Source organism: Kribbella sp. NPDC002412 (genome assembly GCF_053592935.1).
This window is the reverse complement of the sequence record NZ_JBSFBL010000046.1, coordinates 14,118-71,788: the sequence shown is the minus strand read 5'-3', so window position 1 is coordinate 71,788 and position 57,671 is coordinate 14,118. Positions and strand designations below refer to the sequence as shown.

52 protein-coding genes and 1 riboswitch (1 of these 53 only partly in view) are annotated in these 57,671 nt (G+C 69.1%); of the genes, 21 read left to right on the top strand and 31 right to left on the bottom strand.

Going from position 1 to position 57,671, the window contains the following annotated elements; all coding sequences use genetic code 11:
• Positions 1-465, top strand: partial view of an SRPBCC family protein gene (locus ACWCOV_RS30915; protein WP_449832856.1) — the 3' portion only. 270 nt of this gene lie to the left of the window's left edge; only the last 465 of its 735 coding nucleotides appear in the window; the start codon falls outside the window, past its left edge; it ends in the stop codon at positions 463-465.
• On the opposite strand, the gene nfi is transcribed toward ACWCOV_RS30915, so the two are convergent.
• Complete coding sequence (gene nfi / locus ACWCOV_RS30910) at positions 451-1,104, bottom strand: deoxyribonuclease V (RefSeq protein WP_449832855.1); 654 nt, start codon at positions 1,102-1,104, stop codon at positions 451-453. The two genes, ACWCOV_RS30915 and nfi, sit on opposite strands and share 15 nt — an antisense overlap.
• Positions 1,105-1,190: 86 nt before the next feature.
• Complete coding sequence (locus ACWCOV_RS30905) at positions 1,191-1,772, bottom strand: CGNR zinc finger domain-containing protein (protein ID WP_449832854.1); 582 nt, start codon at positions 1,770-1,772, stop codon at positions 1,191-1,193.
• Positions 1,773-1,873: 101 nt separating this feature from the next.
• Here ACWCOV_RS30905 and ACWCOV_RS30900 point away from each other — a divergent pair, with 101 nt between their 5' ends.
• Positions 1,874-2,563, top strand: a complete 690-nt coding sequence (locus ACWCOV_RS30900; RefSeq protein WP_449832853.1) for a LacI family DNA-binding transcriptional regulator — start codon at positions 1,874-1,876, stop codon at positions 2,561-2,563.
• 11 nt (positions 2,564-2,574) lie between these two features.
• On the opposite strand, the gene ACWCOV_RS30895 is transcribed toward ACWCOV_RS30900, so the two are convergent.
• Complete coding sequence (locus ACWCOV_RS30895) at positions 2,575-2,973, bottom strand: VOC family protein (RefSeq protein WP_449832852.1); 399 nt, start codon at positions 2,971-2,973, stop codon at positions 2,575-2,577.
• A gap of 124 nt (positions 2,974-3,097) precedes the next feature.
• On the opposite strand from ACWCOV_RS30895, the gene ACWCOV_RS30890 reads away from it, so the two are divergent.
• Entirely contained in the window at positions 3,098-4,192 is a 1,095-nt protein-coding gene (locus ACWCOV_RS30890; RefSeq protein ID WP_449832851.1) for a glycerate kinase family protein, read from the top strand.
• A 209-nt stretch (positions 4,193-4,401) separates the two neighbouring features.
• Positions 4,402-4,758, top strand: a complete 357-nt coding sequence (erpA, locus tag ACWCOV_RS30885; protein ID WP_360538214.1) for an iron-sulfur cluster insertion protein ErpA — start codon at positions 4,402-4,404, stop codon at positions 4,756-4,758.
• 70 nt (positions 4,759-4,828) lie between these two features.
• Here the strand turns inward: erpA and ACWCOV_RS30880 are convergent, their stop codons facing one another.
• Complete coding sequence (locus tag ACWCOV_RS30880) at positions 4,829-6,199, bottom strand: DHA2 family efflux MFS transporter permease subunit (RefSeq protein WP_449832850.1); 1,371 nt, start codon at positions 6,197-6,199, stop codon at positions 4,829-4,831.
• Between the two features lie 283 nt (positions 6,200-6,482).
• Here ACWCOV_RS30880 and ACWCOV_RS30875 point away from each other — a divergent pair, with 283 nt between their 5' ends.
• Together ACWCOV_RS30875 and ACWCOV_RS30870 are read left to right on the top strand one after the other, a co-directional pair.
• Entirely contained in the window at positions 6,483-7,193 is a 711-nt protein-coding gene (locus ACWCOV_RS30875) for a TetR/AcrR family transcriptional regulator (RefSeq protein ID WP_449832849.1), read from the top strand.
• A gap of 310 nt (positions 7,194-7,503) precedes the next feature.
• A complete protein-coding gene (locus ACWCOV_RS30870; protein WP_449832848.1) occupies positions 7,504-8,892 on the top strand; it encodes an MFS transporter in 1,389 nt (462 codons plus the stop codon).
• Positions 8,893-8,965: 73 nt separating this feature from the next.
• Here ACWCOV_RS30870 and ACWCOV_RS30865 read toward each other — a convergent pair whose 3' ends face one another.
• The 3 genes from ACWCOV_RS30865 to ACWCOV_RS30855 form a co-directional block, all read right to left on the bottom strand.
• Positions 8,966-10,219 (bottom strand): aspartate aminotransferase family protein, encoded by a 1,254-nt coding sequence (locus ACWCOV_RS30865; RefSeq protein WP_449832847.1) that lies wholly within the window; start codon positions 10,217-10,219, stop codon positions 8,966-8,968.
• Between the two features lie 391 nt (positions 10,220-10,610).
• Positions 10,611-11,258, bottom strand: coding sequence for a GntR family transcriptional regulator (locus ACWCOV_RS30860; RefSeq protein WP_449832846.1), 648 nt, complete (start codon positions 11,256-11,258; stop codon positions 10,611-10,613).
• Positions 11,255-11,983 (bottom strand): maleate cis-trans isomerase family protein, encoded by a 729-nt coding sequence (locus ACWCOV_RS30855; RefSeq protein WP_449832845.1) that lies wholly within the window; start codon positions 11,981-11,983, stop codon positions 11,255-11,257. The genes ACWCOV_RS30860 and ACWCOV_RS30855 overlap by 4 nt, the downstream gene beginning before the upstream one ends.
• Positions 11,984-12,146: 163 nt before the next feature.
• On the opposite strand from ACWCOV_RS30855, the gene ACWCOV_RS30850 reads away from it, so the two are divergent.
• Complete coding sequence (locus tag ACWCOV_RS30850) at positions 12,147-12,620, top strand: VOC family protein (RefSeq protein WP_449832844.1); 474 nt, start codon at positions 12,147-12,149, stop codon at positions 12,618-12,620.
• Between the two features lie 368 nt (positions 12,621-12,988).
• On the opposite strand, the gene ACWCOV_RS30845 is transcribed toward ACWCOV_RS30850, so the two are convergent.
• From ACWCOV_RS30845 to ACWCOV_RS30805, 9 genes are all read right to left on the bottom strand, one after another.
• Positions 12,989-14,161 (bottom strand): M20 family metallopeptidase, encoded by a 1,173-nt coding sequence (locus ACWCOV_RS30845; protein WP_449832843.1) that lies wholly within the window; start codon positions 14,159-14,161, stop codon positions 12,989-12,991.
• A gap of 11 nt (positions 14,162-14,172) precedes the next feature.
• Positions 14,173-15,783, bottom strand: a complete 1,611-nt coding sequence (atzF, locus tag ACWCOV_RS30840) for an allophanate hydrolase (RefSeq protein ID WP_449832842.1) — start codon at positions 15,781-15,783, stop codon at positions 14,173-14,175.
• Entirely contained in the window at positions 15,780-17,723 is a 1,944-nt protein-coding gene (locus ACWCOV_RS30835) for a 5-oxoprolinase/urea amidolyase family protein (protein WP_449832841.1), read from the bottom strand. Before ACWCOV_RS30835 ends, atzF begins: the two co-directional genes overlap by 4 nt.
• A gap of 2 nt (positions 17,724-17,725) precedes the next feature.
• A complete protein-coding gene (locus tag ACWCOV_RS30830; RefSeq protein WP_449832840.1) occupies positions 17,726-18,343 on the bottom strand; it encodes an urea amidolyase associated protein UAAP2 in 618 nt (205 codons plus the stop codon).
• A complete protein-coding gene (locus tag ACWCOV_RS30825) occupies positions 18,340-18,942 on the bottom strand; it encodes a DUF1989 domain-containing protein (protein WP_449832839.1) in 603 nt (200 codons plus the stop codon). Before ACWCOV_RS30825 ends, ACWCOV_RS30830 begins: the two co-directional genes overlap by 4 nt.
• On the bottom strand, positions 18,939-20,504 hold the full coding sequence (locus ACWCOV_RS30820) for an amino acid permease (protein WP_449832838.1): 1,566 nt from the start codon (positions 20,502-20,504) through the stop codon (positions 18,939-18,941). Before ACWCOV_RS30820 ends, ACWCOV_RS30825 begins: the two co-directional genes overlap by 4 nt.
• Before the next feature lie 54 nt (positions 20,505-20,558).
• Positions 20,559-20,668, bottom strand: a riboswitch (guanidine-I (ykkC/yxkD leader).
• Between the two features lie 131 nt (positions 20,669-20,799).
• Positions 20,800-22,014 (bottom strand): aminotransferase-like domain-containing protein, encoded by a 1,215-nt coding sequence (locus ACWCOV_RS30815; RefSeq protein WP_449832837.1) that lies wholly within the window; start codon positions 22,012-22,014, stop codon positions 20,800-20,802.
• 5 nt (positions 22,015-22,019) lie between these two features.
• Positions 22,020-23,204, bottom strand: a complete 1,185-nt coding sequence (locus ACWCOV_RS30810; protein ID WP_449832836.1) for a M24 family metallopeptidase — start codon at positions 23,202-23,204, stop codon at positions 22,020-22,022.
• 131 nt (positions 23,205-23,335) lie between these two features.
• A complete protein-coding gene (locus ACWCOV_RS30805) occupies positions 23,336-24,085 on the bottom strand; it encodes a maleate cis-trans isomerase family protein (RefSeq protein WP_449832835.1) in 750 nt (249 codons plus the stop codon).
• Between the two features lie 80 nt (positions 24,086-24,165).
• Here ACWCOV_RS30805 and ACWCOV_RS30800 point away from each other — a divergent pair, with 80 nt between their 5' ends.
• Genes ACWCOV_RS30800 through ACWCOV_RS30790 form a run of 3 tightly spaced genes read left to right on the top strand, consistent with a single transcriptional unit; the run spans position 24,166 to position 27,103 of the window.
• Positions 24,166-25,206, top strand: a complete 1,041-nt coding sequence (locus tag ACWCOV_RS30800; RefSeq protein ID WP_449832834.1) for a D-2-hydroxyacid dehydrogenase — start codon at positions 24,166-24,168, stop codon at positions 25,204-25,206.
• On the top strand, positions 25,203-26,606 hold the full coding sequence (locus ACWCOV_RS30795) for an amidase (RefSeq protein WP_449832833.1): 1,404 nt from the start codon (positions 25,203-25,205) through the stop codon (positions 26,604-26,606). Before ACWCOV_RS30800 ends, ACWCOV_RS30795 begins: the two co-directional genes overlap by 4 nt.
• The gene (locus ACWCOV_RS30790; protein ID WP_449832832.1) at positions 26,603-27,103 is read left to right on the top strand and encodes a DUF3830 family protein; all 501 of its coding nucleotides are present in this window, start codon (positions 26,603-26,605) and stop codon (positions 27,101-27,103) included. Before ACWCOV_RS30795 ends, ACWCOV_RS30790 begins: the two co-directional genes overlap by 4 nt.
• On the opposite strand, the gene ACWCOV_RS30785 is transcribed toward ACWCOV_RS30790, so the two are convergent.
• Both ACWCOV_RS30785 and ACWCOV_RS30780 read right to left on the bottom strand, forming a co-directional pair.
• On the bottom strand, positions 27,100-28,038 hold the full coding sequence (locus ACWCOV_RS30785) for an NAD-dependent epimerase/dehydratase family protein (protein ID WP_449832831.1): 939 nt from the start codon (positions 28,036-28,038) through the stop codon (positions 27,100-27,102). The two genes, ACWCOV_RS30790 and ACWCOV_RS30785, sit on opposite strands and share 4 nt — an antisense overlap.
• A gap of 70 nt (positions 28,039-28,108) precedes the next feature.
• The gene (locus tag ACWCOV_RS30780) at positions 28,109-29,497 is read right to left on the bottom strand and encodes a serine hydrolase domain-containing protein (protein ID WP_449832830.1); all 1,389 of its coding nucleotides are present in this window, start codon (positions 29,495-29,497) and stop codon (positions 28,109-28,111) included.
• A gap of 36 nt (positions 29,498-29,533) precedes the next feature.
• Between ACWCOV_RS30780 and ACWCOV_RS30775 the strand changes: the two genes are divergently transcribed.
• Positions 29,534-30,433, top strand: a complete 900-nt coding sequence (locus ACWCOV_RS30775; protein ID WP_449832829.1) for a diacylglycerol/lipid kinase family protein — start codon at positions 29,534-29,536, stop codon at positions 30,431-30,433.
• 7 nt (positions 30,434-30,440) lie between these two features.
• Here ACWCOV_RS30775 and ACWCOV_RS30770 read toward each other — a convergent pair whose 3' ends face one another.
• From ACWCOV_RS30770 to ACWCOV_RS30745, 6 genes are all read right to left on the bottom strand, one after another.
• Positions 30,441-32,567, bottom strand: a complete 2,127-nt coding sequence (locus ACWCOV_RS30770) for a M1 family aminopeptidase (RefSeq protein WP_449832828.1) — start codon at positions 32,565-32,567, stop codon at positions 30,441-30,443.
• 142 nt (positions 32,568-32,709) lie between these two features.
• Positions 32,710-38,358, bottom strand: a complete 5,649-nt coding sequence (gene pulA, locus ACWCOV_RS30765) for a pullulanase-type alpha-1,6-glucosidase (protein ID WP_449832827.1) — start codon at positions 38,356-38,358, stop codon at positions 32,710-32,712.
• Between the two features lie 76 nt (positions 38,359-38,434).
• Positions 38,435-39,151, bottom strand: a complete 717-nt coding sequence (locus ACWCOV_RS30760; RefSeq protein ID WP_449832826.1) for an SIR2 family NAD-dependent protein deacylase — start codon at positions 39,149-39,151, stop codon at positions 38,435-38,437.
• Positions 39,152-39,154: 3 nt separating this feature from the next.
• A complete protein-coding gene (locus ACWCOV_RS30755; RefSeq protein ID WP_449832825.1) occupies positions 39,155-39,706 on the bottom strand; it encodes a GNAT family N-acetyltransferase in 552 nt (183 codons plus the stop codon).
• A gap of 43 nt (positions 39,707-39,749) precedes the next feature.
• Positions 39,750-39,962: a sulfurtransferase TusA family protein gene (locus ACWCOV_RS30750; RefSeq protein WP_449832824.1), complete on the bottom strand. Its 213-nt coding sequence runs from the start codon at positions 39,960-39,962 to the stop codon at positions 39,750-39,752.
• The gene (locus ACWCOV_RS30745) at positions 39,959-41,074 is read right to left on the bottom strand and encodes a cysteine desulfurase family protein (protein ID WP_449832823.1); all 1,116 of its coding nucleotides are present in this window, start codon (positions 41,072-41,074) and stop codon (positions 39,959-39,961) included. Before ACWCOV_RS30745 ends, ACWCOV_RS30750 begins: the two co-directional genes overlap by 4 nt.
• Positions 41,075-41,267: 193 nt before the next feature.
• Here ACWCOV_RS30745 and ctaC point away from each other — a divergent pair, with 193 nt between their 5' ends.
• From ctaC to ACWCOV_RS30725, 4 genes are all read left to right on the top strand, one after another.
• A complete protein-coding gene (gene ctaC, locus ACWCOV_RS30740) occupies positions 41,268-42,062 on the top strand; it encodes an aa3-type cytochrome oxidase subunit II (RefSeq protein WP_449832822.1) in 795 nt (264 codons plus the stop codon).
• Positions 42,059-43,834 (top strand): aa3-type cytochrome oxidase subunit I, encoded by a 1,776-nt coding sequence (gene ctaD, locus ACWCOV_RS30735; protein ID WP_449832821.1) that lies wholly within the window; start codon positions 42,059-42,061, stop codon positions 43,832-43,834. The genes ctaC and ctaD overlap by 4 nt, the downstream gene beginning before the upstream one ends.
• Positions 43,831-44,226: a cytochrome c oxidase subunit 4 gene (locus tag ACWCOV_RS30730; RefSeq protein ID WP_355480301.1), complete on the top strand. Its 396-nt coding sequence runs from the start codon at positions 43,831-43,833 to the stop codon at positions 44,224-44,226. The genes ctaD and ACWCOV_RS30730 overlap by 4 nt, the downstream gene beginning before the upstream one ends.
• Before the next feature lie 199 nt (positions 44,227-44,425).
• Entirely contained in the window at positions 44,426-45,658 is a 1,233-nt protein-coding gene (locus ACWCOV_RS30725; RefSeq protein WP_449832820.1) for a L,D-transpeptidase, read from the top strand.
• A 525-nt stretch (positions 45,659-46,183) separates the two neighbouring features.
• Here the strand turns inward: ACWCOV_RS30725 and ACWCOV_RS30720 are convergent.
• A complete protein-coding gene (locus tag ACWCOV_RS30720; RefSeq protein ID WP_449832819.1) occupies positions 46,184-46,966 on the bottom strand; it encodes an alpha/beta hydrolase in 783 nt (260 codons plus the stop codon).
• A 40-nt stretch (positions 46,967-47,006) separates the two neighbouring features.
• Here ACWCOV_RS30720 and ACWCOV_RS30715 point away from each other — a divergent pair, with 40 nt between their 5' ends.
• A complete protein-coding gene (locus ACWCOV_RS30715; RefSeq protein WP_449832818.1) occupies positions 47,007-47,471 on the top strand; it encodes a MarR family transcriptional regulator in 465 nt (154 codons plus the stop codon).
• 103 nt (positions 47,472-47,574) lie between these two features.
• Here the strand turns inward: ACWCOV_RS30715 and qcrB are convergent, their stop codons facing one another.
• Genes qcrB through ctaE form a run of 4 tightly spaced genes read right to left on the bottom strand, consistent with a single transcriptional unit; the run spans position 47,575 to position 51,809 of the window.
• Positions 47,575-49,242 carry a cytochrome bc1 complex cytochrome b subunit gene (gene qcrB, locus ACWCOV_RS30710; RefSeq protein WP_449832817.1) on the bottom strand — a complete coding sequence of 556 codons (1,668 nt, stop codon included), beginning with the start codon at positions 49,240-49,242 and terminating at the stop codon, positions 47,575-47,577.
• Positions 49,239-50,273, bottom strand: a complete 1,035-nt coding sequence (gene qcrA / locus ACWCOV_RS30705; protein ID WP_449832860.1) for a cytochrome bc1 complex Rieske iron-sulfur subunit — start codon at positions 50,271-50,273, stop codon at positions 49,239-49,241. The genes qcrB and qcrA overlap by 4 nt, the downstream gene beginning before the upstream one ends.
• 7 nt (positions 50,274-50,280) lie before the next feature.
• The gene (qcrC, locus tag ACWCOV_RS30700; protein ID WP_360535448.1) at positions 50,281-51,150 is read right to left on the bottom strand and encodes a cytochrome bc1 complex diheme cytochrome c subunit; all 870 of its coding nucleotides are present in this window, start codon (positions 51,148-51,150) and stop codon (positions 50,281-50,283) included.
• On the bottom strand, positions 51,147-51,809 hold the full coding sequence (gene ctaE, locus ACWCOV_RS30695; protein WP_449832816.1) for an aa3-type cytochrome oxidase subunit III: 663 nt from the start codon (positions 51,807-51,809) through the stop codon (positions 51,147-51,149). Before ctaE ends, qcrC begins: the two co-directional genes overlap by 4 nt.
• 82 nt (positions 51,810-51,891) lie before the next feature.
• Between ctaE and ACWCOV_RS30690 the strand changes: the two genes are divergently transcribed.
• From ACWCOV_RS30690 to trpD, 3 genes are read left to right on the top strand one after another with little or no spacing between them, the layout of a single operon-like run.
• Entirely contained in the window at positions 51,892-52,809 is a 918-nt protein-coding gene (locus tag ACWCOV_RS30690) for a cytochrome c oxidase assembly protein (RefSeq protein ID WP_449832815.1), read from the top strand.
• Between the two features lie 58 nt (positions 52,810-52,867).
• Positions 52,868-53,287: an Rv3143 family two-component system response regulator gene (locus ACWCOV_RS30685; protein WP_449832814.1), complete on the top strand. Its 420-nt coding sequence runs from the start codon at positions 52,868-52,870 to the stop codon at positions 53,285-53,287.
• 6 nt (positions 53,288-53,293) lie between these two features.
• Complete coding sequence (gene trpD / locus ACWCOV_RS30680; RefSeq protein ID WP_449832813.1) at positions 53,294-54,334, top strand: anthranilate phosphoribosyltransferase; 1,041 nt, start codon at positions 53,294-53,296, stop codon at positions 54,332-54,334.
• 48 nt (positions 54,335-54,382) lie between these two features.
• On the opposite strand, the gene ACWCOV_RS30675 is transcribed toward trpD, so the two are convergent.
• On the bottom strand, positions 54,383-55,060 hold the full coding sequence (locus ACWCOV_RS30675) for a hypothetical protein (RefSeq protein WP_449832812.1): 678 nt from the start codon (positions 55,058-55,060) through the stop codon (positions 54,383-54,385).
• A gap of 252 nt (positions 55,061-55,312) precedes the next feature.
• On the opposite strand from ACWCOV_RS30675, the gene ACWCOV_RS30670 reads away from it, so the two are divergent.
• Both ACWCOV_RS30670 and ACWCOV_RS30665 read left to right on the top strand, forming a co-directional pair.
• Positions 55,313-55,591, top strand: coding sequence for a hypothetical protein (locus tag ACWCOV_RS30670; RefSeq protein ID WP_449832811.1), 279 nt, complete (start codon positions 55,313-55,315; stop codon positions 55,589-55,591).
• A gap of 18 nt (positions 55,592-55,609) precedes the next feature.
• Positions 55,610-55,975 carry a hypothetical protein gene (locus tag ACWCOV_RS30665; protein ID WP_449832810.1) on the top strand — a complete coding sequence of 122 codons (366 nt, stop codon included), beginning with the start codon at positions 55,610-55,612 and terminating at the stop codon, positions 55,973-55,975.
• Positions 55,976-56,531: 556 nt separating this feature from the next.
• Here the strand turns inward: ACWCOV_RS30665 and ACWCOV_RS30660 are convergent.
• Positions 56,532-57,671, bottom strand: a 1,140-nt coding sequence (locus tag ACWCOV_RS30660; RefSeq protein WP_449832809.1) for a hypothetical protein, incomplete at its 5' end; no start/stop codon positions are given.

Here is a 57,671-nt window from a genome sequence, read left to right as displayed (position 1 = left end):
GTCCGGGTCACCGCTCAGTTGGACGCGTCCGGCGACTCGGCCACCGCAGTCACAGTCGAAACGGACCTGACCATCACCGGCCGCCCCGCGCAGTTCGGCCGCGGTCTAATCCAAGACGTCTCCGACCACCTCCTGGCCCAGTTCGTCGACTGCCTAACCACAACCCTCACCACCCCCACCGCCACCACGCCGACTGAAGCGCAGCCTGCAGCTCCCACTGCACCGACAGCGCCTACTGCCCCGACGGCACCCAATGCCCCGACAGCACCGACTGCCCCGACAGCACCCACTGCGACCAGTGCACCCTCGAAGGAACAGGCCGACGCACCTCCACCCAGCGCGCCGTCCGGCGCCTCATCCCTCGACCTCGGCGCGGCACTCCTGCCGGCACTACTCCGCCGCGCCCGCCCGTACCTCATCGGCGCCGCAGTAGCCCTCCTGCTCCGCCGCCTACTCCGCCGCTGACAACGCCTGCCGACACAACCGATCAGCAGCCCGCGTCGTCTCCGGCAACCGATACCGCGGCGCCAAATGCAGCACGTGCCGTACGGCGGTCCGCAAGCTGACCCGATGCCCGATGGACACGTACATCGGCTTCACCCCGTCCTGCGTACGCACCACCGCGCCGACAACCTGATTGTCAACAATCAGATCAGCGACAGACCCCCGCGCCTCCCCAAGCTCCAAATGCGAGCCGACAAACGCCGTCTTAGCAGCCCCGATCGCGGGCAACCCGGTCAACACTCCGAGATGACAAGCCAGCCCGAACCGCCGCGGATGCGCCAACCCCTGCCCGTCACACACCAGCAGGTCCGGCGTCGTCCTCAACTGCCCCAACGCCTCCAACAGCCCCGGAACCTCCCGGAACGCAAACAACCCAGGCACATAAGGAAACGTCGTCTCCCCGAGAACCACGGCCCGATCCACCTCGGCCAACGTCTCCCAGTCGAGTACGACGACAGCAGCCGCCAGCCGATCCCCGTCGTACGCGACATCAAGCCCCGCGACGTACCGCGGCTGCCCGTCGACATCCGTATCGTCGACAATCGACCGCAATTCCTCCTGAACAGCTACCGCCTCACCAGGCGTACGAGGCCACCGCACCCCGGCACCGTATCCACACCACCAGCTCAGCGCGCTCACCCGGCTCAGCCCGCTTAACCGGTGCAGCCGGTGGCCGGCGCGGCGGCTCAGTCGGTTCGGTGGGTTCGGCGGTACTTCGCGGCGCGGGCCCGGTTCTGACACGTCACGGAGCAGAACCGCCGCCGCCCAGCCGGCGAGCCGTCCACATAGACATCCGCGCACCCACCGTCGACACAGATCCCCAGCCGACCGGGATCCTCGTCGGCCAACTGCTCCCGCAGCGCCAGCAGCGCCGCCGCCAGCAGCGCGTCGTCAGCATCCGCCCACCACGTCCGCCGTACCTCGCCGTCCTCCAGGACGACGTCAGGCCGCACATCGATCCCCGTCAACAACTCGGACACCGCGGCCACGCGCCCCGCCGTACCCTCCGCCGCAAACACCCCGAACACCGTGTCGGCAAACCGAACCAGCTCGTCATCCGTCAACGCGCTCGCCACGACCGTGGGGATCCCGGCCCGGCGGTCCGGACCCGAATTAGCCGCGACTGCACCGGCCGCCGCGCCGCCACCGAGGTACTCGGCGAGCACCGGCACCCCCGACCGTGCACCCGCCCGCCGAGGCTCGACCCCCCAGCCGTTCACCAACTCGACCAAGGTCTCGAGCGCCATCGGCACAACCTGAACCCGCACCACCCCAACATAACGCGATAACCCCTACTAATGCGTTGCGCCCGCCAAGCCATCGTCGTAACGTGATGAACTCCAGAATCGCGTGACGACAGGAGAGCCTGATGACGGCGCGGATGCGCGATGTGGCCGAGCGAGCCGGTGTCTCGATGAAGACGGTCTCCAACGTCATCAACGACTACCCGCACATCACCCCCGCCACCCGAGCCCGAGTGGAAGCCGCGATCGCCGACCTCGACTACCGCCCCAACCTCGGCGCCCGCTCCCTCCGCAAAGGCACGTACGGCGTGATCGCCCTGGCCATCCCCGACCTCGCCGACGAGTACTTCGCCACCCTGGCCGCCGCGGTAGCCCGAGCCGCCAAGAAGCACGGCGTAGCCCTCCTCATAGAACAAACAGAAGGCGACCCCACCGCCGAATCCCAAGCCCTAACCGGCCTGCGCCACCGCCCCGCAGACGCCATCCTCCTCTGGCCAACCCACCCCACACCCACCGCCCTCACCACCCGCACAACCCGGGCACCCACCCACGCCACCAGCGCCGCCCCGTCCTCCGCCCACCCCACCGGCACCGACTCGGCTTCCGCCGCACCGCCCATCCGCGACCCCGTCCACGCCCGTCCAGTCGTCCTCCTCGGGGCCGCGCGTCCCGACCTGCACTTCGATCGCGTCACAGCCGACCCCGCTCAGCCCCCGACTCACGGCGACAACCAGGCACTCGCCGAACAGGCGGTCTGCCTCGCCCTCGACCGCCTCGCGGACCGCACCCCGGCACACCGCGGCCCCTGCAACTGAACCGTCGCCGGCTACTCGCCGACGGTGGGAGGGCCGCCAGGGGGCCACTCCACCAGTTCGATGCGGTAGCCGTCGGGGTCGACGAGCCAGGATGTCGCCGGGCCGTCGGGCCCTCCTGGGTACTCCGGTGCGCCCGGCTGCAGGCCGGCCGCGGTCAGCCTCTCGACGGTGCTGCTCAGCGACTCGACCTCGATGGCGAGGTGTTCGAACCCACCGGTCTCGACGGGGCCGGCGGTCGGGCGGTGGACGAGTTCGAGCGACACCGACGGCTCCCCGGACAGCTTCAGCCAGACCAGCTTCGAGCCGTCGTCGAACGGCACAGTGCCCAGCTCGGTATAGCCCACCGCCCGGTAGAAGGCGAGCGAACGCTCGAGATCACTCACCCGGTACGCGAACAGAATCGTCTTCATGCCCGCCGATCCAACTGCCCCCACCCACCCGAGTCAACGAACCGCCACAGGTCAGCGCGCCGCTGGTGTCCGCGGGGTGGTTGCCGCCGACCAGGATGCAAGTCGGGTGCGGGAGGATGTTGGCATGCGAGTGCTGATTGCGCCGGACAAGTTTGCGGGGACGTTGACTGCGGTTGAGGCGGCGGCTGCCATTGAGGAGGGATGGCGGCGGCGGGACCCGGACGCGGAGGTGCTGGTTGCGCCGATGGCGGACGGCGGGCCGGGGTTCATCGACGTACTGGAGGCTGTCGTCGACGGCACCCTGCTGTCGGTCACCGTACGCGGGCCGCTCGGCGAGGACACCCCGGCCACGGTCCTGCTCGCGGGCGAGACGGCGTACGTCGAGACCGCGCAGGCCTGCGGCCTCCACCTGGTCGAGCCGAAGCTGCGCCGGCCGGAGGATGCGACGACGTACGGCGTGGGCCAGCTGATCGCGGCCGCGGTCGACGCCGGCGCGAAGCGGATCATCCTCGGCCTCGGTGGATCCGGTACGAACGACGCCGGCGCCGGCATGCTCGCCGCGCTCGGTGCGACCGGCGCCGGGGGCAGCCTGGACGCCGGAGCGGCCGGGCTCGCGACGCTGACCGAGGTCGACCTCGAGCCGGCGCGGACGCGGATGGCCGGGATCGAGTTCGTCGCGGCGAGTGACGTCGAGAACCCGATGCTCGGGTTGCGCGGAGCGACCAGCGTGTTCGGCAAGCAGAAGGGGATCGCCGACGATCGGAAGCCCGAGGTCGACGGCTGGCTGACCCACTTCGCCGAGCTCGCGGACCGCAAGACCGCGGACCAGAAGGGCGCGGGTGCGGCGGGCGGGCTCGGTTACGCGCTGTTGCTGCTCGGCGCCGAGCGGGTGTCAGGGATCGACCTCGTCGCGGAGCTGACCGGCCTGAAGGAGAAGGCGGCCCGGGTCGACCTGGTGCTCAGCGGCGAGGGCGCGTTCGACTTCCAGTCCCGCGACGGCAAGGTGATCGCCGGCGTCGCGAAGGTGGCGAACGACGCGATGCGCCCGTGCGTCGTACTGGCCGGCAAGGTCCTGATCGGCTCCCGCGAGATGCGCACGATGGGCGTCGAGTCGGCGTACTCCCTGGTCGACGCGGTGGGGGAGACCCAGGCCTTCGCCGACCCGCACGGCTCACTCGCCGCCGTGGCTGAGCGCGTCGCCCGCACCTGGGCCCGCTGACCAGATCTCGGTACGGCGTACGCAGTTGACCTCACCCGCGTCGTACGGCGGTCCACGGGGCGAGGCGGGTAGTTGATCCTGGAAATTGGTGTGCGACCATGGGAATGGTTCCGGATCGGCGTTTGTTGGCCCGGAATGACAGCGGACTTTCCGCGCACGGCTGCCTGCCCACCTGCAGCCGGGCGCTCACGAGATGACTGGAGTCAGGAATGACTGAAGCGCAGACCGAGCAGGCCGTCGCCACGGGTGTGATCCTCACCGACGGGGCCGCCGCCAAGGTGAAGGCGCTGCTCGACCAGGAAGGCCGCGACGACCTCGCGCTGCGGGTCGCCGTCCAGCCGGGCGGATGCTCCGGCCTGCGGTACCAGCTGTTCTTCGACGAGCGTCAGCTCGACGGCGACGTGGTGGCCGACTTCAACGGCGTCAACGTCGTGACGGACCGGATGAGCGCGCCGTACCTGAAGGGCGCCTCGATCGACTTCGTGGACACGATCGAGAAGCAGGGCTTCACGATCGACAACCCGAACGCGACCGGCTCCTGCGCCTGCGGCGACTCCTTCAACTGACGTACGCCGAAGCCCCGCTCCTCGATGCCTCGAGGAGCGGGGCTTTCGCATGCCCGTCGACCGTCAGCCCTCAGTGGGCTGAGGCGCCTTCGCGGGCGCGCTTCGGCAGCAGGTAGCTGACCGCGAGGCTCACCACGAACAGGCCGATCGCGACCAGCACGCTGTTCTTGGTGGCGCCGAGGAACGCGTGGTCCGGCAGCAGCTGGAAGAAGATCGTGCCGATCACCGCGACCCCGATCGCGCCACCGAACTGCTGCATCGCGGTCAGTACGCCGGACGCCGAACCGGCAGCCTGGTCGTCGATCGAGGCCAGGATGATGTCGAACAGCGGCGCGAACACCAGACCGGCCCCGATCCCGGTGGCGAGAGTCGCCGGGACCAGGTTCCAGATCGTCGTCGCCTCGCCGTACGTGTGCAGGGTGAACCAGACGCCGGCCATCGCGAGCGTCATCACCACGATGCCGAGTTGCAGCGCCTTGCGGCCGAGCTTCGGCGCGAGCAGTCCGCCGGACAAGGGCGCGCCGATCGCGATCCCGAGCGAGAACGGCACCATCGCGAGGCCGGCCTTCAACGGGCTGTAGTGCAGACCGAGCTGGGTGAACAGGTTGAACACCAGCATGAAGCCGGACATCGCCAGGAAGAACGTGGAGATCACGCCGAGGCCGGCGACGTACCCGCGGCTGCGGAACAGCGACGGGTCGATGACCGGGTTCCCCGACCGGCGCTCACGCCAGCCGAACAGCGCGAACACCGGCACCGACGCGGTCAACATCAGGATTGTCCACAATGGCCAGCCGAGCTCGCGGCCCTGGACGAGGGGGTAGATCAGCAACCCGGACGCCAGGCTGACCAGGATCACGCCGGCCGCGTCGAGGCGGGACGCACCGGGGGTCTTCACCTCGGGCATGAAGCGGAGCGCGCCGGCCAGGGCGAGGATGCCGATCGGGACGTTGATGAAGAAGATCATCCGCCAGCCCGCGTCGAACCAGTTCGCGTCGATGAGGACACCGGCGATGATCGGTCCGGCGACCGCCGACAGCCCCATCACCGGGCCGAACATGGCGAAGGCCTTGCCGATCTCCTGCGGCGGGAAGACCGCCTTCAGGATCGCGAAGCCCTGCGGGATCATCACCGCGCCGAGCAGTCCTTGGGCGACCCGGCTGCCGATCAGCAGCTCCGGCGAGGTGGCGAACCCGCAGACCGCGGACGCCACCGTGAACCCGACCGCCCCGATCACGAACAACCGCCGCCGCCCGACCAGATCTCCGAGCCGGCCGAAGCTGATCAGCCCGATCGCGAAGGCGAGCGTGTACCCGGCGAGCATCCACTGCATCGCCGACTCCGACCCACCCAACTCGGCCCGGATCGACGGCGCCGCAATGTTGACAATCGTCGCGTCGACAAGATCCATGATCTCGGCCACCAACACAGTCGCCAACACAACCCACCGCCACCGATACGGCCTCCCCACCGAGCCACCCGCCCCCGGCGTTCCAACCAACCCTCCCGCCTCCGCGGTTCGGGTTGGGCTGGCTTCGGTCGGAGGGCCGGGCTGGTCGGAGGTGGTGGGAGGGGTGGGGGAGAGCTTTGCTGGTGGATCGGGTGGGGTGGTGGTTGAGGTGCTCATCGAAGGCTCCTGGATGTTCGAACGGTGTTCGTTGACGAACACTGTTCTACTGACGATCAGCGTTCCTGTCAAGTACGGTGTTCGCTACAGTGGTGGCATGACTCAGTCGCCGTGGCAGCCGATCAGTCCCGCGAAGCCCGCGCGCCCGTCCAAGGAGCCGCTCACCCGGGACCGGATCGTCGACGCGGCCATGCAACTGCTGGTCGAGCAGGGGTACGACGCGGTCTCGATGCGCAAGGTCGCTCAGGCCCTCGGCACCGGACCGGCATCGCTGTACGCGCACGTCGCGAACAAGAAGGAGCTCGACCAGCTCCTCGTCGACCGCGCGGCGCAGGACATGAAGCTCCCGGAAGTGCCGGATCCCGACCGCTGGCAGGACCAGTTGAAGGACGCGATGCGCGAGATGCTGCGCGTGATGCGGGCCAACCCGGGTGTCGCGCGAGCCGCGATCGGCCAGGTGCCGCTCGGGGAGCAAGCGCTGCTCAGCACCGAGCGGATCCTCGGCATCCTCAAGGCCGGCAACATCCCTGACCAAGCGGCCGCGTGGGCGGTCGACCTGCTGCCGCTCTACGTCACCGCGATCGCGTTCGAGGAGACGGTGCAGGGCGCCTGGGCCTGGACCAAGGAAGACATCGAGGGATTCGTCACCGGCCTCCGCGCGTACTTCGAGTCCCTCCCGCCCGACCGCTACCCCCTCACGATCGCCCTCGCCGGCGCCATGACCGCCGGCTCCACCGGCGACGAGCGCTTCGAGTTCGGCCTGACCGTCCTGGTGGCCGGCCTAGCCTCGCTCGCCATCCCGAGCTGAATCCATCCCTCAAGGCGACCGTCCGCCGGCCCCGGCTGCTGCTCCACCCATCCGCCCAGGTCCTAAAGCCATCTCAGCAGGCGGAAGCCATCTCAACAGGCTTGTGGTTGCCGGGTGTGACGGCGCAGGTGGAACGAGTGCTTGCCGTTCACGAGTTCACATGGTAAATCTTCGGATTGTCAACAAAACTACGACCTGGTCGTCTGGGTGTGCCGGCGTGAGGCGGGCACGTTCGCCGAGCGCGTAGGCGGGTGTGCTGATGGCGTGGGGCGGGCACCCGGGTGAGGCCGCACGACGACAGGAGAGCCCCGTGGACGCCGACAGTCCGAAGCCGGTCGACAGAAGGCCGCCGGCGGAGACCGAACCACCTCCAGGAGTGCTGAAGAAGGCGATCGCCGCCTCGGCCATCGGCAACGCGACCGAATGGTTCGACTACGGCATCTACGCGTACGGCGTGACCTACATCTCGGCGGCGATCTTCCCGGGTGACACCGAGAGCGCGACGCTGCTCGCGCTGATGACGTTCGCGGTCTCGTTCCTGGTCCGCCCGCTCGGCGGCCTGATCTGGGGCCCGCTCGGCGACCGCCTCGGCCGCAAGCACGTCCTGGCGATCACGATCCTGCTGATGTCCGGCGCAACCCTGTGCGTCGGCCTGGTTCCGACGTACGACGCGATCGGGCTGTGGGCGCCGATCCTGCTGGTCCTGCTCCGGATGATCCAGGGCTTCTCGACCGGCGGCGAGTACGGCGGCGCCGCGACGTTCATGGCGGAGTACGCCCCCAGCCGCAGGCGCGGCTTCCTGGGCAGCTTCCTGGAGTTCGGCACGCTGGCCGGCTTCTCGCTCGGCGCGCTGCTGATGCTCGGATTCTCGCTGCTCCTCGGCGACGACGCGATGCACTCGTGGGGCTGGCGGCTGCCGTTCCTGGTCGCCGCGCCGCTCGGCCTGGTCGGCGTCTACCTGCGGTCGCGGCTCGAGGACACCCCCGTGTTCCGCGAGTTGGAGGAGAAGGGCCAGAAGGAAGAGGAGACGACCACGCAGTTCAAGGATCTGCTGGCCGGCTACTGGCGGCCGATCCTGCAGCTCGGCGGTCTGGTGATCGCGCTGAACGTCGTCAACTACACCTTGCTCACGTACATGCCGACGTACCTGGAGAGCGAGATCGGCCTCAGTTCGGACGAGTCGCTGATCGTGCCGATCATCGGAATGTTGACAATGATGGTCTTCCTGCCGTTCGCGGGCAGGATCTCGGATCGCGTCGGCCGCAAGCCGCTGTGGTGGTTCTCGCTGGCCGGGCTGTTCGTCTTCGGGGCGCCGATGTTCCTGCTGATGGGCACGAACCTGGCCGGCGCGGTCATCGGGTTCGCCGTACTCGGCCTGCTCTACGTCCCGCAGCTGGCGACCATCTCGGCGACGTTCCCGGCGATGTTCCCGACCCATGTGCGGTACGCCGGTTTCGCGATCGCCTACAACGTGTCGACGTCGCTCTTCGGCGGTACGGCGCCCGCCGTGAACGACTGGCTCACCGCCGAAACGGGCAACGCGCTGATGCCGGCGTACTACATGATGGCCGCCTGCGTGATCGGCGCCATCGCACTCATCAAGGTCCCGGAAACCACCCGCTGCCCCCTGAACGGCACCGCAATCCCCGGCACCGCCGAAGCCCTCCCACCTGTAGCCCTCGAACCCGCCAAGGCCTGACCAGCACGAGGCTCGCCGGACCGACCGGCGAGCCTCGTGCGTCCGTTGTGGACGACCTTTCGGATCCGCGGGGTTAAGAGGTGACTGCGGTGACGGCGTCGGACCAGATGGTGGTGGCCTCGTCGATTTCGGCGGGGGTGACTACGAGGGCGGGGATGAAGCGGACGACCTGACCCCAGGCGCCGCAGGTGAGGAGCAGGAGACCCCGCCTGGCTGCCTCCTGCTGTACGGCGGCGGCCGTGACCGGGTCGGGTTTGCCGTCGGCGTCGCGGAACTCGTTGCCGATCATCAGCCCGAGCCCGCGCACATCCGTGATCCGCTCATGCTTGTCCGCGACCAGCTGCAGCGCCTGCTTGAGCTGCGCACCCCGCTCGGCCGAGTTCTGCACCAGTCCTTCGTCCTGAATGACATCCAGCGTCGCGAGGGCCGCCGCGCACGCCACCGCGTTGGCGCCGTACGTCCCACCCTGCGAACCCGGCCACGCTTTCTCCATCAGCGCGGACGACGCCGCGATCCCCGACAGCGGGAAACCGGAGGCGAGTCCCTTCGCGGTAATCAGCACGTCCGGGTGCGAACCGAAGTGGTCGCCGCCCCAGAACTTCCCGGTCCGGCCGAACCCGGTCTGCACCTCGTCCACAACGAGCAGGATCCCGTGCTGGTCAGCGCGCTCCCGCAGTCCGGCGAAGAACCGCTCGTTCGCCGGCACGTACCCGCCCTCGCCCAGGACCGGCTCGACCACGAACGCCGCGGTGTCGGCCGGCGTACTCAACGTCTGCAGCACGTAGTCGAGCTGACTCAGCGCGAAGTCCGTCGCCTGCTCGACCGGCCAGCCGAAGTGCCCGGGGTCGGGGAACGGCGACACGTGTACGCCGGCCATCAGTGGGCTGAACCCGGACCGGAACTTCGTCCCCGACGTGGTCATCGATGCCGCCGCGACCGTCCGGCCGTGGAATCCACCGTGGAACACGATCACGTTCGGGCGGCCGGTCGCCTGCCGGCTGAGTCGCAGCGCCGCCTCGACAGCCTCGCTGCCGGAGTTCGCGAAGAACATCCGGTCGAGGTGCTGGGGGAGGACTTCGCCGAGCCGCTCGACCAGGTTGAGGAGCGGGCGGTGCATGACCGTCGTGTACTGCGCGTGGATGATCTTGCCGACCTGCTCCTGCGCGGCCGCGACGACGCGTGGATGGCAGTGCCCGGTGGACGTCACCCCGATACCCGCCGTGAAGTCGAGGTACCGCCGATCGTCCTCGTCGAACAGCAACACACCCTCGCCGCGGGCGGCGATCACTCCGGTTGCCTGTTTCAAGACCTGCGACAGCTCGGCCACGGCGGATCCCCTTCACACGTCCGATCAAACACACGATTGTCAACCGTAAGATTGTCGACAATCTAGCCTAACCCAGCTCCAACCCGTGTCAATCGGCTGCGCGTCCACCCGATGCCGCCGCAGCTGCGCAGGAGCAGGCCGCCCCTCCTGGACGTGGGCGAGCCAGCCGTGCCGGGGTGCGCTGCCTGCCGGGGTGGGTGCGGCGCCGTACGTTGAGCAGTGGGGTGTCGCGCCGTACAGTCAACGCGCCGGTACCAGCGCGGCCGCATAGCCCCGGGCGGGTGCTAGCGCGGCCGCACAGCCCCGGGCGGGTACCAGCGCGGCCGCACAGCCCCGGGCGGGTACCAGCGCGGCCGCGGACGCGCCGGCGGGCTGCGTGTTTTGGGTGGGGTCAGCGGTTGGTCAGGCGGGTTATGGCGTCGTCCATGTGGGCCATCAGGAGGTCGTCGGCGTGGAGGTAGTCGCCGGCGGCGATGGCTTCGGCGAGGGCCCTGTGTTCGTCGATGCGGGCCTCGGAGTGGGTGTAGGTCTCGGCGAGGGCGTGGATGCACATGCGGGTCTCGGTGATCGAGGTCGCGTGCATGCGGGACAGGCGCGGGCTGCCGGCGAGCTGGACGAGGCGTTCGTGGAAGGCGATGTCGAGCTCGCTGACCGCGGCGGGATCGCCTTCGGCGGCGGCCATCTGGTCGACGATGGCGAGCAGCTCCTTGCCGGCCGCCTCGTGGTCGCCGTCCGCGATCCGCCGGGCGGCGGCGCGCTCGATCGCCTCGCGCGCCAGGTACATGTCCCGGACGTCCGCCGGCGTCATGTTGATCACGAACAACCCGCGGTTGCGGATCGAGACCAGCAACCCCTCCGCGGTGAGCCGCTGCATGCCTTCGCGGAGCGGGCCGCGGCTCACGCCGAGCTTGCGGGCCAGGTCGGCCTCGCCGAGTTGGGCGCCGGGCTTGAGCTCGCCGTGGCTGATTGCCTGACGCAACTTGTCGGCGATGATGCTCGGCGTCGACTCCTGCGCCAACGGCTCGATGAAACTGGTCACGCGTGTGTCCCCCTCGCTGAAAACAATCGGCCCAAGCCTGGCAGTGACGGTACCGGGCCGGTCAACTGCAACCCCTTCCACACCGTCACCTGGTTGGCCGTCAGCACCGGCTTGCCGACCGCGGCCTCCAGGTCGTCGACGATCTGCAACGTGTGCATCGCGGTGTCCGGCACCAGGATCGCCTCGGCGTCCGGGTGGTCCGCGGCCTTCACCATCGCGACCACCCGCTCCGGATCGAGCGTGCCGACCTCGGCCGCGGTGATGATCCCGTGGCTGCCCATCGCGACCACCTCGACCCCGCCGGCGGTCAGGAACCGGACGAAATGCTTCGCGACGTCTTCCGGGTACGACGCGGCGACTGCGACCCGCCGTACGCCGAGAGCGTGGCAAGCGTCAACGAACGCGAGCGACGTGGACGATGCCGGCACGCCGAGCGCCTGAGCCACGCCGGACGCCTGGTTGCGGGCGCCCTCGGGGCCGAAGACGAAGCTGCCGGACGTGCAAGCCCACATGACCGCGTCCGGCTGGGCGGCCGCCAGCTCGGAGGCGCCTTCGGCGAGCCGCTCGGCGCGGCCGAGGTCGAGGAGTGCGTCCACCCGGTGCGCGTCCTCGCCGACCGAGGTGATCACGACCGGCAGTTTGATCGAACCGTCCAGGCGCGCCTCGAGCGCCGGGTAGTCGTCCTCCGCGCTGTGACCGGGGTAGAGCAGCCCTACCGTGACCATCCGACCTCCTGGCTGATCGCACCGAAATAGGTAGATTGTCGACAATCTTACCCCCAGATTGTCACCAATGAGACACACCGCGGAGCGTGGAGGTAGCGGACAGAACTTGTCCGGTTCCCGGCCTAGCGTTGCTGGTGTCCGGGAACGAGTGGAGGAGAGTGCGATGGCGATTCCTGAGGGATACACGACCGTGACGCCGTGGATCATCGGGCAGGACACGAACGGCGTGATGGACTGGCTGACGCGGGCGTTCGGGGCCGAGGAGATCGATCGGGTGGTGGGTCCGGACGGGCGGATCGGGCACGCGGAGATGCGGATCGGGAACGCGATCGTGATGATGTTCGACGCCCGGCCGGAGTGGCCGCCGACGCCGGCGTTCCTGCGGCTGTACGTCGATGACGCGGAGGCCGTGCACGCTCAGGCGGTCGCGGCGGGCGGTACTTCGGTGACCGAGGTGACGCACCTGTTCTTCGGCGACAAGGTGGGGCGGGTGCGGGACCCGTACGGCAACCTCTACTGGATCCAGACCCGCGTCGAAGAACTCACCGAACAGGAAATGCTGGACCGCCTCTCCGACCCCGAGTTCACCCGCCGCATGGAGTACGTCCAAAACGCCGACTTCTTCCCCGGCCGTTGAGCCCTAGCGCCCCGCCCACCCCGTCCAGGCCGCAATCCCGCGAGGGGAGATCCCCTGCTGTCGTGGCTTCTCCCTTGGTATTCGAGGGGAGAAGGCACAACTCGAAGGGATCTCCCCTCCCGTGGCGGGGGCGGTTAGGCGAGGAGGCGGAGGCGGGAGGGGGTAGGCGGTGCCGGTCGACCGAGGAGGTCGAGGCGGGGGCGGTCAGGCGAGGTGGTGGGGGTGGCGGGGCGGTCAGGCGAGGTGGTGGGGGTGGCGGGGCGGTCAGGCGAGGTGGCGGGGGTGGCGGGGCGGTCAGGCGAGGTGGCGGGGGTGGCGGGGGTGGTTAGGCGACGAGGCGGAGGGTGGTGAGGGGGTCGCGGGGGCGGCTAGCTGAGGAGGCGGAGGGTGGTGAGGGTGTAGGTGTGGGCGGCGGTGATCAGGTCGGTGATTGGGACTGACTCGTTGGCTCGGTGGGCTTGGGTGGTTACTGAGCCGGGGCCCAGGACGACGACGGGGACGCCCAGGTCTCGGGCGATGTAGCCGCCGTCGCAGGCTGCTGTCCAGCCGGCCAGGGGGAGGTCGGGGCCGCCGGCGTCTACCCGGGCCGCCTCGACGACTCGGACGAGGTCCGCGTCAGCGGGTGTCTCGAAGGCGGGCATTTCCATCGGCATGTCGAGGTCGACCGACAGGCCGCGATCCTCGAGGTGCAACGCGGCCACGCGAGCTCGCAGATCAGCGAGTACGGCGGCCGGCGACTCGCCCGGCAGCAGCCGCCGATCCGCCACGATCACGCACTCGGCGGGGACGATCGAACCACCCGTCCCGCCGTTGATCTGACCGACGCTCCACGTCGCCGGCCCGAGCAACGGATGCGGGTCGGCAGCAAGCGACGCATGCAGCCGCTCGATCTCGGCCACCACCGCGGCGGCGCCGTAGATCGCGTTCGCGCCGTCGTCCGGATTGCCCGCATGACAGGCCCGGCCGTGGATCGCGACCCGCAGGTACGAGTCGCCCCGCGCCGCGATGATCGTCTGCAAGTCCGTCGGCTCAGCGGTGATGCAGCCGACGAACGCCCGCGGCCCGCCGGCGACGTACGACCGGATCCCCTTGCCGGTCTCCTCCTCGTCGACCACCGCGGCGAGCTCGACCGGGCCGCTGAGCCCGGTGCCGCGAAGGGCGGCCATCGCGACCAACGCCGCCGCCAGACCGCCCTTCATGTCCGACGCGCCGCGCCCGTAGATGCGGCCGTCCTTCACGGTCCCGCCGTACGGGTCGACCGTCCAGCCGTCGCCCACCGGTACGACGTCGGTGTGCCCGAGGATCAGCAGCCCCGGACCGTTGCCCCCGGCAAGCGTGATGCTGACGTTGTCCCGCCCGGGCTCGACGGTCGAGGTGACCACGTCGAGCCCGAGCTCACGTCCCGCCGCCGCGAGCACCGCGACGGTCGCCGCCTCCTCGCCGGGCGGGTTCTGTCCGGTTGCCTGCAGCAACTGACAGGTGACCCGCACCAGCAGCTCTTCGTCGATCCGGTCGAGCACACTCTGTTCGGCGGGCGTCATAAGGCCCAAGCTTAGGCGGGCCCTGCAGCCAGGTAGGACCGCCAGCCGCCAAAGCTGGTGATGTCACGCGCCGGGTCGGCGCCGTCCGCCGTACACACGAATCCGAGGATCCGCCGCCCGTCCGAAAGCTCCAGCGGCCCGATCGCCAGCGGAGGCTCGACTGTCCGTGCGAACCCGCCGAGCTCCGCCGCGGGCAGGCTCCACACCTCCACCTCGATCCCCGGACCGGGCTCCCGGCCAGGCGTCAGCCCAGGCCGCGGCCCGTCGACCAGATACATCCGGTACGACGAAGCAGTCCGCGCATCGAAGGCGAGCCGAGCACCCCGCCGTACCAGCTCGTGGTTCAAAGGCTGGTCGGAGAGATGCGCACCGGCAACCGCGAGCAGGACCTCGTCGTCGGCCGGCTCGAGCGGCGCGATGTCTTCACCGCACCACACGGCGGCGAGGTCGATCAGCACCCGATCGTGACCCGCCGGGGCGAGTAACTGAATGCCGAACGGCAGCCCGTCGGCCCGGTCCGGCCCGGGGAACGCGACCGCGCACAGGTCGAGCAGGTTGACCATGTTGGTGAACCGACCGAGCCGGCTGTTCACGCCGATCGGATCCGCCGCGACCTCGGCCAGCGTCGGATGCTCAGGCGTCACCGGCAGCAACAGCGCATCGAGCTGCGTCCACAGCTGCTCGCTGGCCCGCGCGAGCGTCGCGAGCCGATCGAAGCCGACGAAGGCGTCCGCCGCCGTCAAGATCGCCCCATTGTGGACAATCGACCGCACCGTCGGGTCCACCGCCGGATCGTCGTCCAGCTTGTCCCCGAAGGCGAGCCACCGTTCGGCCAGCCACGGACCGGAGTACAGCAACTCCGCCGCCTCGAGCAGCGGCCGCACGTCCACCTTCACCACCTCACCGAGCCGATGGGCCTGGTCGAGCGTCTCCTGCCAGGCAGCCTCGTGCAGCGGATCGAGGTCCAGATCCAGGTCCGGTACGCCGATCACCGCGCGACCCGATGCCCGTCCGGAGGCGACACCGGCCGCAGAGCGTCCACCAGGCAGTGAAGAGGCCCGCCGCGACCAAGCGTCGTCCGGATCGAAGGCCACCATCACGTCGAAGGCTGCACGCGCCACACCGACTGTCCGGGCCATCACCGTCACGCAGTCCAGCGACCGGCACGCCGGTACGACGCCACGCGCCGAGACGAGACCGCGCGACGGTTTGATGCCGACAATCCGATTGAAGGCAGCCGGCACCCGCCCGCTCCCGGCCGTGTCGGTGCCGAGCGCGAAGTCCACCTGCCCCGACGCCACCGCGACCGCACTGCCCGAGCTCGACCCGCCCGACACGTGCTTGTCGGAGAACACCGAGTGACAAGGGCCGTACGGCGACCGCGTGCCGACCAACCCGGTCGCGTACTGGTCCAGATTCGTCTTCCCCAGCGGTACGGCGCCGGCCGCGACCAACTGGTCGACCACGAACGCGTTCCGCTCGGCCGGCTGATCGTTGCGCGGATCGCCGGCCGTCGTCGGCACCCCGGCGAGGTCGATGTTGTCCTTCAACGCGAACGTCAGACCGTGCAGCGGTCCCGGCGCGGGCGCGACCGGGTCGACCCGGGTGATCCAGACGTTCACGCGCCCCACCTCGCCCGCTCGGCCTCGAACGCGGCCCGCCGGCGAGCCCGCACTGTCGCGATATCCACAGGTGCCTCCTGTTCGATCCGGCGTACGTCGGCGATCGAGAAGGTCGCCGGGCTGACCCGCAGGTCGGCCCGCCCGGCCGCGATCTCGGCGCGCTCGTGAGCGAGTTGCTCCGCACTCACCGGAGTGAATCTGATCAAGTCGAACTGCCGCAGCAACCACGGCTGCTCGTCGGCGGGCGACAACCGCCACACCGGGACGGTGCGCCCGACCAGCTGGTACCCACCCGGCCCTTCCATCCCGTACACGCACAGGTAGATCCCGCCGATCCCGACCGCGTTCTGCGGCGTCCAGGTCCGGGCCGGGTTGTACTTCGTCGTCACCAGCCGGTGCCGCGGATCGATCGGTACGGCGACCGGCGCGCCGAGGTACACGTCGCCCAGCCCGACCACCAGGTACGTCGCGGCCTGGACGATCTCGAAGACCTCATCGCGCTCGCCGAGATCGTTGACCCGCCGGATGAACTCGACGTTGTCCGGACACCAAGGCGCGTCCGGCCGCACCGACGTCGCGTACCGCCGCATCGCCTCGTGCGCCTCCGGGTGGTCGAACGCGATCGGCAGGATCACCTCGCGCGCCGGCAGCACCACCGTCTCCGGATCCGCCAGCCCAGCCGCCAGGAACGCGAGCCGCTCGGCCAGCTCGACGAGTCCGAGCCGATCGGAGTCCACCGCGACAAGAAGCGACCGCACACCCTCGACAATCTCGGCAACGCCGTCCGGCCGATCGTTCCGCAACGCCTGTGCGAGCAGGTGAATCCAGACCCGCACAGTGAGGTCGAGCTCAGCCGGTCCGGCCTCCACCAGCAGATGCCGTTCGCCCGCACACCTGATGGTGTACGGCGGTACGCCGTCCGACCGATGCAGCACGTCCGGCCGAGCGGACCCGCTGACCGGAGCCACCGCGGGCGCCGGTGTCTGACGGAGATCCGACAGCCAAGCACGCCGTACGGCGATCGCCTCGGCCGCCGCATCCAGCGACACCGGCACCAATCGCACGGAGTCGCCGGCCCGCAGCTGACCGAGCATCCAGCGGTCGGCCTCGATCACCACCGCGGGTACGACGAAGCCGCCAAGCGAAGGTCCGTCCTTGCCGACAATCACCGGGGTGTCGCCGGACAGCATGATGCCGCCGACCGGGTACGCGGAGTCGTGCACGTTGGACGGGTGCAGACCCGCCTCGCCGCCGTCGGTCCGGGCCCACTGCGGCACCGGCCCGACCAGCCTGACCCCGGTGCGGTCCGAGCGATGGTCAACAATCCAATCGGTCCCGAAGAACGCCTCGACGCCTTCGTCGGTGAGGTGGTCCGGAGCGCCGTGCGGACCGGGGATCACCCGCATCTCCCAGCTGTTCGAGATGGTCGGCAGCTCGACCGAGATCGGACTGAGGAGGTTCTCCCGACGGCCCAACGGCAGTTGGTCACCGGCCGCGAGCGGCCGGCCGTCGTGACCGCCGAAACCGCCGAGCACGAAGGTGGACCGGCTGCCCAGCACGCGCGGAACGTCCAGGCCGCCTTCGATGGCGAGGTAGCCGCGCGTCCCCGGTCCGTCGAGCGGGCCGACGTCCAGCACCGACCCGGCCGGGAGCCGGACGACCATGCCGGGCCGGACCCGAAGGCCGTCGATTGTCGCATTGTTGACAGCGCCGCCGACGCAGACCAGCCGGTCCTCGTCGCACGTGAGCACCGGTCCGGCCAGGACGCACTCGAGACCTGCTGCGTTGTCGGGGTTGCCGACGGCGGCGTTGATCAGCGCGAAGCTGAGCTCGTCGGCCGCGCCCGAAGGCGGGACGCCGACATCCCACAACCCGGGCCGACCGGCTCGGTCCTGCACTGTCGTCTGGATCCCCGGGCTGGTGATCGTGATGATCGCCAACGTCACCACCAACCCAGCAGTTGCACGGGTGTCGGGTTCCAGCCGTTACAGGGATTGTTGACCTGCGGACAATTGCTGATCAGCACCAGGACGTCCCGGCTCGCGGTGATCTCGACGTACCTGCCCGGGGCGGACAGACCGTCGTCGAACTTCAGGTCGCCGGCCGAGGTGACCGGCACGTTCATGAAGAAGTTCACGTTGTGCGTGAGTTGTCGCTGCCCGATGCCGGCCTTCAGGCCGTAGTACAGGAAGGTCTGGCGGCAGGCGTGCTGGTGCCGGGTGTGTTCGCCGTACCGGATGACGTTGCTTTCCTGCGAGCACGCGCCGCCGACGGTGTCGTGCCGGCCGCAGGTGTCGTCGGTGATCACCGCGAGCTCGTCCAGCCTGGTCGACAAGAGGCGGGATCCGGTGGTCAGGTAGACGGCGCGCTGGTCGCGGATCGTATCGAAGGCCGAGTAGCGGTTGTCGATGTCGTGCGCATCGTAGAACAGGGTGTCGACGGCTTGGTTGCCGTGCAGGTCGACAATCCGCAGCCGTCCGTCGGCCGGGACGGTGACGAGCGCGCCGTCGCCAGGCTGGACGACGGTGTCGAGTCCGGTGGTCGTGTCGAGGACGGTCATGCGATCAGCTCCCGGGTCAGCCCGAGCGCGCGCACCGCTTCGTCCCGCAACGGCGGGTCTGTTGGGTCTGCGGTGTCGAGCTGTACGGCGATCGCGCCCGACGGTCCGTCGGACAACGGGTGGGGTGCGGTCGAGATGAACACCAGGAGGTCCTGGTCGGCTCGGAGGACGACGGTGTCTCCGGCGCGCGCGTGGTCGGGGACGAAGGTCAACGTTGCGCGGGGGTCGTCGGCGATGGCGACCTTGGAGAAGAAGTTGATGCAGGCATGCAGGTCTGCTGGGCCGAGGCCGTGCTTCGCGAGTTCGATCAGGAGCAGTCGGTCGGGAAGGAGGCCGGTCAGGCAGTCGTGCCAGTCCAGGCTGGAGTCGAGCACGGTCGCCAGGGCGAGCCCGCGGTCGGACATCAGCACCATGCCGGGACGAATCCGAGCGGACATCTGCGATTTCAGCGTGTCCGGGATGTTCAGCCGGTCGAGGCGATCGGCACCGACGACGAACACGGACGCATTCGCGCCGTCGGCAAGAGCGGTCAGCCTGAGGCTGCGCCCGGCACGGACCGGAACCGACCATACAGCACCACCAGGTATCTCGCGGTTCATGCGCCGGCTCCTTCTACCTCTGCAACCGCAGTAGTAGCTGGCACGTGGATGCCGATCGACGCGTGGTACGCCGTGCGTTGGGTGCGGTAGGCGATCAGACCTCCGATGGCGACGATCGTGAGGACGATCAGGGGGAGGTAGTGCAGGTACCAGCCCTCGCCCGCCGGGTCGTACACGTCGGCGCGCGGCCAGCCCAGGTTGATCGCCATCGCGAGGCCGTAGGCGACCGCGACGATGTTGACAATCAGACCGAAGCGGCCGAGCGAGAAGAGCGGCTTCCCGTTCTCGTCGACGCCGGACGCGAGCCCGTTGCCGGTCAAGCGCCGTACCAGCAAAGGTGCGGTGACCATGAGATAGGCGACGTACAGCAGCATGATGCAGACGCTCGCCAGGCCGAGGAACAGACCGGCGTTCCCCACGTTCACCAGCAGGCACACAGCAGCCAGCACCCCGGGCACGATCGTCGCCGCGACCGGCGTGCCGGTACGACGGGACACCTGACGCAGCAGCCCCGACGCGGGCAGCACGTTGTCGCGCGCCATCGAGAAGATCATCCGAGCCGCCGCGGTCTGGATCGCCAACGTGCACACGCACACCGCGACCGCGACGTCGAGCAGCAGCAGCTTCCCCGGCGTCGTGCCGAGCTGGCTGGTCAGCACGTACGGGAGGCCTTGGGTCGCGAGGTTGCCGTCGGTCAGCGACGGCGCGGCCATCAACGCCGCGACGATCAGGAACGCGCCGCCGATCCCGGACGCGACGACCGCCCGGATGATCGTCCGCGGCGTGGTCGCCCGCGGCTTGTGCGTCTCCTCCGACAGCTCACCCGCGCTGTCGAACCCGACCAGCACGTACGCCGCCATCAACGCCGAGATCAGCAGCGGTACGACGTACCCGGTGCTGCTGTCGAGGCCCGTGGTGTGCAGTACGACGGACGGCCCGCGCTCGGCCTGCATTGTCAACAACACGACAATCAACACGACACCGACGAGCTCACAGGTCACGCCGGCCGAGTTCACGATCGCGGTGATCCGCACGCTCGTCGCGTTGAGCAGCGTGGTCGCCGCGAGCAGCAGACACCCGAGTACGACGGCATTCGCGGCGCCGTCGCGCGACGCGAGCGTGGAGTCGGTCCCGATCAGCTGGAAGCCGGACCAGACCGCGGGCAGCACGACCTGCAGCGCGATCGCGGCCGCGGCCAGCGTGATGATCTGCGCGATCACCATCGTCCAGCCGGCGATCCAGCCGACGATCGCGCCGCCGAGACGTCGCGCCCACTGGTAGATCGCGCCGGACAGCGGGTAGCGCGCGGCCAGTTCGGCGAAGCACAGCGCGACCATGAGCTGGCCGGCCAGGACCGCGGGCCAGGTCCAGAAGAACGCCGTACCGCCGAAGCCGAAACCCAGCCCGAACAGCTGGAACACGGTGGTCAGGATGGACACGAATGAGAAGCCGGCAGCGAACGACGCGTAGCTGCCGACCCGGCGCGAGAGCTGCTGGGTGTAGCCGAAGCGGCCCAGGTCCTCCGCGCTCGGCGAGGTCAGTGTTTCAGGGGTGGCTGACATTCCGGCCTCCGTCGGATCGGCCCGGAATGCACACGGCAACCCGGGGCCTTCAAGGCCTCCCGGGCTTTTGTCCCGCCGTGGAACGGCGCCGTCGCGAACAGCGCCGCCTCCCCTCTCGGACCAGTCCTGCCGGTGTCGGCAGCGGAACCCTAGGGGCGCCCCGCCAACGTCGGCGGGTCTTTTTCAGTTCAGGGCGCGCCGGTTTCAGCGGAGCGCGCGGTGTGTAACACCTGCGTAAACGAATCCTCTCAGGCCCGCGGGCTTGCTGAGAGTCTGCCGTGAGGTTGGAAGTTGCTTAGGGCAACAGCTTGTCCGCGGCGCGGCGCAGCCGGGCGACGCCCTCGTGGATGCGGTCGGGCGGGGTGGAGGCGAAGCAGAGCCGGAGGGCGTCGGTGAAGCGGCCGGTGGGGGAGAAGGCCGGGCCGGGGATGAACGCGACGCCTTCGGCGAGCGCGATCTCGAACAGCTGCGCGGTGTCGACGCCGTTCTCCAGCGTCACCCAGAGGAAGAAGCCGCCCTCGGGGTCGGTCCAGCGGGCGATGTCACCGAAGTGTTCCTGCAGCGCCGCGTGCATCGCTTCCTTGCGCCGCTTGTACTGCCCGCGCTGCGTGACCAGGTGGTCTTCGAGATGCCCGCCCTGCAGGAATCCGGCGAGCAGCCGCTGCGCCGGCAGGTTCGTGCAGGTGTCCATCGCCTGCTTCGCGTTGATCAGCAGCGGCTGGAGCTCGGGGTCGGTGTCCACCCACCCCACCCGGAGTCCGGGCGCGACGATCTTCGAGAACGTGCGTACGGCGAACACCAGCGGATCGCCGGCAGCGAGCTCGCGGATTGTCGGCAACGGATCTCCGGCGAACCGGAGCAGCCCGTAGGGGTCGTCGTCGATCACCATCGAGCCCCACGACCGGGCCAGCTCGAGCAGCCGGTGCCGTCGCTCGAGGGAGAGCGTCGCGCCGGACGGGTTCTGGAACGTCGGGATGGTGTAGATCGCCTTCGGCCGGCGCCCGGCCAGGAGCCGTTCGAGGTCGTCGACCATCATGCCGTCGTCGTCGACCGGGATCTCCAGCAGTTGGGCGCCGTACGAGAGCGCGGTCGCGCTGCCGTTCGTGTACGTCGGTGACTCGACGACGACCAGGTCGCCGGGGTCGACGAAGAGCTTGCAGAACAGGTCGAGGCCCTGCATCCCGCCGGCCGTGATCGCGAGGCGGTCGGCGGTGGTCTCGTCGCTGGTGCCGCGGAGCGTTTCCAGGAGTGCCGCGTGCAGGGGCGGGTCGCCTTCGGTGGCGGCGTAGTCGTACGCGTCGGCGCGGCTGAGTTCGTCGGCGGCGATGCCGGCGAGGATTGCCGACGGGACGGCCTCGGCGGCGGGGGAGCCCATGGCGAACCGGACGATGTCGTGGGTCTGCTTGTGCAGCAGCGACGTACTCGAGTCGATCACCGAGCCGACGAGTCCGCTGACGCGCTCGGCGTACGGAAGAGTCTTCGCTGCACTGCCACGGGCTTCCTGCGTCACCTGGGCTACCTCCGGATCGTCAGTTCGTGGGACAGGTCGGTCAGTCGCTCGACGCCCTCGCCGGTGACCATGATCGGCTCGGACAGCTCGTAACCCCAGCCGTCCATCCACATGCCGAGGATCACGTGGAACGCCATCCCGGCTTCGAGCACCGTGGCTTCGCCGGGCCGCAGGCTCACCGTGCGCTCACCCCAGTCGGGCGGGTAGCCGATGCCGATCGAGTACCCGATCCGCGAGTCCTTCACCAGCCCGTGCGCCGCGATCACGTCGTTGAAAGCGGCGTGTACGACGCTGCCGGTCACACCTGGTCGGATTGTCGACAACGTGGCTTGCATACCTTCGGCGACGACCTTGGCAGTCTCGCGCAACCGCCGGGGCGGGTCGCCGAGCATCACCGTGCGGGCGAGCGGAGCGTGGTACCGGCCGAACACGCCGGCGAGTTCGATCGTGGTCGCCTCGCCGGCGCGGAACGGGCGGTCGGTCCAGGTGAGATGCGGCGTACCGGCTGCTTCGCCGGTGGGCAGCATCGGGACGATCGCCGGGTAGTCGCCGCCGTGTTCCGGGGTGCCGAGCGCCTGGGCGGCCATGATCTCGGCGACAAGGTCGCACTGCCGGCGGCCGGCGCGGAGCTGGTCGAGGGCGATCCGCATCGCCCGCGCGGCGATCGAGCCTGCGATCCGGAGCTGGCGCAGCTCGTGTGGTGACTTGATCAGGCGGATCCAGTTCACCAGCTCGGCCGAGTCGACCAGCCGGTGCCCGGGCAGACCGTTGCCGAGGGCAAGGTACGCGCGGGCGGAGAAGTAGTGCGCGTCGCCCTCGATGCCGACGTCGGCACCGGGCTCGATGAGGTCGCGGACGCCGACCGCGATCCAGTCGTAGGGATGGACGTCGGGGCGGTGGACCAGGTCCTCCGGGTAGCCGTGGATCTGGTCCGCACGAAGGTTGCACGTGTACGCCGCTCCCGCCGCGTCCATCGCGCGCGCGAACAGGTGCGGCTCGCCGTCGGCCGGGACGAGCAGGCATTGCGGGGTGTAGAACGACCAGGCGTCGTACCCGGTCAGGTAGAAGAGGTTCGCCGGATCGCTGACCACCAGCGCACCGAGCCCGCGCTCGCCCATCGCGGCCCGAACCCGCCGCAGCCTGCCGGCGTACTCACCCGGCTCAACCGCCTGCTCCAGCAGGGCCGGCACACCCTCACCCCTGTCGATTGCAGATTGTCAACAATACGCCGGAGCTTAACCGCAGCTGCCGGGGAAGAAGAAGACCCAGACTGACCGGTTGCCGTCGCGGCTGAGTGTGGGTGGGGGGTGGTTCTTGGTGGTCAGGTGAGGAGGGATTGACCGGGGCCGATGGGGGTGTGGCCGGTCAGGGAGAGGGCGGACCACATGGTGACCTGGTTCGCGGTGAGGACTGGTTTGCCCAGCAGGGCTTCCAGGCCGGGGATGACGTCGTACGTGGGCAGGTTGGTGCAGCTGATGAAGATCGCCTCGGCGGAACTCGTGTCGATGCTACGGACCAGTTCGACGATGACCTCGTAGGGGACGGTCCAGATCTGGGCGATCAGGCCGAGCCCGGCGGTCGCGACCACCTCGACGCCGGCTTCGGCGAGGAAGGCGGTCAGCAGGGCGGTGAGATCGTCCGTGTACGGCGTGACCGTCGCGACCCGGCTGATGCCGAGGTGACGCAAGGCCAGCAGCAGCGCGCCGCTCGTCGTGACGGCAGCCGGCGCACCGGCCGCGACCATCGCGTCGACGAGCGCGGCCTCGCCAGTGAGTCCACCGACGAAGCTCCCCGAGGTGCAGGCGTACGCAACAGCCAACGGCGCCACCGGCAGGACGTCGGCCGCAGCCCGCGCAATCAACTCCGGATCCGAGATGTGCACGGCCATCTCGAGGGTCGCGGCGAGCGGCGCGTACGGCGTCCGCGTGAGGTGCAGCGTGACGTCGTCCGGGACCCATCGCCACAGCTCGCGATCCAGCGCGAAGTCGTACGGCGCGACGACGCCGATCCCCGTCTGCAGCAGCGGAGGCGTCGACGCCGGCAGCGGGTGGGTGGAGGGGCGGAGCGTCATGAGAGTCAGTGTGCGGCCGGGTCGGCCGCGACAGCAAGAGATTGTTGACAATCCTACGGTTCGGTTCCTAGCCTCGATGGGTGCCTGCCCCCACTGAGCGTCCTGTCGTCACGGTGCTCTGCGAGCAGGCCACCGACCGCCCACCCGGCCTGGCGGAGCTGAAAGGCGTCGAGTTCAGGTATTGCGACGCGGCGGGGCTGCGGGAGGCAGTCCGAGGGGCGAAGGCTCTGCTGCTGTGGGACTACTTCTCGACTGCCGTCCGGGAGGTCTGGGACGACGCGGGCACGCTGGAGTGGATCCACGTGACCGCGGCCGGCGTGGACACGCTGTTGTTCGACGGGCTACGCGACTCCGATGTCGTCGTCACCAACGCGCACGGGGTCTTCGATCGGCCGATCGCCGAGTACGTGCTCGGCGCAGTGATCGCCCACGCGAAGGACAGCCGGACGAGTTTCGAGCTGCAAGGCCGGCACGAGTGGCGGCACCGCGAGACCCGAAGCGTGCGCGGCGCCAAGGCGCTGGTCGTCGGCACCGGCGGCATCGGCCGAGAGATCGCCAGGCTGCTCAAAGCCGTGGACGTGGAGGTGCGCGGCGCCGGCCGGGTCGCACGCAAAGCCGCAGAAGGTGAACCGGCGCGAGCCGCGCCCAGGCCTGGATCCGCGGAGCTCGGTGCTGACCCCGACTTCGGCGAGGTGGTTGCCAGCAGCAACCTGGCCGACGAGCTTGCGGACGTCGACTACCTGGTACTCGCGGCGCCCCTGACCCCAGCCACCCGCGGCCTGGTCGACGAGACCGTGCTCGCCGCGCTGAAGCCCGGCGCCCACCTGATCAACATCGCACGCGGCCCGATCGTCGACGAGCCCGCACTCCTGAAAGCCTTGCAGGACAGGCGAATCACCGCGACGCTCGACGTCTTCGACCGCGAGCCACTACCCCCCGAACATCCGCTCTGGGACACCCCCGGAGCTACCATCACCGCGCACATGTCCGGTGACGTGCACGGCTGGCGGGAGACACTAGCGGACCAGTTCGCCGCCAACCTGCACCGCTGGCTGGCCGGCGAACCTCTGCTCAACGTGGTGGACAAGAAGCTCGGCTACATCCCCTCGGGAGCCCGATGACCCAGCCAGACAACTTCACCCCGGCCACCGACCTGCTCGAAGGCTTCCGCAACGGCACGATCTCCCCGGTGGAGGCCACCCAAGCCGCTCTCGACGCCATCGACCGGTACGACGAACACGTGAACGCGTTCGTCCTCATTGACGCCGAGGGCGCGCTGGCCGCCGCCAAGGAGTCGGAGGTCAGATGGCACCGAGGCGAGCCGCTGGGTCCGGGCGACGGCGTCCCCACCTCGATCAAGGACGCGTTGTGGACCAAGGGCTGGCCGACGCTTCGCGGCAGCACGATGATCGACGAGGCCGGACCGTGGGAGGAGGACGCTCCTGCCGTGGCCCGCCTCCGCGAGACCGGCGCAGTGATCCTCGGAAAGACCACGACACCCGAGTACTCGTGGAAGGGCGTCACCGACTCCTACAAGTACGGCGCGACCGGCAACCCCTGGGATCCGTCGAAGACCTCCGGCGGCTCGAGCGGCGGCTCGGCGACCGCGGTCGGGCTCGGTATGGGCGCGTGGTCGCTCGGCACCGACGGCGGCGGCTCGGTGCGGATCCCGGCCGCGTTCACGGGCACCGTTGCGCTGAAGCCGACGTACGGGCTGATCCCGCTGTTCCCGCCGAGTGCGTTCGGCACGTTGTCGCATGCCGGGCCGATGACGCGGACCGTCCGGGACAACGCCGCGCTGCTCGACGTCGTGTCCGGCTTCGACGCGCGCGACTGGTCCGCGATGCCGACCCCGGGTACCTCATTCCTGTCCGGGATCGACGACGGCGTGGCCGGACTGAGGATTGCCTTCTCGTCCGATCTTGGGTTTGTCGACAATCAGCCGGAAGTCGAGGCACTGGTCCGGGCCGCCGTCGACGTGCTCGCCGACGCCGGAGCCGAGGTGGCCGAGGTGGATCCCGGGTTCGCCGATCCGGTCGACGCGTTCAACGTGTTGTGGTGGTCGGGTGCGGCCAAGGTGCTGTCGGCGTACACGGTCGACGACCGGGTCGATCCCGGGCTGCGCCGGGTCGCCGAGCTCGGGTCGTCGTACTCGGCGTCGGACTTCCTCGACGCGACCGCGGTCCGGATGGAGCTCGGGCTGCTGATGGGACGGTTCCACGAGCAGTACGACGTCCTGGTCACGCCGACGCTGCCCATCACGGCGTTCCCGATCGGGCAGGACGTGCCGGACGGCTGGTCGTCACCGGACTGGACGAGCTGGACGCCGTACACCTATCCCTTCAACCTCACCCAGCAGCCGGCGCTCAGTGTGCCCTGCGGGTTCACGTCAGCCGGGCTGCCCGTCGGCCTGCAGGTGGTCGCGCCTCGTCACCAGGACGCGCTCACCCTGCGGGTCGGTCAGGCGTACCAGGCCGCCACCGATTGGCACACGCGGACACCGACCTTGGAGGCACGTTGAGCAGGTTCGTCACCGTCAGTCTGGACAAGCGCGGCGTGAGTTGTGTGGCCAAGCTGCTCGACGACGTCGCGCCGCGGACCTGCGCGGCCGTGTGGGACGCGTTGCCGCTGTCGGCGCCGGTCTTCCACGGCAAGTACGCGCGGAACGAGATCTACACGTTGCTGCCCGCGTTCGCCCCCGCGGACCCGGGGAAGGAGAACACCACCGTGACCCCGATCCCCGGTGACCTGTGCTGGTTCTCGTTCGACTCCGACGACCTGGGCAACCCGGCGTACGGGTACGAGAACACCACCGGCACCGGGACGACCGGGGCGATCGTCGACCTGGCGGTGTTCTACGGGCGGAACAACCTGCTCATCAACGGTGATCAGGGCTGGGTTCCCGGCAACGTCTTCGGCGCCGTCACCGAGAACCTCGAGGAGTTCGCCGCGGCCTGCCAGGACCTGTGGATGGGCGGAGCCCGCGGCGAAACCCTGACCTTCACCCGCCTCGGCTAGAGGCCCTGCCGGAACCCTTCCCGCCACGACGCGTAGCCGGGCTCCCAGTCGAAGGTCTTCTTGGCCAGCGTGTTGTCCACGCCCCGGATCGTCGTGAACGCGGCCACCCCGGTGTCACCGATCGCCAGCCGCGCCAGCCACACCGGGATCCGCCGCGGCGGCTTGGCCCCGAGAATCCGCGCGAACTCAGGCAGCCAGACAGAAGCCGCGGCCGGGTCGTCGTCGGCGATCTGGTAGATGCCGGTGACGTCGCTCTCGATCGCCTTCACCGTCGCGTCGGCCGCGTCGTCGTAGTGGATGAACGACCAGACCCCGGCGCCGTTGCCGACCAGCGGCAGCTTGCGCTTCCGGATCAGCTCGACGAGCGAGCCACCCTTGCCGATGTCGCCGGTCGGCCCGTAGAAGGCGGCGTACCGCAGTGCGACGCCCTCGATTCCCTCGGCCCCGGTCACGGCCGACTCGAGGTGCTTGATCCCGGCCATCGTCTGCCGCTGGGCCGGCACCGGGTCGGGGTCGAGCGGATCCGCCTCGGTCTTCGTCGCGGATCCTTCCTGGAGCATGTTCCAGCCGGCGTACGACTGGACGACGAACCGTCGTACGCCGGCAGCCTGGGAGGCGGCGAGGAGGTGGTCGGTGCCCTCGGTGCGCAGCCGGTTCGTCAGCGCGAAGCTCTGGTCGAACTTCTTGAAGTCGATCCCGCCCTTCAGCGCCGTCATCTGGTGTACGACGACCTCCGGCCGGACCGCGTCCACCGCCGCCATCACCGCGGCCGCGTCGAGTCCGTCGGCCAGTACGACGCCTGCGCCCTGTGCACGTAGACCGGCCGCACCCGACTCCGACCGGATCATCCCGGTCACCTCGTGCCCGGCCGCGATCAGCTTCGGTACCAGCGACCGGCCCAGTCCGCCGGTCGCACCTGCCACCAACACCTTCATGAGATTCCTCCGTCGTTCGTCGTCAACCCGGAGGACACGCGCCCCCGCAGGGCTGTGACTGTGACGAAGGTCACTCCGACTGGAGAGTGAAGGCAGTCGGCCCGAAGGACACGTTCAGCTCGACGTCGACGGTCATCGAGTCGCCGGTCTCCCGGCAGGTCGCGGTGGCGACGAACGGGGTGTCGAGCCAGCGCAAGGTCGCGACGAAGGCGTCGCCGTCGCCGTACGCGCTGGTCACGATCCGCTGCCCGGGCTCGGTGCCGCTGGCCGGACTCCGCTGCTCACGCCACTCGCCGGCCGCACAGACGATGTCGTGGGTGTCGTCCGCCGTCCGCTCGAACCCACTGAAGGTGAACGTCCCGGTCCCGTCCGGATCGAGCCGGACCGCGGTCAGGCCGGCGTCGTTCTTCGCGAAGCGGTAGGTCTGTCCGCTCCCGCCGCGAGGCGCCGGGCCGGACGGCGGCAGCAGCGCCAGCCGCGAAGGCCGAGCGACCGGCGTGACCTCCTTGCCTTCGAGCACCGGAAGCAGGTGCTCCCAGACCGTGTCCAGGACGGCCTGCATGTCGAACGTCGCACCCGTGACGATGAGCGCGGCGTCGTACGACGGGAAGATCAGGCAGAACTGCCCGAACGCGCCGTCGCCCCGGTAGGTGCCGTGCCGGCCGCGCCAGAACTGGAAGCCGTACCCCTGCTTCCAGTCCGGGTTCTCCTCGTTGTCATTGGCGACCTGCTTCGAGGTCGCGGCCTCGAACCACTCGGCCGGGACCAGCTGCCGGCCCTCCCAGACGCCGTGCTGCAGCAACAGCTGCCCGAAGGCGGCCAACGACTCGGTGCTGATGGATAGCCCCCAGCCGCCGGTGGTGATGCCCTCCGCAGACTCCTGCCAGGTCGCCTCGGTAGCGCCGAGCGGCTCGAACAGCCGCGGCCGCAGGTAGTCGACCAGCTTCTCGCCGGTCAGCCGCTGCAGGATCGCGGACAGCATGTACGTCGCGCCGCTGTTGTAGACGAACACCGTGCCCGGCTCGTGCTCGACGTCGAGGCCGAGGAAGATCTTCACCATCCGGCCATCCCGGCTGAGCGCCTCGACGGTGTCCCGGTTGTGGCCGGTCGTCATGGTCAGCAGGTGCCGGACCGTCATCGCGGCCAGGTTGTCGCTGATCGTCGCCGGCAGCTCGTCGCTGTCGAAGAACGAGATCACCTTGTCGTCGAGCGACAGCAGACCGGCGTCGATCGCCAGCCCGATCGCGGTCGAGGTGAAGCTCTTCGACACCGAGAACAACGCGTGCGGCTCGGTCAGCCGGTACGGCGACCACTCCTCCGCGAGGACGACGTGACCGTGCCGCAGCAGCATCACGGTCTGGATCTCCTGGCCGGACGAGTCGAGCGCGGCGACGAACGCGTCGAGACCCGCACCGGACAGTCCCTGGGTTTCTGGCGTACTCCGTGGAAGGCTGCTCACTCCGAGCACGTTATCCCCCCGAACGGACAAAATCAGGTGAGTCCCACGCGTCGAGCAGCCGTCATCCTCAACCCGGTCAAGGTGCCGGACGTCGACGAGTTCCGCCGTACCGTCGACCAGGCGCTCACCGAGCGCGGGTTCGACGACTCGCTGTGGCTGGAGACCACCGTGGACGACGCCGGGTCGACGATGGCCAAGCGCGCGATCGACGAGCCGGTCGACCTGGTCGTCGTGGCCGGTGGGGACGGCACGGTGCGCGTGGTCTGCGCCGAGCTGGCCCGGAGCGGGATCCCGGTGGCGGTGCTGCCGGCCGGGACCGGCAACCTGCTCGCCCGCAACCTCGGCATCTCACTGGACCTCGAGATCGCGCTGGCCGAGCTGCTCGATGGCAACGAGCAGCGGATCGACAGCGTCGAGGTCGAAGGCGACGAGCTGCTGGCGGACCGCTTCGTGGTGATGGCCGGCCTCGGGCTGGACGCCGCGATCATCGCGGACGCGCCCGACCAGCTGAAGAAGCGGGTCGGCTGGGCCGCGTACGTCGTGGCCACGCTGAAGAACCTCAACCACCCGTTCGTCCGGGTCGAGATCATCGTGGACGACAAGCCGCCGGTACGGCGCCGGGCGCGGACCGTGGTGATCGGCAACGTCGGGACCCTGCAGGCGAACATCCCGCTGCTGCCGGACGCCGTGCCGGACGACGGGATGATCGACGCCGTCGTCCTCGCGCCGCGCCGGGTCAGCCAGTGGCCACGGCTCGCCGCCAGCCTGGTGGTGAAGGGCCTCCGCGAACGCCACGTCGAGCGCTTCACCGGCGAGCGGATCCAGGTGACGGCCGCCAAGACCGTACGACGTCAGCTCGACGGCGACACGATCTCCGACGGCCGCACCCTGAGCGCCTCCGTCGACCCCTCGGCCCTGATCGTCCGGATACCCTGACGCGCCCCTAACGCTTCATCCTCTCGAGCAGGCTCTTCGCAGCCGCCGGCGGTTGGGTCGCTGTCGCGAGCCGAGTCGCCGCGGCGCTGTCGAGCACGGGCTTGGTGGTGGTGAACAGCCAGGTCTGGAACAGGCTGTCCAGCTGTTGTCCCGAGATCCTCTCGGCCAGTGCGATGAACTGGTCGGTGACGACGTTGCCGTTGCGCTGGGTCTTCGCCCAGGTTCGCAGGATGGTGAAGAAGTCGGCGTCCCCGACGGCCAGCCGTAGCTGGTGCAGCGTCATCGCGCCGCGGGCGTAGACCGCGAAGTCGAACAGGTTGTCCGGCCCGGGATCGCCGATGGCCAGGGTCCAGAAGGGATCGTCGGCCGGGAACAGGTCGTAGAAGAAGTCGAAGGTCTCCTGCGCGGTGCCGAGTCCCTCGCGGTCCGTCCACAGCCACTCGGCGTACGTGGCGAACCCTTCGTTCAGCCAGATGTGCTGCCAGCGGGCCAGTGCGACGCTGTCGCCGAACCACTGGTGCGCGAGCTCGTGCACGATCACGCCCTCGCCGTTCACCGTGTCGGTGAAGAAGTCCCGCGCGTAGATCGGGCGGGTCTGGTTCTCCAGCGCGAACCCGAGGCCGTCGAGGTCGTCGACGATCCCGCCGGAGGCCGAGAACGGGTAGCGCCCGAAGGTGTCGGACAGGAAGCCGAGGATCTCGCTCTGGCGGGCGAACGAGGCGTCGACGACCTCACCGGTGGTCGGCGGCGCGTCGGCGGCCGTGCCGGTGATCCAGTCGTTCGGGTTGGGGGTGCTGCCGGCCGGGGGACCGGGCACCGTCCAGCCGTCCATCGGATCCGCGTCGGCCTCGAAGGACGTCGTACCCTCACCGGTGGAGACCACCACGTCGTCCACGACCACGCCCGGAAGCTGGACCAGATCGTCACTGGCGTAGGTGATCGACACCTCGACGTTCTTGCCCGCGTACGGCGACAGGTCGACCTTCCACTGCTCGTACCCGTCGCTGCGACCGGACGCCGCCCACCAGGAGCCGCCACCGGACCCGGTCGGCGCGCAGGTGTCGCCCTGAGCGGTCTGGTAGTGCGTGAGGAACGGGTGCAGACCGAGCCAGAAGGGACAGACCAGACCGGTGTCCTGGCTGTTGTGGCCGTTGAGGTCGCGCAACGTCGTCCAGTCGTCCTGGCCGGCGGTGTGGGCCTCGACGAAGACGAAGTCCCACCCGGGCTCGGTGTCCCGGCTGATCCAGAACGACAGGTCCGCGCCACCCGCGGGCACGCTGATCGTCCGGGCCAGTCGCTTGTACGACGGTTCGTTGGTGGCCACCCGCTGCGAGATGGCGTACCGCTGTCCGGTCCGGGGTGTGGCCTCGTCGAAGAGATCGGGATCGAAGGCGTCCCAGTACCGGATGCCCTGCTGCTTGTAGGCGCGCACGTCGAACTGGCCGATCGTCGCGGTGGTCAGGTACGACGCCATCGGCTCCTTGGCGTCCCACGTCCAGGTCGTCCAGCCGTGCCTGGTGCGCTTGTCCTTCAGCACGCCGTTCGCGATCGCTTCGAGGCCGGCCGGAACAGCGATCCGGAAGGTGTACGACGCCTTGTCACTCGGGTGGTCGTTGACCGGGTACCACGTGTCGGCCACGTGTGGCTGACCGATCACGACCGTGCCGTCGTCGGTGTGGATGAACCCGCTGCCGTCGGCCAGGGTCTGTGGCACGCCGTCGTACCGGATCACCGTGGTGAAGTGCTTCGACTTGGGCAGGCCGAACCGTGGCCGGACGGTGAGCTCGTCGGCGGCCCGGGACCAGCCGGCCGACCGGCCGTCGACGGTGACCGAGCGAACGGTGAGGCCCTGCAGGTCCAGGTTGAAGCGCGACAGGTTCTGGGTGGCCCGGGCATGGATCGTCGCGACGCCGATCAGCCGGTCGGTCGCCGGAACGTACTTCAGGTCCAGCAGGTAGTGCTTGACGTCGTACCCGCCGTTCCCGTCGGTGCTGAAGTACGGGTCGCCGGCGCCCGCCGCCCCCGGCGAGAATCGTTGCGCGTGGTCGGACGCTGGTGCAGTCCCCGTCCCCAGACCGAGGCTCAGCGCCGTGACCAGTGCTCCGGACACAAGCAGGCGTGCTCGTCGGAACATCTCTCCCCCTCGGATGCGCTGTGCAGTTGGTCAACTTTCGACGTTAGGAAGCACAGCGCATCCAGGGAAGGCCTCGGCACCGGCAGGTCTGGACCGGTACACCGAGGTCCAACGCTTGATTCGCCCGAGCAGGCTCGGCTGACTACTGCTGCACGAGTACGGCGACCGAGCGGGCTGGGACCGTGACGGTGCCGGAGGATGGGGTCCAGGTTGTCTGCTTCACCACCGGGTCGGAGCCGGCGGCCTGAATCGGGGACAGGGACAGGTGGGCGCCGGCCAGGCCGGGGACCTGCTGGGTTACGGGCGAGCCGGTCGAGTTGAAGACGACCAGGACACCCTCGAGCGCCGGGTCGACGTTCGGGCCGACGGTGTCGTCGATGCGCATCGTGATCACGCCGGGGTTGGCGCCGCTCAACGGGAAGCTGAGCTTCGCGTTGATCAGGTCGGCCGACCCCAGCCGGAACAACGGCGTCGAGAAGCGGAGCTTCAGCAGGTCCTGCGCTGCTGCTGACGCCGTGGCGACCTCGGCCGCGGTCGGCTTCAGGGCCGGGTTGGCCAGCAGCGGCTTCATGAACGGCCACTTGGCCTCGTTGTCCGGCTTGGGCGGCAGGCCGTGGCCGAAGCCGTTGTCGGCCCCGGTCCAGTCGAGCGTGTTGAACCAGTCGCCGGAGTCGTACGAGTTCCGGTCCAGCGACTTGCTCCGCAGCAGGTCGGCGCCCGCGTGCCAGAACGACGGGGTCTGCGCCAGCGCGGTCGTCGCCAGCGAGACCGTGTTCATCCGGATCCGGTCGGACATGGTCAGTGCCGTCGGCAACTTGTAGGTCAGCGCGTCCCACAACGTCTCGTTGTCGTGCGCGTCGACGTACGTGACCACCTCGTCCGGCTGGTCGGCGTACCCGGCCGGGTTGCCGTTGTAGTCGACCGCGTCGCCGCGGACGACCGCACCGGTCTCGGCGGAGCGGAACGAGAAGCTCCGCAGGTTGGCCGCGAGCCCGAGCTGGATCAGGTCGGTGTCGTGGGCGAGCCGCTTCGCGCGCTCGGCCGGGGTGCCGTTGACCGCGTCGCCGTTCGGGTCGCTCGCGGCGCCGGAGCCGAAGCCCTGGATCCGCGGGTTCTCGTCGAACGGGCCGCCGCCGCGGACACCGTCGCGCAGCCGGTCGGAGAACGTGCCGATACCGGTGCCGCCGAGGTTGCCCTGCCGGGCCTGCACGAACAGCGCGTCGTTCGCGACCTCGCCGAAGTTCCAGCCCTCGCCGTACACGTAGACCTTCTTGCCGTCGACGCCGTCCTCGGCCAGGGTGAGCTTGTCCAGCGCGGCCCGGACCTTGAGCATGTTCGCCTTGCTGTGGTGGCCCATCAGGTCGAACCGGAACCCGTCGACCTTGTAGTTCCTGGCCCAGCTGACGGTGCCGTCGACCATGATCTTCTCGGCCATCGCGTGCTCGGTGGCGATGTTGCTGCAGCACGTCGACGTCTCGACCTTGCCGGTCGCGTTCAGCCGCTGGTAGTAGCCGGGCACGACCTTGTCCAGCACCGACGTCGGCGCCTGGCCGGCCGACGGCGTGTGGTTGAAGACCTGGTCCAGTACGACGCGCAGCCCGGACTTGTGCAGTCCGCCGACCATCGTGCGGAACTCGGCGACCCTGGCCAGGCCGTCGCGCTGGGTCGCGTAGGAGCCTTCCGGCGCGAGCCAGTGGAACGGGTCGTAACCCCAGTTGAACCCGTCCTTCGCCGCGACCGCGGGCACACAGGCCTGCTGCTGCTCGGAGTCGGCCGGGAACGACTTGAGGTCACACGCCGGCGACTGCTGACCGGTCTCCGGGATCGACGCGATGTCGAACGTCGGCAGCAGGTGGACCGTGTTCAGCCCGGCCGCCGCGAGGGCGCGCAGGTGCTTCGTGCCGTTGCCCTCGTCGGCGAAGGCGAGATACGTGCCGCGATGCGCCGCCGGGACCGTGGTGTCGTTGATCGAGAAGTCCCGGACGTGCAACTCGTAGATCGTCGAGTCGACCGAGCGGGCCAGCTTCGGCGCCGGCGTCGTCGACCACAGCGCCGGCTTCCCGGCCGGATCGTCGAGGTCGACCGCGACCGAGTGCGTCGAGTCCGTCGTGAGCGCCACCGAGTACGGGTCGGTGACGACGTTCGTCTCCACCTTGCCGGTCGACGGCGCGAACACGGTGACCTCGTAGCGGTACGGCGCGTTCTTCCACGACCGTGATCCGGTGGCCGTCCACGAGCCGTCGTCGTTGCGACGCATCGGGACAGCGGACGATCCGATCAGCAGCTTGACGTTCTGGGCCGTCGGAGCCCACAGGGTGAAGGTCGGCTGCCCCTTCCAGGTGACTCCGTAGGATCGCCCGGTCGCGCTCCCGTAGACGTCGTCGAGGACACCAGGTATCTGGACGCCGGTCGCGTCGAGCAGTCGCCCGGCGTCGTCGTACTGCGCCAGGCCGAGCTGTCCGGTGAGGATCTTCTTCACGTCGTTGTGGTCGAGCCGCAGCGTCGTGTACCCCGGACGCACCTCGCGGGGGTCGTAGCGCAGACCAGCCGACTCACCGCCGATGTCGTCCGCGTCGACTTCGAGCGAGCCGTCGTACGACCAGTGCAGCCGCCAGCGGAACCGCTCCGGGTGCGCGACTGCTGGTACGGCGAGCGTGTCCTTGCTGAGCCAGTACGCCTTGGCCTGGTTGAGGTCCGGCTGGGCGCCCGGCGTGGACGTGGTGACCGTCAGCACGTGCGTCGCAAGGACGTAGTTGAAGGTGACGACCAGGCCGTCCGCCGGCACGGTGATCGGAATGTTGTTGGCCGGGTAGCTCTCGTCCCAGGACAGATTGTGCGCGACCTTGGCCTCATAGCTCCCCGCTCCGATCTCGGTCGTCGACCAGGTGTACGTGCCGTCGCCGTCCTGGTCTGTCAGCCAGGGTCGCATGCAGGCCGGATCCCAGTCGTTCGTGCAGCCCAGCGCCTTCTGGAAGGTGCCCGGCACGGTGATGAGCGGGCCCTCGGCACTCGACGTGACGTAGTGGCGGCCGTGTTCGTAGTAGAAGCTGACCGGGCCGTTCGGCGCGATGTAGGAGATGTTGGCGCCGTTCTGGTTGCCGCCGGCGCCGTAGTTCTCGTCCCACGTCTTGTTGATCGCGGCCTTGTAGGCGTGCTCACCGGCCGGGATCGTGTAGGTGCCCTTCCAGACCTTGTCCTGCGGGTCCAGCGTCAGCTGCGCCTGGTCGCAGTCCGGAGACCAGTCGGCCGGGCAGCCCATCTCGCTGTTGTGGTCACCGGGCACACTCACGTTGGCCGGCTGGACGACCGGGCCGGTCCCACCGCCGCCGCCACCGGGCTTCGGTGCGTCGCCGACCACGCCGTACGAACCGGACACCGAGTAGTTGCCGGACGCATCCTTCAGTACGGCGCGGTACTCGAGCAGGGTGCCCTTCGGCAGCCCGGACACGTCCTGGAAGACGCGGTACGGCGCGTTGTCGTCGGAACCGAGTCGCTGCCAGGCCGTCGTACCCACCGGGCGGTAGCCGAACGTCACGGTCACCGGGGTGTTCTCCGGCACCTCGGCGCCGATCTCGGCCCGCCCGCCGACCGTCGCGCCCAGCTCCGGCGAGCTCATGTAGACCGCGGGTGCCTTGCTCCGGCTCGGGACCTTGTTCGCCGCCTGGTACACGGTCACCGACAGCGGCGGCTGGCTGATCACGACGCGGCCTTCGCGGTCGGTCTTGACGGCCTTCGAGCCGCCGTAGACCGGCTTCAGCCACGTGTTCGGTCCGTACGTCGGGATGGTTGCCGATTGTGCGGTTGTCGCATTGTTGGCAATCACCACGTACTCGACGTTGTCCGCGCCGAGCCGGCTGAAGGCGTACAGCCCGCTGGTGTTCGACGAGTAGCGGTGGATCTGGCGGCCGTCGGCGAGGGCCGGGTACTTCGCCCGCAGCTTCTGCAGCGCGGCGATGTGCTTGTACATCGGCGCGTCGACGTCGTACCGGTCCTGGCTGCCGATCGTCGTCGTACCGGTGCCGTCGACGATCTCGTCGTCCTTGTAGTCGGTGGTCTGCGTCGCGAACATGTCCTGCCGTGCGTCCTTGTCACCACCCGCACCGGTGAAGCCCTGCTCGTCGCCGTAGTAGACGACCGGCTGGCCGCGGGTCAGGAACATCAGCGAGTGCGCCAGCTTGTCGCGGGCCAGCAACTCCTGACCGGCGGCGCCGCCCTGCTTGAGGAAGGTGCCGACCCGGCCCATGTCGTGGTTGCCGAGGAAGGTCGGCAGTTGGTACGCGTTCGAGTCCGTGTCGGTGTAGTAGTCGTCGTTCGCGTAGAAGTCGCGCAGCTTGGTGCCCGGGTCGCCCTTGGCGAAGGCGACCGCGTTCTGCTGGAACCCGAAGTCGAGCGTCGCCTGCAGCGCGCCCTGGGTGGTGTACGTCGACATGAACTTCGGGTCGGCGTCGAAGACCTCGCCGAACATGAAGAAGTCCTTCGACCCGGCGCCCCGCGCCGCCGCGAGGACCTGCGGCGAGAACTTCTGCCAGAACTCCATGTTCACGTGCTTGACGGTGTCGATCCGGAAGCCGTCGATGCCGAACTCGGCCCACGTCTTGTAGACGTCGATCATCCCGTCGCGGACCTTCGGCTGCTCGGTGAACAGGTCGTCCAGCCCGACGAAGTCGCCGTACTCCGCCGATTCGCCGGCGAAGGTCGAGTCGCCGCGGTTGTGGTAGAGCGTCGGGTCGTTCAGCCAGGCCGGCACCTTCACGGTCTCGTCGGCCGGGGTCCGGAACACCGGGACGTTCGGGAACGAGGTGTTCCGGTCCAGCGGCGGGAACGTGTCACCGGCCGCGTAGTCCTTGTCGTCGAAGACGGTGCCCGACGCGTCCTTGTACGGCGACGTCGCCTTCGAGATGTAGCCGTACTGGCCGGACTGGTAGGCGATCACGTCCGCGGTGTGGTTGGTGATGATGTCGAAGAAGACCTTCATCCCCTTGGCGTGCGCGAGGCTGATCAGCCGCTTCATGTCCGCGTTCGTGCCCAGGTGCGGGTCGATCTGGGTGAAGTCGGTGATCCAGTAGCCGTGGTACCCGGCGCTGACGTCGTTGCCCGCGCCCTGCACCGGCCGGTTCTTGAACGACGGGGTGAGCCAGAGGGACGTCGTGCCCAGGGACTTGATGTAGTCGAGCTTCTGGATCACTCCGGCCAGGTCGCCGCCGTGGTAGAAGCCCTTGTCCGTCGGGTCCAGGCCGGTGGCGAGACGGTCGCCGGTCAGCCCGCCGGCGTCGTTGGACTTGTCCCCGTTGGCGAACCGGTCCGCCATCACGAAGTAGAACCGCTCCTTGGTCAGGTCCTGCCGCAGGCTCGGCGTCGACAGCGCCCTGTCCGCCGGCGTCACCGTCGGCCCGGCCAGGTCGACCGGCTTCACGGAGACGACATGGCTGGTGTCGTCGTAGCTGAACACCAGCTTGGCCGGGCCCTCGATCCGCAACGGGATGTTCGGCCCGTTCAGGACGCCGCCGGCGCCGTAGTTCTCGTCCCAGCTGCCGTTGACGGTGACCTTGTACTCGTACGAGCCGGCCGGGACGTCGAAGGTCTTCGTGTACGGCGCCGCCGTACCGAGACTCGAAGCCGGGCACGCGGGATCCCAGTCGCCCGGGCAGCCCAGCTCGCTCTGCAGCGACCCGGCCAGCGTGATCACCCGATCGGCTGCCGGTTGGGCCGCCGTCGGTGCCGCCGTACCGAGTCCGAGCACGATCACCGCTGCCGCGGTGAACCCCGCCGTCCATCGCCTGAACCCGCGCATCACGGTCCCCTCCCGTTGATCCTGCCGGGGACGCTAACCCGGGGCGTTCACCGTGAGGAGGCCTCGAATGTCACGGTCAGGTCACGAGCCCCGGAAGGGTGGTCTCGATCGGCGTGCGCAGGACGGTGCTGGCCTGGTCGTCGTACGGCGTCGGCTCGGCGTTGAGGATGACCAGTGGCTTGCCGAGACCGAGGGCGATGTCGCACAGGCCGGCCGCCGGATAGACCTGCAAGGACGTGCCGACAGCGAGGAAGAGGTCGGCGGCCTCGGTCGCGGCGACCGCCGCGTCGAGGACGCGCTGGTCGAGTGACTGGCCGAACGAGACGGTGGCGGACTTCAGGATGCCGCCGCACACCTCACAGGCCGGGTCCTCGTCACCGGCGTCGAGGCGGGGGAGTACGTCGGCCGTCGGTATCCGCCGGCCGCAGTCGAGGCAGTCGACGAACCAGACCGTGCCGTGCAGCTCATGCACGAGCCCGGGGGAGGAGCCGGCCTTCTGGTGCAGGCCGTCGACGTTCTGGGTGATCAGGCCGGTCAGCCGGCCCCGGCGCTCCAGGTCGACCAGAGCGAGGTGGCCCGGGTTCGGTTCGGCGGTCCACGCGGCCGCGGTCCGGCGGAACTTCCAGGCCTCCACGCGGACCGCGCGCGAGGCGACGTACTCGTCGATGTCGAACATCGCCGCCGCGGCCGGGTTCTTCGTCCACAACCCTTGCGGTCCGCGGAAGTCAGGGATCCCGGACGCGGTGGAGATGCCGGCTCCGGTCAGTACGGCGATGCGCTCGGCGTCGATCACCCGTCAAACGGTAGCTTTCCATTCGGGTGCCAGAACCGACATCACGATCGAGTCGACCCACTCGCCGTCCCAGTAGAGCTCGTCGCGGAGCCGGCCCTCGACGACGAAACCGGCCTTCTCGTAGGCGCGCTGGGCCCGCGGGTTGAACGCGTACACCCCGAGGCTGATCCGGTGCAGCCCGAGCTTCTCGATGCCGTAGCCGACGGTCAGCCGGGTGGCCTCGGTCCCGAGCCCACGGTTCCGGCCGGACGGGCCGATCAGGATCCGGAAGTTGCAGGACCGGTTGTCCGGATCCCACTCGTTGAGGACAGTCTCACCGACCACCGAGCCGGTCGCCTTGTCCACGATCGCCAGGTCGATCCGGTCGGTTTTGGACGCTCGGGTCCGGTACCACTCACGGGCCTTCTCCTCGCTGATGTCCCCACGGCTGCCAGTGAACCGGATCACCTCCGGGTCCGCCATCGCGACGGCGAGCGCTTCGTAGTCGCCCTCGTCCACCGGCCGAAGGATCACGAGCTCACCGGTCAGCGTCGGCTTGAACGAGAAGTCGGTCACGGTCCGCAGTGTGCCAAGGGAGTCGGCGACACGGCGAGTGCTTTTAGCTCAGCCGTCGTACGACGAAGCGCGGAGCTTCGGCGGAGACCAGTTCCTGGTTGCGGAGGCGGCACCAGGCCGGGATGTCGGTGGCGGCGGCCGGGTCGTCGGCGAGCACGGTGATCGTGTCGCCCACGGCGACGGACGGTAAGAGTTTCGCGAGCTTGATCACCGGGAGTGGGCAGAGCAGGCCGAGACAGTCGAGGTCGGTGTTCACAGGCCGACCTCCGCCCGGATCCGCTGCACGATCCCCGGCAACACCGTCGCGAAGCGATCGATGTCGTCGTACGTCGTGGTCCGGCCGAGCGAGACGCGGACGTTGCCGTGGGTCAGGACGCCCATCGCCGCGAGCACGTGCGACGGCCGCAGGGTGCTCGACGTACAGGCCGAACCGCTGGAGACCGAGAAGCCCTCTGCGTCCAGGGCGGTGACGAGCGCCTCGCCGTCGACGTACAGACAGGAGAAGGTGAGCACGTGCGGCAGCCGGTCGTCCGGGTCGCCGACCACCTCGACGTCCGGGACGTCCGCGGCGACGCGATGCCGGAGCTCGTCGATCCAGGCCCGATGCTGCTTGTTCAGGTCGTCGGCCTCGGCGAGCCGGGCCTGCAGGGCGGCCGCGGCGGCGAGGGTGTTCGGGACGTCCGGGAAGCCGGGGGAGAGGCCGTCCTCCCGCTCGTCCATCGGCCACGCGGTCGCCAACCGGGTCCCCTTACGGACGGCGAGCAGCCCGACACCGGCTGGTCCACCCCACTTGTGCGCACTCGCAGCCAGCGCCGACCACCCTGTCGGTACGGCGTCGTGCCCGATAGATGCCGAAGCGTCCACGAAGAGCGGTACGTCGCCACACGCCGCGGCTGCCGCCTCGATCGGCTGCCGCGTCCCGACCTCGTGGTTGGCGGACTGCAGGGCGGCCACCGCGACACCCGGCTTGCCCACCTCGGCCGCGAACGCCTCCAGGTCGACTCGCCCTTGGTTGTCCACACCCACCTCGACGCCGTCGGCCGAGGCCGTGTGCAGTACGGCGGAATGCTCGACGGCGCTGTGGACAACCGCCGTACCGACCCGCCTGCGGGCAGCCCGGATCGCGGTCAGCCCGGCGTGGATGGCCGCCGTACCGGAGGTGGTCAGGAAGAGCTCGTCCGGCCGCACTCCGACCGCGTCCGCGAGCACCGCCCGGGCGTTGTCCAGCAGCAGCCGCGCGGTCCGGCCCTCGTGGTGCAGGCGGACCGGATCGGCCCAGCCGGAATCGACTGCCGAGAGCAACATTTCCCGCGCCGCCGGATGCAATGCCTCCGCCGACGCAGCGTCCAGATACGCACGCTCGCTCACACGGGAAACGCTAGACCCTACCTATGCGCAGGACGCCGGAAGGTGTCCAGTAGTGTTTGGTCGTCAGTCTCACTTGGGAAGGGAAAGGCGCCCCGTGGGTTCGAACGGCACGCCCGGAGTGGACGAGCGAGCGGCAGGTCCTGCCGGCGCCACACGTCCGGGAAAGCGACGCCTGCTGGTCGGTACGGGAGTGGTGCTCGGCACCCTGCTGCTGACCGGTTGTTCGTCGGAAACCACTGAGCAGTGGAAACGACTCGGGCTTCCCGAGGGCGCATCGGACCGGACCGAGGCCGTCCGCAGCCTCTGGATCGGCGCCTGGATCGCCGCCCTGATCGTCGGCGTGATGGTCTGGGCCCTGATCCTGTGGGTCGTCGTGCGGTACCGCAAGCGCACCGACGACGCTCCCAAGCAGGTCCGGTACAACCTGCCGCTCGAGGTGCTCTACACGCTGGCGCCGTTCGCGATCATCGGCGTGCTCTTCTACTACACCGTCGAGCACGGCAACCAGATCACCGCGATGTCGAACCAGTCGCAGCACACGATCAACGTGGTGGGCCAGCAGTGGCAGTGGACCTTCAACTACAAGGAGAACGTCGACGGGCAGGAGGGCGTCTGGGAGACCGGCACGCTGGACAAGCCCGCCGAGCTGTGGCTCCCGGTGAACGAGTCGGTCCAGTTCGACCTGACCTCGCCGGACGTCATCCACTCCTTCTGGGTCCCGTCCTTCTACTTCAAGCTGGACGTCATCCCCGGCCGGACCAACAAGTTCGAGCTGACCCCGACCAAGACCGGGACGTTCGCCGGCAAGTGCGCGGAGCTCTGCGGGCTCTACCACAGCCGGATGATCTTCTCCGTCAAGGTCGTCACCCGCGCTGAGTACGACGCGCACCTGCGGGAGCTGGCCGCCAAGGGCCAGACCGGCGCCGCGACCGGTGGCCAGGACGCCACCACCATTCCTGGCCATGGGTCAGAGGAGGGCGAGAAGTGACCGACTTCGCCGAGCGCACCGGCGCCATCGGTGCTACTACCGCACTGCCCCGGCGGCGCAGCAAAGGCCAGCTCGCGGTCAAGTGGCTCACCACCACCGACCACAAGCTGATCGGGCACATGTACCTGATCGTCTCCTTCGCGTTCTTCCTGATCGGCGGTGTGATGGCGCTGGTCATCCGCGCCGAGCTGGCCAAGCCGGGCCTGCAGATCGTGAACGAAGAGGTCTACAACCAGCTCTTCACCATGCACGGCACGATCATGCTGCTGCTGTTCGCGACCCCGCTGTTCGTCGGCTTCGCGAACGTGATCATGCCGGTCCAGATCGGCGCCCCCGACGTCGCGTTCCCGCGGCTCAACATGTTCAGCTTCTGGCTGTTCCTGTTCGGCGGCCTGATCACGATCAGCGGGTTCTTCACCCCGGGCGGCGCGGCCGACTTCGGCTGGTTCGCCTACGCCCCGCTGTCGAACGCGGTCCGTTCGCCGGGTGTCGGCGGTGACCTGTGGATCATGGGCCTGTGGATGGCCGGTCTGGGCACCATCCTCGGCGCGGTCAACTTCGTCACCACGATCATCACCATGCGGGCCCCGGGTATGACGATGTTCCGGATGCCGATCTTCACCTGGAACATCCTGGTGACGTCGATCCTGGTCCTGATCGCCTTCCCGATCCTCGCCGGCGCGCTGCTGATGCTGGAGGCGGATCGAGCTCTAGGGGCTCACGTCTTCGACGCCGCGAACGGTGGGCCACTGCTGTGGCAGCACCTGTTCTGGTTCTTCGGGCATCCCGAGGTCTACATCATCGCGCTGCCGTTCTTCGGCATCATCACCGAGATCCTGCCGGTCTTCAGCCGCAAGCCGGTGTTCGGCTACATCGGCCTGGTCTGCGCGACGCTCGGTATCGCGGTGCTGTCGGTGGCGGTGTGGGCGCACCACATGTTCGTCACCGGCGCGGTGAACCTGCCGTTCTTCTCGTTCATGACGTTCCTGATCGCGGTGCCCACGGGCGTGAAGTTCTTCAACTGGATCGGCACCATGTGGGGCGGGTCGGTGTCGTTCGACACGCCGATGCTCTGGTCGGTGGGCTTCCTGACCACCTTCCTGTTCGGCGGTCTGACCGGCATCATCCTGGCCTCGCCGGCGCTGGACTACCAGCTGTCCGACTCGTACTTCGTGGTCGCGCACTTCCACTACGTGGTGTTCGGGACCGTGGTGTTCGCGATGTTTGCCGGGTTCTACTTCTGGTGGCCGAAGATGACCGGCCGGATGCTGGACGAGCGGCTCGGCAAGCTGCACTTCTGGCTGTTGTTCATCGGCTTCCACACGACGTTCCTGGTGCAGCACTGGCTGGGTGTCGAGGGCATGCCGCGGCGCTACGCGTCGTACGGCGCCAACGAAGGCTTCACCACGCTGAACGAGGTGTCCAGCATCGGCGCCTTCGTGCTCGGCCTGTCGATGCTGCCGTTCTTCTACAACGTCTACAAGTCGCGCAAGGGGCCGCTCGTGGGCGTGGACGACCCGTGGGGCTGGGGCCGCTCGCTGGAGTGGGCGACCAGCTCGCCGCCGCCGCGGCACAACTTCGACCGGCTGCCGCGGATCCGGTCCGAGAGCCCGGCCTTCGACCTGCACCACGCGGACCTCGCACTGGCCGAGTACGGGGACAACCGGGCGCCGAAGGACAACCTGCTCGACGCCGGTGAGGACCAGGGCCGGGTGGAGCACCTGCAGCAGCAGACCGCGGATAGCGAGACCGAGGGGAAGGACAAGGCGTGAAGGTCGAAGCCTGGGTCTTCGGGATCCTGAGCGTGTTCGTGCTGGTCGTCACGCCGATCTACTGGCTGATGTCGGAGGACCCGACCGGCACCACCGCGCTGGTGATGACGTTCTTCCTGTCGCTGCTGGTGGCGTTCTACCTGAGCGTCACCGCGCGCCGGATGGACGCCCGCCCGGAGGACCGCAAGGAAGCGGAGATCGTCGAGGGGGCCGGTGAGCTCGGCTTCTTCCCGCCGCACTCGTGGTGGCCGCTGTGGTGCGCGCTGACCCTGTCGGTCGTGGTGCTTGGCGTCGTGTTCGGCTGGTGGCTGTTCATCGCCGGCTGCGGGATCGGCATCGTGACGCTGTCCGGGTTCATCTTCGAGTACTACCGAGGTGACCACGCTCACTAGCCGAGCGCAGTACGGGCGCCATCCGGAAGCCAACCGGATGGCGCCTTCGTGCGTCTTAGGGGGTGCCACCGGAGTACGGTCCGTTGTGGTCCGTACCACTTGAGTGGCGATGCGTTGCCGGGATCTGTCGGTTCGGCGGGTTACTCTGGGCGGCGGGTTGGTTTGAACAGGGGAGAGCTGGGGAATGGTGAGCGGTTCGGTGAGGAAGCACGGCCTTGCCGTGGCGGGGATCTGCGCGCTGCTGCTGGTCGGCACCGCGTGCAGTGACACCGAGGCGGGCGGCTCGACGTCGACGCCGGGCACGACGCAGAGCAGCGGCACGCCGGGGGCGTCGACCACTCCTGGCGCGTCGACCACGCCGACCCAGGACCCGGCCGCGGCCAGCGTGTCCGTGGTCCCCGCCAAGGGCGCGACCTCGGTCAAGCCGGACACCGCGGTGACCGTGAAGACCTCGGTCGGCACGCTGAAGGACGTCACTCTCGAGGACGACGACGGCGACAAGGTGGCCGGCAGCTTCAACACCGAGAAGAACGAGTGGACCGCCGTACCGCAGCTCGAGCCCGGTGCGACGTACACCCTGACCGGCACCGCCGAGGGCACCGACGGCGCCTCCGTGCCGATCAGCTCGACCTTCAAGACCTTGAAGGCGGCCAAGAGCCTGAAGGCCTCGGTCGCGCCGCTGAACGGCGAGACCGTCGGCGTCGCGATGCCGATTCAGATCTACTGGAACAACCCGGTCACCGACCGGGCCGCGGTAGAGAAGCGGCTGAAGGTGACCACCTCGGTCCCGGTCGACGGCAGCTGGCACTGGGTGAACAGCAAGCAGGTCAACTACCGGCCGAAGAACTACTGGCCGGCCGGCACCAAGGTCACCGTCTCGATCGACACCCAGGGCGTGAACGCCGGCAAGAACACCTGGGGCGCGGCCGGCCGGAAGATCTCGTTCGCCATCGGCAGGTCCGTGGTCACCAAGATCGACGTCAAGCGGCACACGATGTCGGTCGCCATCAACGGCAAGCTGGCCCGGACCATCCCGATCACGGCCGGCAAGTCCGGCTTCACCACCCGCAGCGGGGTGAAGGTGATCATGGAGAAGTTCCCGGTCAAGCGGATGGACGCCCGGACCGTCGGCATCAAGCCCGGCGACCCGGAGTACTACGACATCCACGACGTGAAGTGGGCCCAGCGGGTCACCAGCTCCGGCGAGTTCATCCACGGCGCCCCCTGGTCGACCGGCAGCCAGGGCAGCGAGAACGTCAGCCACGGCTGCGTCGGCATGAGCCTCGCGAACGGCCAGTGGTACTTCCAGCAGACCCTCCGCGGCGACCCGGTCATCGTCACCGGCACCGCCCGCAAGATGGAGCCCGGCAACGGCTGGACCGACTGGAACACCACCTGGGCCAACTACAAGGCCGGCTCCGCCCTGTCCTGAGGATTGGTTGGTGAGGCGCTGGGGACAGGGCCCCCGGGCCCGCGGTCAGGGTGCCGCCAAGCGCTGCGGCCCGCTCGGTCAGCATCCGCAGCCCACCCGCGGGGCCCTGTATCCCCGGCGATCCGTCGTCTGCGACCGTCACCCCGACACCCCGGCCCTCGGACCGGATCCTGATGCTGACCGCACTAGCGTCCGGCGCGTGCTTGCGCAGATTGGTCAGGCACTCGGTCACCATCCGGTAGACCAGCGCCGACGCCTCCGCCGACAGCTCGACCACCTCAGGAGCCACGAGTACGGCGCTCGGCCCCGGGCGTCCCGTTGAAACGCTCGACAAGCCCCGGCAACGCCTCCAGATCCCGACCGGTCCCTCCGGCACCCCGTCGATCCGCAAGGCCCGCACAGTCGCCCCCCAGCGACTCCAGCGACCGGACACCCACCTGCTCGACCCGCTCGAGCCCGGCGACCACACCCACCGGCCCCAGCCAGCCTCCGCATGCGACCAGATCCCAGGTGTCGCACCGGTCGTCAGGCTGACAGCGCCTTGAGCACCTCGTCGGCGTGCAGTGCCGGCAGGGAGTGGTGGGTGGCGTCGGCGATGTGTACGACGGTTGCGCCGGCGGCGGTGGCGCGTTCGGTGAGTTGGTTCGGGTCGTGGGCTTTGGTGCGGCCGGCTACGACCACCACGAGGTCGGTCTTGAGCTCCTGGAGGTTGGACGGGCGGCGGGGGCGTACTGGGCGGGTGGTGGGCTCCAGGGTGGCCAGAGCGGAGAGCTCGACCCAGGTGGGGTCGAGGGGGAGGCCTTGGGTTTCCCAGTGCAGGAAGGACTGGTAGCGGGCTGGGGTGGGCTTGAGGAGCAGCGGGAGGGCGCGGGCGACGTACGGGAGGCGGAGGCCGGTGAAGCAGTCGGTGGGGTCGAGCAGGGCCAGGCGGCTGACCCGGTCCGGGTTCTGGAGGGTGTACGTGAGGGCGATCCAGGCGCCGTACGAATGACCGACGAGCATCGGGCGCCCGAGGTCCTCGAGTACGGCGGCCAGCCACGTCATCAGGTCGTCCACAGTGCGAGGTGGCGTGGCGGTCGAGCGGCCGGCGTCGCCGGGGAGGTCGAGGGCGTAGACGCGGTGCTGTTCGGCGAGGCGGGATGCGACGGCGAACCACACCGGCGAGGTCGCGCCATGTCCGGCCAGGAGAACCACGGGCGGGGCGTCGACCGGGCCGCAGGCGTTCACGTGGGTGCTGCGGATGTCGAGCTGCTCCACCGGGACACCCCAGCGCTCGAGCATGGCGTCGTACGCGTCCTGAAAGCTCATGACGCGAGAATAGCTCACTGAGTGAGGTAAATTGGCGGGCATGCGTGAAGGAGTGATGCCCGCGGACCCCGACCGGGCCGCCGCACTGGAGCTGATCCACCGGCTGCGCGAGGTCGCGCTGCGGCTGGAGCTGGCGGTCGGGGAGTTCGCGCGTACGGCGGGACTGCACGCGACCGACGTACGGGCGCTGATCCGCCTCCTGGACGCCGAGCGGGCCGGCCTGGAGGCGACACCGGGATGGCTCGCCGGACAGCTGGGAATGACCTCTCAGGCGACGACGGCGGTCATCCACCGGCTGGAGGCCGCCGGGCACGTCGAACGCCTCCGAAGCCGCTCAGACGGCCGCAGCTCCCGCCTCCAGGTCTCCGACAGCGCCGTCACCCTCGGCTGGCAGTTCTTCGGCCCGCTGCTCGAGCGCCTGATCGCCACCACCGAGGCCCTCACCGACGACGAGCGAACGGTGGTCGGCGACTACCTCACGACGGTCTCCGAAGCGATCGACTGAACCACCGCCGATGGCTGGAGAAACTCCCGGTCGGTGGTCTGAGTAGGCCCTGGAACAGCAAGAAGCCCCGGCGAGTGCCGGGGCCTCTCGAAGGTGCTGCTGGTCAGGACCGGTCGCTGGTGACCTCGCGGTAGGTCTCCGTCTCGGACAGGTCGTGGATCTCGTCCGTGTCGTGCGCGTGCTCGTGGGCCGCCTCGAGCTCGTGCGTCGTCGGCTTCTGCACCGCGTCGGCGTAGTAGAAGCGCGACAGCCGGGCGCGGAGCTTGTTCAGGGCCCGGCGCGGGGCGCGGACGCCGTTGTCGTCGGTCTCCGGACCGATGTCCATCGGCTCGATCCGGTCCCGGGCGGTGAGCTCGTAGGCCTCGTAGGTCCCGATCGGCTGGTGCTTCTCGGAGTACTTGCCCTCGGGGGAGCGGACGATGACGCCGGTCTCCAGGCCGTGCAGGATCCGCTCGTTGTCGGCGCGCTGCAGCGAGATCGCGATCCGCCGGGTGATCCAGAACGCGAGGATCGGGCCGAGGATGACCGCGAACCGCAGGAACCAGGTCACGTTGTTCAGCGAGATCCCGAAGTGGGTGGCGATCAGGTCGTTGCCGCCACCGACCCAGAGCAGGCCGTAGAACGTCATGAACGCGACACCGATACCGGTCCGGGTCGGCACGTTGCGCGGCCGGTCCAGCAGGTGGTGCTCCCGCTTGTCGCCGGTGATCCAGCCCTCGATGAACGGATACAGCGCGACCAGCGTGACGAAGGCGGGCGGGATGATCAGCGCCGGGATGATCAGGTTCCAGCTCAGCGTGATGCCCCAGAAGCTCGACTCGAACCCGGGGAAGATCCGGACCGAGCCTTCCAGCCAGCCCATGTACCAGTCCGGCTGGGATCCCGCCGTCACCTCCGCGGGGTTGTACGGGCCGTACAGCCAGACCGGGTTGATCTGCATCAGGGCGCCCATCAGAGCGGTGATGCCGAACACGACGAAGAAGAAGCCGCCGGCCTTGGCCGTGTAGACCGGCCACAGCGGGTAGCCGACCACGTTGTTGTTCTTCCGGCCGGGGCCCGGGTACTGCGTGTGCTTGTGGTACACGACCAGGAACAGGTGCACCGTCACCAGGGCCAGGATCAACCCCGGGATCAGCAGCACGTGCACGATGAAGAACCGCGGCACCATGTCGTCGCCGGGGAACTCACCGCCGAAGATGAAGAAGTTCATGTAGGTGCCGATCACCGGCGAGGCCTGGATCATGCCCTGGGTGATGCGTAGACCGGTTCCGGAGAGCAGGTCGTCGGGGAGGCCGTAGCCGATGAAGCCCTCGATGATGCCGAGGAACAGCATCGTGAAGCCGATCACCCAGTTCAGCTCACGCGGCTTGCGGAACGCGCCGGTGAAGAAGATGCGGAGCAGGTGCACCATCATCGCGGCGATGAACAGCACTGCCGCCCAGTGGTGGATCTGCCGCATCAGCAGGCCGCCGCGGACGTCGAACGAGATGTCCAGCGTGGAGGCGTACGCCTCGGACATGTGCAGGCCCTTGAGCAGGCTGTACGAGCCCTGGTACTCGATCTCGGCCATCGACGGCTTGAACCAGAAGGTGAGGAAGATGCCGGTGAGGATCAGGATGATGAAGCTGTAGAGCGCGATCTCGCCGAGCATGAACGACCAGTGGTCCGGGAACACCTTGCGCAGGTTCTTCCGGCCGATCTTCGCAATGCCGAGCCGGTCGTCGACCCATTTGACCGGTGGCGGGAAATCTTTGTCAGACACTGCGGTCACCCTCGTTCGAAGAAGCTCGGACCGACTGGCTCGGTGAAGTCGCTCTGCGCGACCAGGTAGCCCTCGGAGTCCACTGCCAACGGTAGCTGAGGCAGCGGCCGGGCCGCAGGACCGAAGACGACCTTCGCGCCGTCGGCCAGGTCGAAGGTCGACTGGTGGCACGGGCACAGCACGTGGTGGGTGGTCTGCTCGTACAGCGAGATCGGGCAGCCGACGTGGGTGCAGATCTTGGAGTAGCACAGGATCCCATCGACGCCCCAGTTCTCCCGGCCGGGAGGCGTCTGGATCTCGCTCGGCTTGATCCGGACCACGATCACCGCGGCTTTCGCCTTGGCGTTCTGGTACTCGACCGGGCTCTCCTCCTGGATCGGGGCCAGGTTGGCGGGCGCGGCGTTGACCAGCTGGCCGACGACCAGGTCGGACGGCTTGATCGGGCGCAGCGTGACGTCGTTGACGACGCGGATGCCCTTGGCCCAGATCGTGTTGTAGAGCGCCCGGCCCGGGAGCGGGCCGAGGTCACGCAGGAACACGATGGCCGGCAGGCCGAGCACGGCGAGCGCGCCGAGCAGCGAGCGGCGGATCATCTTGCGCCGGGTGAACCCGGACTCCGCCACCCCCTGCTGGAAGGCGTCGGTGATGTCGGCCTTCTGCTCCAGCGTGGAGTGCGCGGCGTGCCGCTCCTCGACGATCTCCTCGTCGACCATCAGCTTCTTGGCCCACTGGATCGCGCCGGCGCCGATCAGGAACAGCGCCAGGCCGATGCACAGGCCGAGCGTCATGTTGTTCGCGTTGCCGGACAGCGGGCCGAAGACGAGCTCGGCGTCCCGCGGGATCGCGAAGTACGCCACACAGGCACCGAGCACGAGCAGCGTGGCCAGGCCGAACATCGTCGACACCTGGCGCTCGACCCGGTCGGCCGCCTTCGGGTCGATGTCGGTGATCCGGTACTCGTGCGGCTCCAGCCCCGGGTCCGGGATCGGCTCCGACACCTGGACCGGACCGTGTTCCTCTTCTCCCTTTACTGCAGGCAGCTTCTCGTCACTCACTGGCCTTCGCTCCCTTGGCCTTGACACCCTTGGCGCCGATCCAGACCGCAATGCAGACCAGGACGCCGATACCGACCAGCCAGCCCCACAGGCCCTCGGAGACCGGGCCGAGGCGGCCGAGACCGAAGCCACCCGGGTCCTTCTGGGTCTCCAGCGCCTTCAGGTAGGCGATGATGTCGCGCTTGTCCTCGGGCTGCAGCACCTGGTCGGAGAAGACCGGCATCTGCTGCGGACCGGTCAGCATCGCCTCGTAGATGTGCTTCTCACTGACGCCCATCAGCGACGGCGCGTAGCGGCCGTTCGGCAGCGCGCCGCCCTTGCCGGCGAAGTTGTGGCACGCCGTGCAGTTGGTGCGGAACAGCTCGCCACCACGCGTGACCTGCTCGTCGGTGGCCTTGCTGACGTCGTACGACTCCTGCGCGGGAACCGCCGGGCCGGGGGCCAGCGAGGCGACGTAGGCGGCCAGCGCCTCGATCTCCTCCTGGGTGTAGGCCGGGGTCTTGCGGGGCACCTGGGCGCCGGGCTGCATGGCCGGCATCCGGCCGGTGCCGACCTGGAAGTCGACGGCGGCCGCGCCGACACCGATCAGCGACGGTCCGGCCATCTCGCCCTCACCGTTTCCGCCTCCTTCGGCGTTCAGGCCGTGGCAGCTGGCACAGCCGACCGCGAAGAGCTTCTTGCCCTCCTCGATCTGCTGGGACTGGGCCGAGTTGTCCGCGACCGCGTTGTCAGGGGCGAAGGCGGCGTACGCCGAACCCACTGCCAACAGGCCGAACAGGAGCACGACGAGGCCGGCTGACCGGTGCCGTCGTCGCGCGGAGAGAAAGCGCGCCGGTGACAAGGAAAGTCTCTTCTCACTCATTTGAGCAGGTAGATGGTCGCGAACAGGGCGATCCAGACCACGTCGACGAAGTGCCAGTAGTACGACACGACGATCGCCGAGACGGCCTGTTCGTGGGTGAACTTACGAGCCATGTACGTCCTGGCCAGGACGTACACGAAAGCGATGAGACCGCCGGTCACGTGCAGACCGTGGAAACCGGTGGTCAGGTAGAAGACGGACCCGTACGGCGACGACGAGATCGTCAGGCCCTCGTGCACCAGGGCGGCGTACTCGGTCACCTGGCCGCCGATGAAGACCGCGCCCATCAGGTACGTGAGGATGAACCACTCACGCATGCCCCACTGGCGGACGTTCAGCAGCGAGCCGGTCCGGCCCACCTTGCCGTGCTCGGCGGCGAACACACCGGCCTGGCAGGTGAACGACGACGCGACCAGGATGAACGTGTTCACCGAGGCGAACGGGACGTTCAGCATCTCGGTGGACGCCTGCCACAACGTCTCCGTACCCGGAGCGGCGGCGGCGGTCGTCACCGACCGGATCGTGAAGTACGCCGCGAACAAGGCGGCGAAGAACATCAGTTCGCTCGAGAGCCAGACGATCGTGCCGACACTGACCATGCTGGGACGGTCGTGGTGTCCGTGTTCACGAGACGCTGGGAGCGCGGTTGCAGTGGCCACGCGGTCATTATGTCGGTCGGCGAATCAGTTGCCACGACCACCCCCATGCATGTCGCGGACTCACCCTTTCTACTGTTGAAGCGTGCTTCCCCTCCACGCCACGCCGGGCGACCAGATCGAGCCGCTCACGCCGCTCCGGCTGCTGACGGCCTGGACCTTCGAACCGGTGTTACTCGGCGTGATCGTCGTACTGGCCGCGCTCTACCTGTACGGCGTCCACCGGCTCCGCGCGCGGGGGGACAAATGGTCCCGCGGACGGACGTTCGCGTTCGTCGGGCTGGGCCTGGGAAGCGCCGTGATCGCCACCCAGTCGGCGCTCGGCACGTACGACACCGTGCTGCTGAGCGTGCACATGGCCCAGCACATGATCCTGTCGATGCTGACGCCGCTGATGATGGCGCTCGGCGCACCGGTGACGCTGGCCCTGCGGACGCTGCCGCCCCAGCCGCGGAAATGGTTGCTCTCCGTGTTGCACTCACGGTTCGCGAAGGTGATGTGCTTCCCGCTGATCGGCTTCACGCTGTTCGTCCTGAGCCCGTGGGCGCTCTACTTCAGCGGCTGGTACGACGCCACGCTGCGATCGACCGTGCTGCACGACCTGCTCCACGTGCACTTCATCCTGGTCGGGGCGCTGTTCTTCTGGCCGCTGCTCGGTCTCGACCCGGTGCCCGGCCGGGTGATCTACCCGTTCCGGCTGATCATGACGTTTCTCACGCTGCCGTTCCACGCCTTCCTCGGCATCACGATCATGTCCGCGAGCAGCCTGATCGCCGAGGACTGGTACACCAGCTTCGACCGGGCCTGGTCGCCGTCGCCGCTGCGGGACCAGTACATCGCCGGCGGTCTGCTGTGGGGTTCCGGCGACATCGTCGGACTGGTGTTCTTCGGGGTCCTTTTCGTCCAGTGGGTGAAGGAGTCGCAGCGTGAGGCGCGCCGCGAGGACCGCCGGCTGGACCGGTTGGAGGAACAGGCTCGCCGGAGTGGACAGGCGCCCCGGTAGCATTCGCGGTGTTGTTCGCATGTCCACTGGTCACTGACACACAGCTTGGGATGGATCGATGAGTTCAGAGCGTCCGCTGAAGGTGCTCGTCTACAGCGACGACCGTACGACGCGGGAATCCGTCCGGCTGGCCCTGGGCAAGCGGCCGGCCGCCGATCTGCCCGTCGTCGAGTACGTCGAGTGCGCGACCGAGCCGGCCGTGATCAAGACCATGGACAAGGGCGGGATCGACCTGGCCATCCTGGACGGCGAGGCGGTGCCGGCCGGCGGGATGGGTATCGCCCGGCAGTTGAAGGACGAGATCTTCCAGTGCCCGCCGGTACTCGTCATCACCGGCCGCCCGCAGGACGCCTGGCTGGCCACCTGGTCCCGGGCCGAGGCCGCGGTCTCGCACCCGATCGACCCGATCCGGCTGGCCGAGGTCACGGCCGACCTGCTCCGGCAGCGGCTGGCCAAGCTGCCCGCCACGACCGCCTGATCCTCCATGGCCGCTTACAGCTGGCCCCAGGTGCTCAACCCGCTGCTGCGGCGCGAGGACCTGGACGCGTCCGCCACGGCGTGGGCGATGGAGCAGATTCTGTCCGGCGCGGCCTCACCGGCCCAGCTCGCCGGGTTCGTGATCGCGCTGCGGTCCAAGGGCGAGACGGTCAGCGAGGTCGAAGGCCTGGTCGCGACCATGCGCGACTTCGCCACCAAGATCACGGTGCCGGGCCGCACGCTCGACGTCGTCGGCACCGGCGGTGACCAGGCCCACACCGTGAACATCAGCACGATGTCCGCGATCGTGGCGGCCGGCGCCGGGGCCAAGGTGCTCAAGCACGGCAACCGCGCGGCCTCGTCGGCGTGCGGTGCGGCCGACGTCCTCGAGGAGCTCGGAATACCGCTCGACCTGACCGCGGCGCAGGTCGCCGAGGTGGGGGAGCAGGCCGGGATCACGTTCTGCTTCGCCCCGGCGTTCCACCCCGCGCTGCGGCATGCCGCCGTACCGCGTCGTGAGCTTGGGGTGCCGACCACGTTCAACTTCCTCGGCCCGCTGGCGAATCCGGGCAACCCGTCGGCGCAGGCGGTCGGCGTCGGCGACGGCCGGATCGCCGGGCTGATGGCGGGAGTGCTGGCGCGGCGCGGAATCGACGCGCTGGTGTTCCACGGTGACGACGGGCTGGACGAGCTGACCACGCGGACGACGTCGCAGGTGTGGACGGTCGGCGGGGGAGCGGTGGAAGGGCCGTTCACGCTGGATCCGCGCGAGCTCGGGATCGAGCCGGTGTCGGCAGACGCGTTGAAGGGTGCGGACGCCGCGTTCAACGCGAAGGTCGTACGGGCGTTGCTCGACGGCGAGGCGGGGGCGGTGCGGGACGTCGTACTGCTGAACGCGGGTGCGGCGCTGGCGGCGTACGCGCCGACGGACGAGCCGCTGGCGAGCCGGATCCGGGCCGGGATGTCCAAGGCCGCGGAGGCGATCGACTCGGGTGCGGCGAAGGGCGTGCTGGACCGGTGGATCGCTGCGTGCGCTTCGGTGCGGTAAGTCTTGATTGATGAGGGCCGGCGGGATGTTTCCCGCCGGCCCTTGTCGTTACTGGCCGATCTTGATCTGGCCGACCTTGTAGCGCCAGACGTTCTGCCACGCCGGGGTGGAGCCGGCGATGTCCGCGATCGAGACGGCCGCGGTCTTGTTGTCGCCGCGGTCGATCACGGCGATCATGACCGTCGAGAACGTCTCCTTCAGCGGCGGCTGGTTGACCGCGACGCGGGCGGTGATCTCATGGCCCGGGTGCCCGTCGACGGTGATCGCCTTGTGCGTGACCGCGGAGACCTTCGCGTCCTTCGTGTACAGCTCCACGATCACCCGGCCGCCGACCTTGCTCGCGGCCGCCCGCCGCCCGGCCGCGGTGTTGACGTACGGGACCTGCGGCGGCAGTTGGCCGAACGCGACGAAGTTGCCCCAGCTGTTCTTCTTGCCGTCGTAGTTCGGGTGCACGGTGAACCAGATCGCCGTTCCGCCCGTCAGGCCGGTCCGGTCGAACTCGCTGGTCCATGCCGAGCTCATGATCGGCATCGAGTCCTTGTTCCCGGCCACCATCAGGGTGCCGAGCACCTTGCCCGTCGGAGTCGGCGTCTCGGACGGCTTCGCCGACGGATCAACCGTCTCCATCGGCGTCTGCCCACCTGTCGGCAACGCCACCGGCGTCACCGCATCAGCCTTGGTCCAGATCCACCCGACACTGATCCCAGTAGTAGCCAACGCAGCCACCACCAAAACCAAAGCCCCCACCAACCGAGCCCGCATCCCCTCAACCCCGGCCCGACCACCACTGCCGTCACCCCCAGGCAACCGCTGCCCGCCCACCCCATGCCCCGCCTGCGCACCAGCCCCAGCCCCAGCCCCAGCCCCAGCCGCTCCGGCCTGCTGCCCGTAAGTCGCAGTGGCGGCGTGCTGCCCCTGCCGAGCTCCGGCCTGCTGTCCGTACGCCTGGCCTGCCTGCCCCTGCACTGACTGCATACCGTGCGGCCCCCGCACCGCTCCAGCCTGCTGCCCGTACGCCGCCTGCCCAGCCTGCTGCGCGTACGACGCCTGCCCGGCGTGCTGTGCACCCGACGCCTGCCCGGCGTGCTGTCCGCCCGACGGCTGCCCGGCGTGCTGTCCGCCCGACGACTGCCCGGCGTGCTGTCCGCCCGACGGTCCCAGCGGCCGTCCGCCGTACGGGGACTGCCCTTGACCGCCGTGCATCGGCTGTCCCTGGCCCGGCGCGTAGTTCCCACCAGGCTGACCAGCCTGCGGTGACCCAGGCACCTGCGCCGCATGCTGCGGACGACCAGGCTGCTGACCCCCACCACCCTGCGGCTGCCCGTAGTACTGCTGCCCAGCCTGCTGCGCCTGTCCGAGCTGCGGCTGCGCCGGCTGCTGTTGGCCCGGCTGCTGCTGCGTCCAAGACTGCCGCCCCTGCGCCTGATGCTGCGGATGACCCTGCGGCTGCTGCGGTCCACCCGCCTGCCGCTGCCCCTGCTGCCCCCACGACTGCTGCTGAGGCCGCTGCCCCTGCGAAGGCTGCTGCGGCTGCCCGGGTTGCTGACCACTCTGCTGGCCGCCCGACTGCTGTGCGGCCTGGTGCTGCACACCTGGCTGCTGGTGCGCGCCAGGCTGCGGCGAACCCTGCTGCTGGGCTAGCTGCTGCTGGGCCCAGGACTGCTGCTGCCCTTGCGGGGCCGAGTGCTGCGGACCCTGCTGCTGATACGGGTTGGCCTGCTCAGGCCGCTGCCCGGCGGACGGCACCCCAGTAGATGCACCGGAGTCCACCGAGGGCGGAGGCGGCGGCGCAGGAGCAGGTGACTGCCCGAACAACACATCCGACGACCCACCGGCCGACTCACCCGCACCAGACCCAGCCTCAGCTGAGCCTCCCGCGACCTGCCCAGCCGCACGCGAGTCAGCACCTGCATCCGCGGCAGCACTCCAGCCACTGGCGTCCTGTCCCGCCGTACGCGCGTCGCGAGATGTCGACCCGGGAGTACTCCAGCCGGTGGTGTCCTGGCTCGGCGTGCGTGAGCCGGCCGCCTCGGGGGCGTCCCAGGTGGGTGGGGCTGGTGGGGCTTGGGGGGTGCCGGCCAGGGGGTCGGTTGGGGGGTGGTCGGGTGGGTATGCCTGTGGGCCCGGCGGCTGGTGCGGGGGTGCACTGTGCCGCGCGGGGGGCCGCTGGGGCGGTTGCGGGGTCTGGTCCTGGTTCTCAGCCAACGTTGATTCCCTTGTAGGCCTGGCTCTCGGCCGCCCTCAGATCCGGCCGGTTGGTGGGGATGTCGCTGATGTACGCGACTGCTGTGCCGTCACCGAGGTCGAAAACGGCCACCGTCAGGGTAAGCACCCGGGCGGTCAACTTCGGCGACTTCGCGGTCACAAGCTGCTGGAAGTACCAACCCGACTTGTCCGAACGCTTCACCGCGCCGTTGCTGACGGTCTTGAACGTGACCGGGATATCGCCGTACATCGAGGTCCGCAGCTGGATCGACAGCGCCGCCGCGGTCGCCTTCGGGTCGCCGTTGAACCCGGAGCCGGTGCCGAGCGCGCCGACGAAGATGTCGGCGTACCAGTCGTTCTGGCCGTCGAAGTTCTCCTGCAGCAGCACGTACTGGCCGCTGGAGTTTAGGAGCTGTGAGACGAGCCGCTTGCGGTCGGACCAAGGCGGGTTGCGGCGCGGGAACGAGATCGCGTCCGAGGAGATCCGGGCGCCCTCGTGCAGCTTCGGGTTCTTCGACTGGCCGGGCTTGGTGCTGCTCTCGCCGGTCGGCTGGTTGGTCGGCTGGCTTCCGGTCGGCTGACCCGTCGGCGCGGTGTCCGGTCCTGCCTCGTCGTCGCCGGGGGAGGTGATCAAGAACACGGCCGCGATCACCAACATCACCAACGCCACAGCGCCCGCTACGACCAGCGGCGTACGCCCCCCGAGCCCTCCACCTCCACCGCTCGGCTTCTTTACCTTCCCCGCGCCCTTCTTGCCCTTGTTCCCTTCAACTCGCTGCTCTCCCCAAGCAGCCCCCTGCTCGCCCCAAGCACTAACCGCAGGCCCCTGCTGCCGCCCCCACCCACCAGACTCCTGCCGCACCTCACCCAACTGCTCACCCCAAGCACCAGCCCCCTGCTGCTGTGCCCCTTGCTGCTGAGCCCCTTGCTGCTGAGCCCCTTGCAACCCACCCCACGGGTTGGCCGCCTCCTGCTGCTCCGCCGCCTGCTCACCCCATGCGGTAGCCGCGGCCTGCTGCCCGGCGTCTCCCTGCTCACCCCATGCGCTGCTCGTGCCCTGCTGGTTGGCCTGTTGCTCGCCCCAACCGCTCGTGGTCCCGTGCTGTGCAGATGCTTGCTGGTCGCCCCAGCC

Coding starts and splice junctions, on each gene's coding strand:
- ACWCOV_RS30900 (WP_449832853.1), top strand. CDS start 1,874: ATGACGGCGCGGATGCGCGATGTGGCCGAGCGAGCCGGTGTCTCGATG.
- ACWCOV_RS30895 (WP_449832852.1), bottom strand. CDS start 2,973: ATGAAGACGATTCTGTTCGCGTACCGGGTGAGTGATCTCGAGCGTTCG.
- ACWCOV_RS30890 (WP_449832851.1), top strand. CDS start 3,098: ATGCGAGTGCTGATTGCGCCGGACAAGTTTGCGGGGACGTTGACTGCG.
- erpA (WP_360538214.1), top strand. CDS start 4,402: ATGACTGAAGCGCAGACCGAGCAGGCCGTCGCCACGGGTGTGATCCTC.
- ACWCOV_RS30875 (WP_449832849.1), top strand. CDS start 6,483: ATGACTCAGTCGCCGTGGCAGCCGATCAGTCCCGCGAAGCCCGCGCGC.
- ACWCOV_RS30855 (WP_449832845.1), bottom strand. CDS start 11,983: ATGGTCACGGTAGGGCTGCTCTACCCCGGTCACAGCGCGGAGGACGAC.
- ACWCOV_RS30850 (WP_449832844.1), top strand. CDS start 12,147: ATGGCGATTCCTGAGGGATACACGACCGTGACGCCGTGGATCATCGGG.
- ACWCOV_RS30845 (WP_449832843.1), bottom strand. CDS start 14,161: ATGACGCCCGCCGAACAGAGTGTGCTCGACCGGATCGACGAAGAGCTG.
- ACWCOV_RS30830 (WP_449832840.1), bottom strand. CDS start 18,343: ATGACCGTCCTCGACACGACCACCGGACTCGACACCGTCGTCCAGCCT.
- ACWCOV_RS30825 (WP_449832839.1), bottom strand. CDS start 18,942: ATGAACCGCGAGATACCTGGTGGTGCTGTATGGTCGGTTCCGGTCCGT.
- ACWCOV_RS30820 (WP_449832838.1), bottom strand. CDS start 20,504: ATGTCAGCCACCCCTGAAACACTGACCTCGCCGAGCGCGGAGGACCTG.
- ACWCOV_RS30805 (WP_449832835.1), bottom strand. CDS start 24,085: ATGACGCTCCGCCCCTCCACCCACCCGCTGCCGGCGTCGACGCCTCCG.
- ACWCOV_RS30795 (WP_449832833.1), top strand. CDS start 25,203: ATGACCCAGCCAGACAACTTCACCCCGGCCACCGACCTGCTCGAAGGC.
- ACWCOV_RS30785 (WP_449832831.1), bottom strand. CDS start 28,038: ATGAAGGTGTTGGTGGCAGGTGCGACCGGCGGACTGGGCCGGTCGCTG.
- ACWCOV_RS30770 (WP_449832828.1), bottom strand. CDS start 32,567: ATGTTCCGACGAGCACGCCTGCTTGTGTCCGGAGCACTGGTCACGGCG.
- pulA (WP_449832827.1), bottom strand. CDS start 38,358: ATGCGCGGGTTCAGGCGATGGACGGCGGGGTTCACCGCGGCAGCGGTG.
- ACWCOV_RS30720 (WP_449832819.1), bottom strand. CDS start 46,966: ATGAGCTTTCAGGACGCGTACGACGCCATGCTCGAGCGCTGGGGTGTC.
- ACWCOV_RS30715 (WP_449832818.1), top strand. CDS start 47,007: ATGCGTGAAGGAGTGATGCCCGCGGACCCCGACCGGGCCGCCGCACTG.
- qcrC (WP_360535448.1), bottom strand. CDS start 51,150: ATGAGTGAGAAGAGACTTTCCTTGTCACCGGCGCGCTTTCTCTCCGCG.
- ACWCOV_RS30685 (WP_449832814.1), top strand. CDS start 52,868: ATGAGTTCAGAGCGTCCGCTGAAGGTGCTCGTCTACAGCGACGACCGT.
- trpD (WP_449832813.1), top strand. CDS start 53,294: ATGGCCGCTTACAGCTGGCCCCAGGTGCTCAACCCGCTGCTGCGGCGC.
- ACWCOV_RS30665 (WP_449832810.1), top strand. CDS start 55,610: ATGCTGCGGACGACCAGGCTGCTGACCCCCACCACCCTGCGGCTGCCC.